This is a genomic window from Spirillospora sp. NPDC047418, assembly GCF_040643275.1.
Taxonomy (GTDB): domain Bacteria; phylum Actinomycetota; class Actinomycetes; order Streptosporangiales; family Streptosporangiaceae; genus Spirillospora.
The window spans coordinates 55,357-112,728 of the sequence record NZ_JBEYTW010000006.1; the positions used below are offsets into that span (position 1 = coordinate 55,357).

Sequence of the window (57,372 nt, forward strand, 5' to 3'; positions counted from 1 at the left end):
GCCCAAGTCGGTCGCCGACTTCTACGCCGAGACCATGGCCGCGCTGGACGAGCTGGCGATCGAGGCGCCGATCCAGGCGAGTCCGAACGAGGTGGCCACGGCGATCCCGTTCGCCGAAGACCACCAGAACGCCTCCTACGATCCGGACGCCGTCCACCTGTTCTGGCGCCAGCTCCTCCAGGCGGACCGGCTCCTGGGCGAGTTCCGCTCCCACTTCACCGGCAAGGTGAGCCCGGTGCACTTCTTCTGGGGCGCGATGGACCTGGCCTGCACGAGGTTCTCGGGCCGTCCAGCCCCGCCGCACCCCGGCGGCGCCCCGAACTGCCCGGACTGGGTGATGGTGGAGGGCTACTCCGGCGAGCTGTCGAGCGCCGGCTTCTGGCCGGGCGGAGGCGAGGAGGGAGCCTTCTACTCCTACGCCTACCCGGAACCACCAGGCTTCCGCGACCACCCGGTAACCCCGAAGGAGGCGGCCTACAACCAGGAGATGGGCGAGTTCCTGCTCCCCTACGAAGCAGTGGCAACCGCCAGGAACCCAGAGCAAACCCTGAAGGACTTCCTGCAGAGCACATACGAAGCAGCAGCGGAAAAAGCCAACTGGGACCGCAGAGCTCTAGAAGACACCCCAACAAGACTGAACAAGCCCAAGGAGTAGCCAGGCCAGGGGGGGACAGGGGCGGAGCCCCGGGGGCGGGCGGGTGGGGGGTGGCGGAGGAGCCAGGGGGCTCCGGGGGATCGTCCCCCGGGCGAAATGCGAAGGGCCCCCTTGGGGAGCAGGCGAAGCCTGCGACCAAGAGGACCCTAGGATCCGTAGCGGGGGCAGGATTTGAACCTGCGACCTCTGGGTTATGAGCCCAGCGAGCTACCGAACTGCTCCACCCCGCGGTGATGTCTTAACTGTATTGGGTGGGGGGTGGTTAGGCAAACGGGGTGTGGGGGCTTGGAGGGCGGCGGTGAGTTGGGCGGTGAGGTCGGTGGTGAAGGCGGCGTGGTCGAGGGGGCTGTCGGTGCGGGTGGCGCGGTCGGCGAGGGCGGCGGTGAGGTAGGCGATGTGGAGGGAGATGCGTTCCAGGGCGAGGGGTTCGGGGAGGGTCGTGCGGCAGGCGGTGTGGAGGAGTTCGAGTTGGCGTTGGAGTGCGGTGCCGTGGAGGAGGGGCGGGAGGTGCCGGTCGCGGATTCCGGCGCGTCCGGCGAGTTGGGCGGTGATGCGGAGGAAGTCGCGGCCTTGTGCGGTGCGGAGTTCGTCGGCGGTGGGTGTGACGATGGCGGCGACGATGGCGGGGAGGTCCCGGGGGTGGAGGCCGGGGAGGGCGGTTTCGCGGGCGGGTTCCATGCGGGTGATGCCGGCGCGGAGGACGGCGTTGAGGAGTCCGGCGCGGGAGCGGAAGTGGTAGGTGATGGCGGAGTCGTTGCCCTGGCCCGCGTCGGCGACGATGTCGCGGGTGCGGGCGGCGTCGATGCCGTGGGCGGCGAAGTGGTGGGCGCCGGCGCGGATGAGCGCTTCTCGGGTGGCTCTTGCGTCTTTCGGCACGCCGATGATACTAACAGGAGGCGTTAATAACGACGGCTGTTACAACCCGCGGAGGCCGTGCCATGGCGGACGTCTACGACCCGTTCGATCCCGGATTCCAGGCCGATCCCTATCCCGCGTACCAGCGCCTGCGGGACGAGGATCCCGTCCACCACCACGACGATCCGCCGTTCTGGGCGCTCTCCCGCTTCGACGACATCTGGGCGGCGACACGGGACGCGGAGACGTTCTCGTCCGCGCAGGGCCTGACGTTCTATCCGGACGAGATCGGCACGCTGGGCCTGGCTCCGACGATCGTGATGCTGGATCCGCCGCGCCACACCGTCCTGCGGCGGCTGATCAGCCACGGTTTCACGCCGCGCAGGACCGCCGCCCTCGAAGACCTGCTGCGCGATTTCGTCCGCTCCCGGATCACTTTGATGGAGCGCAAGGCGGCGGACGGCGAGACCCCTGACCTGCACCGCGACTTCTCCTCCCCGCTGCCGACCTTCGCGCTGGCCCACCTGCTCGGCGTCCCGGAGTCGGATCGTGCGCGGTTCGACCCGTGGGTGTCGGCGCTGACGACGCTGCAGGACGAGGGGTTCGGCCTGACGTCGCTGCGCAAGGACGCGGCCGCGGCCGTCGCGGAGATGTTCGCCTACTTCTCCGACGTGATCGCCGCGCGCCGCGCCGCCCCGTCCGACGACCTGATCAGCGCGCTGGCGGCCGCCGAGGTGGACGGGGAGCGCCTCGCCGACTGGGACATCCTCGGGTTCTGCTTCGTCATGGTGGCGGGCGGCAACGACACGACCGGCAACCTGATCTCGCACGGGGTGGCGCTGCTGGACGGCGACCACGCGCAGCGCGAGCGCCTCGCCGCCGCCCCGTCCCTGATCCCGAACGCACTGATGGAGTTCCTGCGCCTCGAGGGTTCGGTGCAGGCGCTGGCCAGAACGACCACGCGCCCCGTCACCCTGCACGGGACGGAGATCCCCGAGGGCGAGAAGGTGATGATGCTGTTCGGCTCGGCGAACCGGGACGAACGCGAATTCGGCCCGTCCGCCCGCGAACTCGACGTCACCCGGGAGATCCCGCGCCACCTCGGCTTCTCCAGCGGCGTCCATTTCTGCATCGGCTCGCATCTGGCCAAACTGCAGGCGCGCGTCGCGCTGGAGGAACTCCTCCAGGCCCACCCGCATGTCGGCGTGGACCTGGAGGCATCCGAACGGATCTCGTCCCCGTTCACCCGCGGCTGGGTCTCGCTCCCGGCGACGGGCATCGGGATCGGAAACTAGCCCATGTGCGGGTACCGGTAGTCGGTCGGCGGGACGAACGTCTCCTTGATCGACCGCGGCGAGGTCCACCGCAGCAGGTTGAAGACGGATCCTGCCTTGTCGTTGGTGCCGGACGCCCGCGCGCCGCCGAACGGCTGCTGGCCCACCACGGCCCCGGTCGGCTTGTCGTTGATGTAGAAGTTGCCGGCCGCGTAGCGCAGGACTTCGGCGGTGTGCGCGGCGGCGGCCCGGTCGCCGGCGATGACGGCGCCGGTGAGCGCGTAGTCGGCGACCGATTCCATCTGGGCGAGCATCTCCTCGTACCGGTCGTCCTCGTAGACGTGGACGCCGAGGACCGGCCCGAAGTACTCGGTCCGGAAGATCTCGTTCTCCGGGTCGGCGGAGACGAGCACGGTCGGCCGGACGAAGTACCCGACCGAGTCGTCGTAGGTCCCGCCGGCGACGATCTCGACATCGCCGTCGTCGCGGGCCCGGTCGATCGCCGCCTTGTTCTTCGCGAACGCCCGCTCGTCGATCACCGCGCCCATGAAGTGGGACAGGTCGGCGACGTCCCCCATCGTCAACCCGTCGACCTCGGCGGCCAGTTCGTCCTTGAACCCGCCGTCCCAGATCGACCGCGGGATGTACGCCCGGGAGGCCGCGGAGCACTTCTGCCCCTGGTACTCGAACGCGCCCCGCACGAGCGCGGTCTTGAGCACCGCCGGATCGGCCGACGGGTGGGCGACGACGAAGTCCTTCCCACCGGTCTCCCCCACGATCCGCGGGTAGCTCCGGAACTTCTCGATGTTGTTCCCGACCGTCTTCCACAGGTGCCGGAACGTCGCCGTGGACCCGGTGAAGTGGATCCCGGCCAGTTCGGGGTGCCCGAGCGCGACGTCCGACACCGCGGCTCCGTCCCCGGTCACCAGGTTGATGACACCGGCGGGCAGCCCCGCCTCCTCCAGCAGCCGCATCAGCAGCACGGCCGAGTACGTCTGCGTCGGGGACGGCTTCCACACGACCACGTTGCCCATGAGCGCGGGCGCGGTCGGCAGGTTCGCGGCGATCGCGGTGAAGTTGAACGGGGTGATCGCGTAGACGAACCCCTCCAGCGGCCGGTGGTCGGACCGGTTCCACACCCCGGGGCCGCTGATCGGCTGCTCGGCGAGGATCCGCCGCGCGAAGTGGACGTTGAACCGCCAGAAGTCGACCAGCTCGCAGGGGCTGTCGATCTCCGCCTGCTGGACGGTCTTGGACTGCCCGAGCATCGTCGCGGCGACCAGCGTCTCCCGCCACGGCCCGGCGAGCAGGTCGGCGGCGCGCAGGAAGATCGCGGCCCGGTCGTCGAAGGACAGCGCCCGCCACGCCGGCGCGGCCGCGAGCGCCGCGCCGATCGCGTCCCGCGCGTCGCCCTGCGTCGCGGTGCCGAACGTCCCGAGCACCGACGCGTGCCGGTGCGGCTGGACGACGGCGACCTTGGCGCCGGCGCCGAGCCGCCGCTCACCGCCGATCGTCATGGGCAGGTCGACCGGCGCCTCGGCGGTCAGCTCGGCGAGCCGCGCCTCCAGCCGGGCCCGCTCGGCACTGCCCGGCGCATACCCGTGCACCGGCTCGTTCACCGGCATCGGAACGTTGGTCACGGCGTCCATGGAAAGGGCCCCTCCTTAGCGGGAGACGAACGAACGGAGAAAGAACGCGAGGTTGGCGGGACGTTCGGCCAGGCGCCGCATGAAGTACCCGTACCAGTCGCCCCCGTAGGGGACGTAGACGCGCATCCGGTGGGCCTGGGCGAGCCGCCGCTGCTCGGCGGCCCGGATCCCGTAGAGCATCTGGAACTCATAGGACGACGGGGCGCGCTCGGCGGCCAGCGCGAGCGCGATCTCGATGATGCGCGGGTCATGGCTGGCGACCATCGGGTAGCCGTCGCCCTCCATCAGCGTCCGCAGCGCCCGGACGTAGGCGCGGTCGACCTCGTGCCGCCCCTGGAACGCGACGGAACCGGGCTCGGCGTAGGCCCCCTTGACCAGCCGGACCCGCGACCCCTCCCCCACGAGGTCCCGCAGATCCCCCTCGCTGCGCCGCAGCATCGCTTGGACGGCGACACCCACCCAAGGAAAGTCGCTCCGCAGCTTCCCAAGAGTGTCGAGCGTGGAGTCGACGGTCGTGTGGTCCTCCATGTCGAGCGTGACGGTCATCCCGACCGCCCCCGCCGCGGCACAGATCTCCCGGGCGTGATCCACCGCGAGCTCGCCCGGCAGCGCCTGCCCGAGCGCGGACAGCTTCACCGAGGCGTCGGCGCCGTCCGCGAGCCCGCACCCCTCAAGGGCCGCGAACATGCGCAGATAGGCGTCCCGGGTCGCCTCCGCCTGCGCGGCGTCCCGGGTGTGCTCCCCCAGGTGGTCGAGCGTGACGCTGAGGCCCGCGCCCGCCAGCTCCCGCACCGCCCCGACCGCCGCCTCGAGGTCGTCCCCGGCCACGAACCGGTCGACGACACTCCTGGTCAGGGGCAGGGACGTGACGAGACCGCGCATCCGTTCGCTGCGGCCGGCGGCGAGCAGAAGGGCATCGAGCATGGGAGCCTCCAACGTCGAGGAACACCTCGAACGTTAGAAGCGCCGCCCCCGTCCCCCTACAGCCAGATGCCACTTTCACTCCGGGTAGACTTCATACAAACGTATGAAGGGAGGGCGCATGGCTCCCGATCTCCAGGACATCGTGGAACAGGCGGCCGACCTCCTGCGCGCCCCCGCCACGCTGGAGGACCGCGACTTCCACCTCGTCGCCTACGCCGCTCACGGCGACACCATCGACCCCGTCCGGATGGACTCGATCCTGCACCGCCGCGCGTCCGAGGCCGTCCGCGCCCGCTTCGAACGCCACGGGATCGCCCGCGCCACCGGCCCCGTCCGCATTCCCGCCGACACGTCCCTCGGCCAGTTGGGCCGCCTCTGCCTCCCGGTCCGCTGGAACAACGTGACCTACGGCTACCTCTGGCTCCTGGACGACCAGGAGCGCATCACCGGCCCCCAGGCGACCAGGGCCATGCCCCTCTGCGAACGGGCGGCCCTCCTCATGGCCCGCCAGGCCAGGGAACGCGACGACCTGACCTGGAAGGTCGCCGACCTCCTGTCCACCCACCCGGACACCCGCACGCAGGCGGCCCACGACCTGGCGGAGGCCGCGGCCCCCGACCAGCCCCTCACCGTGGCCGTCCTGCGCACCCCGTCCCCGGAACCGCTGAACCCCTGGCAGCTGCCGCACTCCGTGCTGACGACCGTCTGGCAGCGCGACCACGTCCTGGTCATCCCGACCTCGACACCCACGACCACAACGATCGACAGGGCCCGCCGCCTCCTGGAGGAGCGCAACGCCCCCGTCCAGACCGGGGTGTACTCCCCGTGCCCGACCCTGGAGGACGTCCATGAAGGCTGGCTCCGCGCCCGCGTAGCGGCCCGCACGGCCGCCCCCGGCGATTCCCGTGACTGGACGACCCTGGGCGCCCTCCGCCTCCTCCGCACGGCAGGCGACGAGGCCCTGACCCAAACGACTCAAACCCCGGGCACGAACGCCCTACTAGAACACCCGGACCTCACCGAAACGGCCCGCACCTATCTGGACCGAGCAGGCAACGTCCAGCAAACGGCAAAAGCCCTGAACATCCACCGCCAGACCCTCTACCACCGCCTGCGCCGCATAGAGGACCTGACGGCCCTGACCCTCACCAACGGCCAAGACCGCCTGACCCTCCACCTGGCCCTAACGCTGGCCCCCCACCTGAAGCAGGAGGGCCCCTAACCGTCCGCCAGCCCGGCGTGCCGTTCGCGCAGCTCGCGCTTCAAAATCTTGCCGCTCGGATTCTTGGGCAGCGAGTCGACAACAACGACATACTTGGGCCGCTTGTAAGGAGCGAGCCGTTCACGCGCATGCGCATGAACATCGTCGACACTCAACTCCGCACCCGGCTTGGCCACGACGACCGCGGTGACGGCCTCGATCCAGTGCGGGTGGCTGATGCCGAAGACGGCGACCTCGGCGACGCCGTCCAGCTCGTAGACGGCCTCCTCGACCTCCCGGCTGGCGACGTTCTCGCCACCCGTCTTGATCATGTCCTTCTTCCGGTCGACGACGGACAGGTACCCGTCCTCGGTCATCACCCCGAGATCACCGGAGTGGAACCATCCACCGCGGAAGGCCTCGGCGGTCTTCTCCGGATCCCGGTAGTACCCCAGGGCCGCGTGCGGGCTCCGGTGGACGATCTCGCCGATCTCCCCGACCCCCACGGGCTTCCCGTCGTCGTCAACGAGCATGGTCTCGACGTTGATGGACGCGCGCCCAGCGCTGCCGGCCCGCTCCAACTGCTCGCCGGGACGCAAGATGGTCGCGAGCGGCGCCATCTCCGTCTGCCCGTAGAAGTTCCACAGCCGCACGTCGGGCAGCCGCCGCAGCAGTTCCCGAAGCACCTCGACCGGCATCGGAGAGGCTCCGTAGTACCCCTTGCGCAGACTCGAAAGATCCCGCGTGTCGAACTCGGGGTGCCGCAGCAGCGAGATCCACACGGTAGGCGGGCAGAACAGCTTGGTGACCTTCTCCCGCTCGATCGTCTCCAGCAGCACGCCCGGGTCCGGCGACGGCAGGATGATGCTGGTGGCACCGAGGTAGACGTCGACCGAGAAGAAGCAGTCGAGCTGCGCGCAGTGGTACATCGGCAGCGTGTGCACCTCGACGTCGTCGGCGCTCATCTCCCCGTCGACGATGCAGCTGACGTACTGGCTGATCAGCGACCGGCTGGACAGCATCACGCCCTTGGGCCGCGACTCGGTCCCCGACGTGTACATGAGCCGCAGCGGATCATCGTCCGCCACCAGAACGTCGGGCGCGTCGGCAGGCCCGTCACGCCACCAGGAGTCGACGTCCTCCCACCCGTCCCCCGCCGGGGCGCCCGACAGCGGGATCCACCCGCGCACACCGCCCTCGACCCCGGCGATGGCGAGCGCCTTCTCCGCGGTGGGCGCCAGCGCGTCCTCCGCGATGATCCCGGACGCCCCCGAGTGCTCGACGATGTAGGCGATCTCCTCGGCGTTGAGCATGAAGTTGACGGGCACGAGCACCACACCGAGCTTCGCCGTGGCGAACGCGACCACCGCGTACTGCCAGCAGTTGTGGCTGAGCAGCGCGACCCGGTCCCCCTTGCCGACCCCGCGCGCCGCGAGCGCGTGCGCGGCCCGGTTGACCGCGACGTCGAACTCGGCGTACGTGACCCGCAGTTCCCCACTGACGACGGCGAGCTTCTCCGGATACCGCCGCGCCGTCCGATGCAGCAGGTCCCCCAAGGAGTGCTGACGAGCACGAACCACAGAGTCGGACAAGACCGCCCCCCAACCACAAAACCGCAGGTAAGCCCCAACAGTCGTGATCCTAACCACACCCCCCGCCCAAAAGACCACCCCCGAAAAGGGGGATAAGGGCCCAACCAGGGCAGACCAAACCGAAGAGAACGAAACCGCAAACCAAAGCGTCACCGGGGGCCAGGGGCGGAGCCCCGGGGGTGGGCGGGCGGGGGATGGTGGCGGCACAGGGGGCTCCGGGGGATCGTCCCCCGGCAAAATGCGAAGGGCCCCCTCGGAAAGCCGCAAAGCGGCGACCAAAGGGGACCCAGGACCCGTAGCGGGGGCAGGATTTGAACCTGCGACCTCTGGGTTATGAGCCCAGCGAGCTACCGAACTGCTCCACCCCGCGGTGATGTCTTAAGTCTATGGCATGGCGGGGAGTGGTTGGGACGGCGGCGTTATTTGGTGCAGGCGGGGATGTCGCCTTTGCCGGTGTTGAGGGCGTCGATGGCCTGGATGCTGCCGTGGAGGGTGTCGGCGCGGACGAGGCGGAGGCCGTCGGGGCGGGCGGAGAGGGCGTCGGCGCAGTTGTCCTTGGGGGTGAGGAAGACGGTGGCGCCGGCCTGGCGGGCGGCGATCATCTTCTGCTGGATGCCGCCGATGGGGCCGACTTCGCCTTCGGGGGTGATGGTGCCGGTGCCGGCGATGAACTTGCCCTGGGTGAGGGGGCCGGGGGTGAGTTTGTCGTAGATGGCGAGGGAGAACATGAGGCCGGCGGAGGGGCCGCCGATGTCGCCGATGCTGATGTCGATCTTGAAGGGGAACTTGTACTGGTCGGAGAGGACTATGCCGACGACGGCGCGCTTCCCGGAGGGGTCGGCGACGGTCTTGAGGGCGGCCTTCTGCTCCTTGCCGTCGCGCCGGTAGGTCAGCGTGGCGGTGTCGCCGATCTTGGCCTTGGCCATGGCGCCGGTGACCTGGGAGACGCTGGTGACCTTGGCGCCGTCGAGCGCGGTGATCTCGTCGCCGGGCTTGAGGACGCCGTCGGCGGGGCGTCCCTTCTGGACGCCTTCGACGACGACGCGGGTGGTGACGGGGATGCCGAGCTGGTGGAGGGCGGCGGCTTCGGCGTTCTGCTGGGAGTCCTGCATCGCCCGGGTGTTCTCCTGGTCGACCTCTTTCGGCGTCTCGTTCTTGGGGAAGATCGTCTCTTCGGGGACGATGGCGGTGTCCCCGTCGAGCCAGCCGCGCAGGGCGGTGAAGAGGTCGATGCGTCCGCCGGGCCCGCCGCGGTAGGTCACGGTGGTGAAGTTGAGGTGCCCCTGGTCGGGGTAGGTTTTGCGGCCGTCGATGCGGATGAGCGGCTGGCCTTTGTCGTTCGTGCCGAGGGTGTTGCTCGTGGGTCCGGGCATGAGCGCGACGTAGGGGACGCGCATCATGGAGCCGATGACGGCGAGCACGAGGACGAGCACGCTCGCGACGGTGAGCGTGGTGGCACGACGAGACATGCCGGAAACTCTATGCCGTCGGGGGGTTCAGCAGGCGCCGACCCACTCGTCGTCCCCGTCGGCGAAGGTCTGGTGCTTCCAGATGGGGACGTTCGCCTTGAGGTCGTCGATGAGCCGCCGGCAGGCGGCGAACGCCTCGGCGCGGTGGGCGCTGGACGCGGCGACGACGACGGCGATGTCGCCGATCTCGAGGTCGCCGACGCGGTGCAGGGCGGCGAGGCCGAGGACGGGTAGGTCGGCGGCGACCTTCTCCATGACGGCGCGGAGTTCGCGTTCGACGGTGGGGTGGGCGCTGTAGGACAGGCCGGTGACGGCGCGGGCGTGGTCGTGGTCGCGGACGGTGCCGGTGAAGACGGCGATGCCGCCGGCGCCGCGGGCGCCGACGGCGCTGTACACCTCGTCGATGGACAGGGGCGTCTCGCGGACGCCGATCAGCCGGATGACGTCCCCGCCCGCAGCGCTTTGGCTCACGTCCGCAGGCTACCTCGCCGGACGCGCCCTACTCCGCGCGGGCGCCGGGCTCGTCGGGTTCGAAGGTGGCGGCGAGGGCCTCGGCGAGGGCGGGGACGAGGTCGGGCCCGGCGAGGACCTCGTCGTCGCTGTCGTGGCGGCGCAGCCGGAGGGCGGAGTGCCGGGCGCCGTCGCGCAGGACGCCGACGACCATGCGCACGTCCTCGCGCTTGGGGTGGGACGCGGCGAACGCGGCGGCCTCGGCCTCGTCCTCCGGGATCTCCTCCTCGGCCTCGGGCGGCAGGACGACGCGCTCCATGATCAGGGCGCAGCCTTCGACGGCTTCGGGCCAGGCGATGGAGGCGAGGGCGTCCTCGACGGCGTCCCGGTCGGGCAGCGCGGGCTGTTCGAGGGCGGCGAGGGTGTCGGTGTCGGGGGGCAGGCCGAGCTGGTCGGCGAGGTCGGGTTCGGCACGGCGGAGCTCGGTGCTGCGGACGAGGGCGTAGAGGCGCGGCGCGCTGTCCCAGCCCTCCTGGGCCGAGTGACGTTCGAGGTCCAGCACGACTTCTTCCAGAAGACTCACGGGGCCATCTTTCCCCCAATCGGGACCCGGAAATGCCGGAACCCTTGCGACAGTCGGTAAGTTGCATCTACAGCACCGGCGGGCGGCCGGTGAGCGAGACCTCTGATCGGAGGGCCCGACTTGACCTTCCGGACTCCCGCTTTCGGGCGCCGGCTCGGTACCGGACGGACGCGGCTGCTCCTGCCGGTCCTGGTGACGCTGGCCGTGCTGCTGGTCGTCTTCCTCGCCTTCACGGCGGTGTACACGGACCTGCTGTGGTACCGGTCCATCGGTTTCTCGTCGGTGTACACGACGCAGCTGCAGGCGAAGACCGTCCTGTTCTTCGGGGCGGGCCTGCTGATGACGCTGGTGGTGGGCGCGAACGTGCTGGTCGCCTACCGGCTGCGCCCGGCCTACCGGCCGCTGTCGGTGGAGCAGCAGGGCCTGGAGCGGTACCGCGCGGTGATCGACCCGCGGCGCCGGCTGATCTCGGGCGTGCTGCTGGGCCTGCTCGGCGTCCTGACCGGGTCGTCGGTGGCGGGCCAGTGGCCGGTGTGGCTGGCGTTCCTGAACCGGACGCCGTTCGGCGTCGAGGACCCCCAGTTCCACAAGGACGTGTCGTTCTACGTCTTCACGTACCCGTTCCTGCGGCTCGTCATCGGTGTGGTCTTCGCCACGGTGATCCTGTCGATCCTCGCCGCGGTGATGGTGCACTACCTGTACGGCGGGCTGCGGCTGCAGGGGCCGGGCGACAAGGCGAGCCCGCCGGCGCGGGCGCACCTGTCCGTGCTGTTCGGCGTGTTCATCCTGCTGAAGGCGGTCGCGTACTGGTTCGACCGGTACGGCCTGGTGCATTCGGAACGCGGGGTGGCGACCGGCGCGTCCTATACGGACGTCAACGCGCTGCTGCCCGCGAAGACGATCCTGTTCGTCATCGCGCTGCTGTGCGCGGCGATGTTCTTCAGCAACCTGCTGCGGCGCGGCATGATGCTGCCGGGCGTCGGGTTCACGCTGCTGGTGCTGTCGGCGATCCTGCTGGGCGGGGTGTACCCGCTGCTGATCCAGCAGTTCCAGGTGAAGCCGGACGAGCTGGCCAAGGAGCGCCAGTACATCCAGCGCAACATCAAGTTCACCCGTCAGGCGTACGGGGTGGACTCCGCGAAGGTCGTCCCGTACGGCACGCAGCCCGTGACGGACGAGAAGCAGCTCCAGGACGACGCCGACACGCTGGGCGGCGTGCGCGTCCTCGACCCGAACGTGGTGGGCGAGACGTTCCAGCAGCTGCAGCGGATCCGCCCGTTCTACCAGTTCCCCGACACCCTCGACGTCGACCGCTACCAGGTGGACGGCAGGCTCGTCGACACGGTCGTCGCGCTCCGCGAGCTGTCGGGGGCCCCGGCGGGGCAGCGCAGCTGGGTCAAGGACCACATGGTCTACACGCACGGCTACGGCTTCGTGTCGGCCTACGGCGACCGGTTCGACTCCCGGGAGCCGGACTTCATCACCCGCGACATGCCGGCGTCCCAGAACCAGAAGATCAAGGTGGCGCAGCCGGAGATCTACTTCGGGGAGCGCTCGCCGGCGTACTCGGTGGTCGGCGGGCAGGGCCAGAAGGAGCTGAACTACCCGGACAACAGCGCGTCGGGGCAGCAGAGCAGCACCTATGACGGGCAGGGCGGCGTCCGCGTCGACTCGTTCTTCCGCAAGCTGCTGTACTCGGCGAAGTTCCAGGACAAGAACCTGCTGCTGTCGGGCGCGATCAACAAGGACGCCAAGATCCTCTACGACCGGTCGCCGCGCGAGATGGTGCAGAAGGCGGCGCCGTGGCTGACGCTCGACGGCGACCCGTACCCGGCGGTGGTGAACGGCCGCATCCTGTGGATCCTGGACGGCTACACGACGTCCAGCAGCTACCCGTACTCGGAGGAGATGAGCCTCGGGGAGGCGACCCGCGACACGATCACCGACACGCGGTCGGCGGTAGCGCGGCAGGCGAACGACCACATCAACTACATGCGCAACTCGGTGAAGGCCACGGTGGACGCCTACGACGGCACCGTGCACCTCTACCAGTGGGACGAGAACGACCCGGTGACGAAGACGTGGATGAAGGTGTTCGACAACACCGTCCAGCCGCGCTCGTCGATCCCCCCGGAGCTGGAGGCCCACTTCCGCTACCCGCAGGACCTGTTCAAGATGCAGCGGAAGATCCTCACCAAGTACCACGTGACGGACCCGTCCGCGTTCTACAACGGCGAGGGCTTCTGGGAGGTCCCGCAGGACCCGACGGTGAAGGGCAAGCGGCAGCCGCCCTACTACCAGAGCCTGCGGATGCCGGGCCAGGACACCGAGTCGTTCTCGCTGACGACGGTGTTCAACCCGCGCAACAACCCGCAGCTGGCGGCGTTCATGTCGGTGGGGTCGACGCCGGGACGCGACTACGGGCAGATCCAGATCCTGCAGATGCCGCGCAACGCGCAGCCGGCCGGGCCCGGTCAGGTGCAGAACTCCTTCGAGACCGACTCGAAGGTGAAGAACGACCTGTTCGCGCTGCGGCAGGGCGGCACCAAGACCGTGGCCGGCAACCTGCTGACGATCCCGTTCGGCGGCGACCTGCTGTACGTCGAGCCGATGTACACGAAGGCGGCGGGCGGCGCCGAGCAGCAGCCGTACCCGATCCTCGGCAAGGTCCTGGTGCGGTACCGGGAGAACATCGCCGCGGCCGACACGCTGCAGGACGCGCTGAAGCAGGTCCTCGGCGAAACGTCCGCGCCGCCCGCGTCGGGGACCCCGGCCGGGCCGCCGGACGGGCAGGAGCTGAGCGCGGCGGCGCAGAAGGCGATCGGCGACCTGAACAAGGCCGTCACCGACTACGAGAGCGCGCAGAAGAAGGGTGACTACCCGGGCATGGGCGACGCCTGGAAGCGGATCAAGGACGCGCAGGCGGCGCTGGCGGCGGCGGGCGCGGCCGTCCCGAAGACCTCGCCGAGCCCGTCCCCGACTCCGTCGGGGTCGCCGTCCGGGTCACCGTCCCCGAGCGCCACGCCACCGTCGAGCTGACCCCGCCGCCCGCCGGCCCGCACCCCACAGTGCGGGCCGGCGTCGCGCCGGTCTAGTCGCGCGGGGCTACTTGCGGCGCTTGCGGGCGCGGCGGATGGCGGCGGCGGCGCCGATCGCGGCGACCGTCGCGCCGGCGGCGGTCGCCATCGTGGCCTCCTTGCCGCCGACGCGGCGGCCGACGACGGCGTGCCGTCCGGCAGTCTCGGCCATGACGGCGCGCAGCGCGGCGGCGTTGTCGTGCAGCGGCTTCCAGCCGGCGGCGCGCAGCCGGGCGCAGTCGACGACCCACGGGTAGGCGACATAGTGCAGGTCGGTGGCGGGCGCCGGGGTCATGCCGAGCCGGTGCAGCCGCTGCGCCATCCCGAAGGTGAGGGCGGCGGGCAGCTCGATGGTCCGCTTGCCGGTGATCTCGGCGACCTCGTCGGGCCCGAGCCAGCCCTCGGAGCCGACGGCGACGGGGCCGCGCACGTCCGCGGCGACGACGGCCTCCAGTGCGGACGCGAGGTCCTCGATGTGGCAGAACTGCCAGCCGGGCGTGCTGCCCTTCACCGACAGCAGCCGGGGCGCCTCGAAGTGGCGGGTGACGACGGTGTCGATCCCGGGCCCGACGACCGCGGCGGGGCGGACGACGGTCACCTCCAGGCCGGGGTGGGTGACCGGCGCGTTCGCGGCCAGCTCCTCCATCTCCAGGTAGTCGCCGGCGATGCTGGTGCTGGCCTCGGCGAGCAGCGGCGCGTCCTCGCGCAGCGGAACCTCGTTCTCCGGGCCCGCCCCGTACACCATCGCGGAGGTGACGAGCACCACCCGGCGGACGCGGGCCGCCGCGGCGGCGGTGACGACCGTCTGGGCGCCGCGGACGTTGTGGGTGCGGCGCTCGCGCGGGTCGGCGTCCGGGGACCGCTCGATGTCGAGGTTGACGATCACGTCCACGTCGGAGAGCCGTCCGGACAGCAGCGGATCGCGGATGTCGGTGACGCGCCAGGTGACGCCGGGCACATCGCCGCGCTGCCCGTCGATCGCGACGACCTTGCGGATGTCTTCCCGCCCGGCGAGCCGGGCGGCCAGCAGCCGCCCCGCCCCGGACGCGGCGCCGGTGACGGCGACGACCGGGGCCTTGCTACGCCGAGGGCGAACCTTGCCCGTTGCCACGGTGCTGCCCCCTTCCTTGAGTACGCGACCTCGCCGGGACCGGCTAACGTTGCGGATATGAGCCCATCATGCATCCCAGGGGCGATCCGATGAGCAACACTCCCTTCGGCTTCAATCGTCCCGGCGACGGAGACGACGACGACCGGCCCCAGGATCCGTTCTCGGGCATGGGCGGCGACATGGCGCAGTTCGCCGACATGCTGCACCGGTTCGCCGACATGATCGGCGCGCAGGGCGCAGGCGGCGCGGCCGGGGGGCCGCTGAACTGGGATCTGGCCAAGAACATCGCACGGCACACGGTGGTGGAGCAGGGCGACCCGTCGGTCGTCGACGCCGAGCGGCGCCAGGTCGAGGAGGCCCTGCGCCTGGCCGACCTGTGGCTGGACGAGCGCACCACGCTGCCCGCCGGCATCCGCACGCCGCAGGCGTGGAGCCGGTCGGAATGGATCGAGCAGACGCTGCCCGTGTGGGCGAAGGTGTGCGACCCGATCGCGACCCGCATGGTCGAGTCGATGGGCGGGGCGCTCGGCGGCGGCGAGATCCCCGCCGACATGCAGGCGATGGCCGGCCCGCTGATCGGGATGGTCAAGCAGATGGCCGGGGCGATGGTCGGCGGCCAGGCCGGGCAGGCGCTCGGCGCGCTGGCCCGCGAGGTCACCGGCTCGGCCGACGTCGGCCTGCCGCTCGCCCCCGACGGGGTCGGCGCGCTGCTGCCCGCCGGCGTGGAGGCGTTCGGCGAGGGGCTGGAGGTCTCCGCCGACGAGGTCCGGCTCTACCTGGCGCTGCGCGAGGCCGCGCACCAGCGGCTGTTCACCCACGTCCCGTGGCTGCGCGCGCACCTGCTGGGCGCGGTGGAGGAGTACGCGCGCGGCATCACCGTCGACCTCTCGGGCATCGAGCAGGCCGTCCAGGGGCTCGACCTGAGCAACCCGGAGGCGCTGCAGGAGGCGCTCGGCGGCGAGATCCAGCTCCAGCCCGAGGAGACGCCGCGGCAGAAGGCGGCGCTGGCCCGGCTGGAGACGGCGCTCGCGCTGGTCGAGGGCTGGGTCGACACGGTCGTGAACGAGGCCGCGGAGGGCCGGCTGCCCGGTTCGGGGAAGCTGGCCGAGGCGGTGCGGCGGCGCCGCGCCACCGGCGGCCCGGCCGAGCGGACGTTCGCGACGCTCGTCGGCCTGGAGCTGCGGCCCCGCCGCCTGCGGGAGGCCGCCGCGCTGTGGCGGTCGCTGACGCAGGCGCGCGGCACGCAGGGCCGGGACGCGATCTGGGACCACCCCGACCTGCTGCCGACGGCCGACGACCTCGACGACCCGGACGGCTTCGTACACGGCCGCGACGAGATCGAGGGCCTGTCCGACCTGGACCTGTCCAAGCTGACCAAGGCGCCCGAGGAGGGCGAGCAGAAGCCCGGCGACGAGCCCAACGGCGAGTCCGGCGGCGAGTCCGGCAACAAGCCCGGCGACGCACCTGACGACAAGGGTTCCGGCGGCAGACCCGATGAGGAGGGGCCCGGCGATGAGGGTTCCGGCGACGCGGGTTCCGGCGAGGGGTCCGGGCCGGACGACGAGGGGCCGCGCGCATGAGCCGGTCGCGTCCGTCCCGGGTGCGCGGCTGCCGTTACGAGCCCGGGTCGTCCACGAACGCGATCAGGCGGCGGGTCGCGCGGGCCAGCCTGTGCTGGCAGCGCCCGATCGACCAGGAGCGGCGGCGGCGCCGCCCCGACAACTCCCGCTACCCCCGCGTGGGCCGCGCATGACGCACCCCGCGGGCGGGCGGGGGCCGCGGCCGGGGGTCTCGCCGTGAGCGTCCGGCCGGTCATGCCGGAGTCGCTGCACGGCGACGCGGTGCGGGTCCTGTCGGAATGGCGGGCGCCCGACGACGAGCAGGAGAGCGTGCGGCGGGAGTTCCTGCGGCATCTGGAGGAGCATCCCGCGGACGGGATGTGGCGGGCGTGCGCGGCCGGGCACATCACCGCCAGCACGGCCGTGCTCGACGCGTCCCGGTCCCGCGTGCTGTTGACTCTGCACGCGAAGGTGAAGGCGTGGCTGCAGCTCGGCGGGCACTGCGAGCCCGGCGACGCTACTCTCTCCGGCGCGGCGCTGCGGGAGGCGACGGAGGAGTCGGGCATCGCCGGCCTGCGGCTGCTGCCCGAGCCCGTCCAGCTGGACCGGCACGCGGTCCGCTGCCATCCGCAGGGCAGCTGGCACCTCGACGTCCAGTACGCGGCGATCGCCCCGGCGGGCGCCCGGTACACGGTGTCGGACGAGTCCGACGACCTCGGCTGGTTCCCGGTGACCGATCTTCCCGAACCCACCGACGACCCCGTCCGGCGCCTGGTGGCACGGGCGGTCACACTGACCGCCTGACCCGCAACACGGGGGTCAGCGGATCACAGGGTCAGCGGGTCAGCGGGTGGCCTTGCAGGAGGGCGCGGGTGTTCTCCCAGCCCTCCAGGCCCGGGTCGAGGAAGCGCAGGTCGCCGGGGGTGCGGAGGCGGTGCCAGCCGGGGCCCTGCGGGACGAGTCCGGGGCGGGGCGCGGCGGCGCGCAGGCGGGCCAGCGCGTCCGGGGTGTCGAGATCGACGTCATGCAGGGCGGTGGCGAGCCAGTCCGGCAGCGGGAGGCGGGCGGCGAGCGCGACGAGGCCGCGCCCGGTGCCGTCGGCCGGGCAGGCGGCGGACGGGGCGCTGCCGAGTGCGCGGAACAGCTTGCCGAGCAGCAGCGGCGGCAGGTCGGGGGCGTCCGGCGCGACCAGCGCGGCGGTCTCGGCGCCGAGCGCGTGCAGCGCGGCGAACGCGCCGGCGGGCGTCGCCGCCCGGACGATCGGGGTGCCGGGCCAGGTGACGGCCTCGGCGTCCGGCTGGTCGGGCGGGTCGAGGACGAGCGCGGGCGTCACCAGTTCGAGCCCCGCGACGACCTCGTAGGTGTCCTCCAGGAGCGCGAGCCGGAACTCGCCGGGGTCGGTGCCGGGCGGGACGTCCCCCTGCCGTGCGGGGAGGGAGAGCACCGCGGCGAAACGCGTGCCGGCTCCGGGCACCGGGTCGGGGGCGTCGGTCACCCGGCGGCCTCGTGCGGGTACTCCCCGGGGTGCAGCCCGTCGCCGCGGTGGATGCCGTCGCCGGCGACCTCGGCGTCGGGCGCGTCGGCCTCCAGCGGCAGGTGCGCGGCGGCGGCGACGCCCTCCAGGTAGCCGCGGGCGCGGTCGGCCTTCGGGTAGTTGCCGACCAGTTCCCAGAAGTCGGCGCCGTGCCCCGGGATGAGCAGGTGCGCCAGCTCGTGGACGAGGACGTAGTCGACCACCCAGCCGGGCATGCCGCGCAGCCGGGTGGACAGCCGGATCGTGCCGTCGTCGGGGGTGCACGACCCCCAGCGGGTGCGCTGGTTCGCGACCCACCGGACACTGACCGGGTCGGCGCGGCCGTCCAGGTAGCGGCGGGACAGGTCGCGGGCCCGCGACTGGAGGTCGGCGTCGGTGGGCCGCCGGCGGCGCTCCCGCTCCTCGAGCCGCTCCAAGATGGTCGCGATCCACTGTTCCTCTTCGGCCTTGCTGAGCCTGGACGGAACCATCACCACCACCTTGTCGCCGTCACGGTAGGCGGACACGGTTCGCCGCCGTCTGGCGCTGCGGCGGACCTCAACGTTAGGGGGCACGCCTGAACCGTACTCGAAAATTTGCCTCCGCCAAAGGGGGTGTTTGACGTTACCGCAGGTCAGCGCCTATCTTTTGACCATGGCCGGAGGTTTGCGGAAAACCCCCGGGGCGGTGTACACGGCTTTACTCGCCGGTGAATTGCGCGCTGCGCTTCTCCCGCTGTGCGGCCAGTCCTTCCAGCATGTCGCGCGACGACATCGTGACCGGCTGCGCGAGTGATTCCCAGCGCAGCGCCGATTCCATGTCGGCGTGCCCGCCGCCGGACAGCGCGACCTTGGTGAGCCGGGTCGCGACCGGCGCGTTCGCGGCGACCCGCGCGGCGACGGCGAGCGCCCCGTCCAGCAGTTCCGCGCGCGGGAACGCCTGGTTGACCAGCCCGTTCGCGGCGGCCTCGGCGCCGGTGAGGACGCGTCCGGCCAGCAGCATCTCGCGGGCCAGCGGCAGCCCGGCGACCTCGGGGAACAGCCAGGTCGCGGCCATGCCGGGGTGCAGCCCCAGGGCGGTGAACGGGGCGAGGAGCTTGGCGTCGTCCGCCGCGTAGCGCAGGTCGCAGGCGAGGGCGAGGCACAGCCCGGCGCCGACGGCGTGCCCGTTGACGGCGGCGATCGTCGGTACTTCCAGGCCGCGGATCAGCAGCCATGTCCGGTAGAACTCCAGCATCCGGTCGCGCAGCGCCGGGACGGCGACCGCGTTGGTGTCGGCCAGCCAGGAGAGGTTGCCGCCGGAACTGAACGCGCCGCCCGCGCCGGTGACCACGACGCAGCGCAGGCCGGCGTCGCCGCGCAGGCCCTCGATCGCCGCCTTCCACGCGGCGGTCATCTCGTCCGACATCGCGTTGCGGCGGCCGGGGTCGTTCAGCGTGAGGACGGCGACCCCGTCGGGACGGCGTTCGACCAGCAGCGCATCTGCGGAGTCTCCGGACATGCGCGCCACGCTACCGAACCGCGCTCGGAACACACCAACCGCCCCGTCCACGACCGAAATCCCGCCGGACGCGCGCGTACCACACCTGGCGCGCCGCCGTGAGAAAGCGCACACTTACAGCGTTTCAGCAGGTCACCACGGCGTCGCGCGGACGGTACCGGCGATACTTGCTAATGGTTGTGGCGTGAACGACACCCGATCACCGACAATGTACGGCGTGAGCGATCTTCCCCGCCGCGCGGTGACGCGGTCAGCAAAGCTGGCGTCCCTCCCCATCGGCTTCGCGGGGCGCACCGCGCTCGGCGTCGGGAAGCGCACCTTCGGCAAGCCGGCCGAGGCCGTCGCCATGGAGATCCAGACCCGCACCGCCGAGCAGCTGTTCAAGGTGCTCGGCGAGCTCAAGGGCGGGGCGATGAAACTCGGCCAGATGCTGTCGATCTTCGAGGCGGCGCTGCCGCCGGAGATCGCGGGCCCGTACCGGGCCACGCTGACCAAGCTGCAGGAGGCCGCTCCCCCGCTGCCGGCGTCGACCGTCCACAAGGTGCTGGCGGAGTTCCTCGGCGCGGACTGGCGCGACTACTTCGAGTCGTTCGACGACAAGCCGGCCGCCGCCGCGTCCATCGGGCAGGTGCACCGCGCCGTCTGGCACGACGGCCGCGCGGTCGCGGTGAAGGTGCAGTACCCGGGCGCCGGCAAGGCGCTGATCAGCGACTTCAACCAGCTCGCCCGGCTCGGCCGGCTGTTCGGCGTGCTGATGCCGGGGCTGGACGTCAAGTCGATGCTCGCCGAGCTCAAGGAGCGGGTGGTCGAGGAGCTCGACTACACGATCGAGGCCGAGTCCCAGTCGCTGTTCCGCGAGGCGTACCTGGACGACCCGGACTTCTACGTTCCCGAGGTCATCGCGCAGTCCGGCAACATCCTGATCAGCGAGTGGATGGACGGCACGCTCCTCTCGAAGATCATCAGCGACGGGGACCAGGACACCCGGAACCACGCGGCGCTGCTGTACTGCCGGTTCCTGCTGTCCGGCCCGAAGCGGTCCGGGATGCTGCACGGCGACCCGCACCCCGGCAACTTCCGGCTGCTGGCCGACGGCCGGCTCGGCGTCCTGGACTTCGGCGCCGTGGACCGCATCCCCGGCGGCTTCCAGAAGCGGCTCGGGCTGCTGCTGCGCATCGGCACGATGGCCGACATCGACGAGATCGAGGACGCCCTGCGCCGGGAGGACTTCATCCGCGAGAACGTCGAGGTCGACGCGGAGTCGCTGCAGGCGTTCCTCGCCCCGATCACCGAGCCGTTCGTCACCGAGACGTTCAAGTTCAACCGGGAGTGGCTGCGCGACATGGCCGCCCGGGTCACCGACCTGCGTCCGTCCAACGTCGTCCGGCAGCTGAACCTGCCGCCCGAATACGTGATCATCCACCGGGTGCTGTCGGCCGGCACCGGCGTGCTGTGCCAGCTGGACTGCGAGATCCCGGCCCGCGCCGAGTCCCTGAAGTGGGTGCCCGGCTTCGCCGACGACGAGGACAGCGAACTCGTCACCGGCTGACCCCCGGGCAGACGTCAGCGGGGCCCCGCGCACTGATCAGGTGCGCGGGGCCCCGCTCGTTCGCGCGCCCGGTGGAGTGGGAGCGCTCAGTCCCGGTACTCCGTCCTCGCCGTCGGGGCGAGGAGGACGCGCCGGACGCGGGACGCCCTGGTCCGGGCCTCCCGGCGCGCCCGCCGCATCGCGCGCACACGCGCGGCGACCTCGTCGGGCATGTGCACGATCTCGTCGGGCACGTGCGCGGTCTCGGGTATTCGTGTCCTCGACAGGTTCTGGCTGAGCAACGTCATCTCGTTCTCCCGGGCGGCCCGGAGGCGCGGTCCCCGCGTGGGGAGCACGCCTCCGGGGTCGGTGCGGTCGATCATCGTGGTCATCACGCGCTCACGCGGCCACTTCGTCGGGCCGCGGGTGCTTGCGCGGGCGGCCGCGCGGCCGCTTGCGCGGGACGATCACGCCGCGGACGAACAGCTCGCCGCCCCAGACGCCCCAGGGCTCCTGGCGCTCGAGCGCGCCGGCGAGGCACTCCTTGCGGAGCGGGCACTCCAGGCACAGGGCCTTGGCGAGCTCGACGTCGGCGGGAGCCTCGGCGAAGAACAGCTCCGGGTCGGTCCGGCACGGAAGCGTGAGGTCCTCCTCGCTGATCGCGAGGGCCCCCTGCATCACAGTCACCCTTGTTCCTCTCGTTGGATCTCAACGGGTGTGTCGGTGGGTTCTGGACAAAGAAGAAGGCCGCGGATCCGGTGTCTGGATCCGCGGCCTGGGGGCTTGCCGGTTGTCTTGCTAGACCGGTCGCCTCCAGGGGTACGGACCCGACACGCCGCCCTTGCGGGAGGCGCCCATGTGGGCCGTGGCCGGAGCCGGGACGTTCGTGTCCTCGATGAGGTGTTCGGAGACACTCCGCCCCTGGTCGTCCTGGATCAGCTGCTCAAAGCGCAGATCCGCGCGCTGCCACTCGCGCAGTCGCCCGCCGGGCGCCTGGAGATAGGCGCCGGGCATCGACATGCGGGGCATGGACGCGCCGCGCACCGAGGCACAGGGCAGGGAGGTGCCGAGGCCGGCGACGGTCCAGGACGACGTTAGTTTCAGCAACGTGTTGCTCACCGGACTGCACACCACCTCTCTGGCTCCTCGGGCCGGGGGCCGGCGGATCAAGATCCACACGGTCGGCCGGTTGATTGCTCGCGACGAGCGTACGGCGATCCCGCCGAATCTAGCAAGATATTTTTGACCTGCGGTTTTGTGGGTGAGTTCACCCTCTTCCCGGGAAACCCGCGCCGCCCCGCCCGCGTCGGACCTCACGGGAGTCCCGTGAGAAACGATCTTCCCACGGCGCGGCGCGCACCCCCGCCGGGGCGGCGGGGGCACGGCGCCGGTCGTCAGCCCGCCGACCGGCCGCGCAGGCCGCGGAAGAACTCGCGGACGTCGTTCAGCAGCAGGTCGGGGGCGTCGTGGGCGGCCCAGTGACCGCCGCGGTCGTACTCGCGCCAGTGGACGATGTTCTTGTGGTCGCGCTCGGCGAAGCGGCGCAGGGGCCGGAAGTCGTAGGCGAACGACGCCAGCCCGAGCGGGAACGTGGTCGGCTCGGTCTCCTGCCGCTCGTGGTGGTTCTCGTAGTAGAAGCGGGCCGTGGACGCCGACGTGTTCGTCAGCCAGTAGATGGTGGCGATGGTCAGGATCGTGTCGGGGTCGGGCAGGCCGGCCAGGAGCTGGCCGACCCAGGCCAGCTGGCCGGCCGGGGAGTCCGACAGGGCGTGTGCGAGGGTCTGCGGCTGCGCCTCCTGGGCCCGGTCGTGGATGGCGTGCTGGACGAACCCCTGGAGGAACTCCAGGTACTGCCCCTCCTCCGGGGTCAGGCCGGCGAGCTCCGCCGGGTCGCCCGAGGGGAAGGAGAAGATCTGGTTGACGTGGACGCCGATCACCCGGTCCGGGTGGCGGCGCCCGATCCACGGGCTGACGATCGCGCCGGCGTCGTTGCCGTGCGCGCCGAAACGGTCGTAGCCGAGCCGCGCCATCAGCTCGGCCCAGGCGTCGGCGGTGCGGGCCGACCCCCAGCCCTTGGTGCGGGTGCGCGCGGAGAAGCCGAACCCGGGCAGGGACGGGACGACGACGTGGAACGCGTCCGCCGGGTCGCCGCCGTGCGCCGCCGGGTCGGTGAGCGGGCCGATCAGGTCCAGGTACTCCACGAACGTGTTCGGCCAGCCGTGGGTGAGGATCAGCGGGGTGGCGTCCGGCTCCGGCGACCGGACGTGCAGGAAGTGGATCAGCTCGCCGTCGATCTCGGTGGTGAACTGCGGGAACTCGTTGAGCCGCGCCTCCTGGGCGCGCCAGTCGAAGTCGATCCAGCGGGCCACCAGGTCGCGGACGAAGGAGACGGGCACGCCGTACTCCCAGCCCGGCTGGACCGGGCCCTTCTGGACGCCGTCGGTCACCTCGCTCTCGGGCAGCTCGTCGGCGAAGCGCGTGCGGGCCAACCGGTCGCGCAGGTCGTCCAGGTCGGCCTGCGGCACCTCGACGCGGAACGGTGTGATCTCGAAGCTCATCGGAGCCCCCCTCGTTCGGATACCCCGAGTCTGCTGATCGGCGGGCCGCGCCAGTAGTGCCCGGTGCACCGGTCGCGCTGCGGTCCGCAGGCCGCTGACATGCAGATTGCACGGCCGCGCGAACTGCATAATTGCCGCCATGCACGACAGCCGTCTGCCGCTCTTCGCCGGACTCGTCCTGTTCTGGACGTACCGGATCCTGGTGCTGTGGCTGGGCCCGGTCCCCGGCGGCCGGGCCGGGGCGGCGGCGCTGCTCGCCGGGACGTGCGCGGCGCTCGCCCTCGCCGTCCTGCAGGCGCGGGCGCTGGCCTGGAGCGGCTCGCTCGGCAACCTCGCCGGCCAGGCGGTGCTGGCGTACGCGCCGCTGCTCGTCCTCGGCAACGCCTGGCGGCCGGCGACGCCCCTGCTCGTGGCGTCGGTGCTGATGCTGGGCGCGCCCGCCCGCGCGCGGTGGCCGGCCGCCGCGGCCATCGTCGCCGCCGAGTTCGCGATCAGGACGGTCTGGCTGCCCGACGCCGGCTCCGGGTACGCCGTGTGGGCCGCGGTGGTGACGCTCACCGGCGGCCTGCAGTTCCTCGCCCTGGCGCGGCTGGGGCTGCTGGTCCGGGCGCTGGAGGCCACCCGCACCGAGCTGGCCGCCCGGCGCGCCGCCGGGGAGCGGCTGCGGATCGCCCGCGGCCTGCGCGCCGAGCTCGGACGGCGGCTGTCGGCCGCTGCCGCGTCCGACGACCCGGGCGAGATCGTCGCGGCCGCGCGGGCGGCGGCGGCCCGCGCCCGGTCGGTCGCCGACGACTACCGGGACCGCTCGCTCGCGGCCGAGATCGACGCGGCGCGGACGGTGCTCGCGGCGTCCGGCGTGCCGGTGCGCGTCGCGGCGGACGCGGCCGCCCCGCGGGCGCCGAAGGCCGATGCGGCGCTGGCGGGGGTGCTGCGCCGCACCGTGGTGGCGGCGCTGCGGGACGGGCGCCCCGACGGCTGCGTGATCGAGTGCCGCACTGGTCCCGGCGGGCCGGAGAGGCTGCGGGTGGCCTTCTCCGGCGCGGTGCCGCCGTTCGCCGAGCCGCTCTCGGCCTCGTCCGCCGAGATCGCCGGGCTCGGCGGGCGGCTCGCCACCGGCCCCGCCGTGGAGGCGGAGATACCGCGGACGCCCGCCTGGACGGGCGGCCCGGTCGGCGCGGCGCCGTGGCTGGCCTTCGCCGTCCTCCTCGTCATCGAGCTGGACCAGCTCAGCACGGTGGCGACCAGCGTGGTCATGGCGCGGGGCGCGGGCGTCGCGGTGGACCCGGTGCGCCTCGCGGTGGCGGCGGTCGCGCTGCCGCTGGTCGCGGCCCTGCAGCTGCACCATGTGCTGCCGCGCGGCGAGGCCCGGCCGCGGCGCTGGGCGCTCCCGGCCCAGATCGTCCTGCTCCTGGCGGCGTTCGCCGTCGCGGGGCCGCTCGTCCCGGCGGGCTACGGCGGCCTGCCCGCGACGTACGGCGGGCTGGTCGCGGGCCTGGTGCTGCTGAACGTGCGCCCGCCGTGGTCGTGGGCGGCGGCCGCCGTGCTGCTGCTGATGCCGTTCCCGCTGCTGTACGGCGCACGGCCGCCGGTGGTGGCGCTGCTCAGCCTGTTCGGCTCGGCCGCGTTCATGATCACCGTCTACGCGCTGGGCCGGCTGCCCGTCACGGCGGCCCGGCTGGACGTGGCGCGCCGCGAACTCGTCCGCACGTCGGTGCTCCGCGAGCGGCTGCGGATCGCGCGGGACGTGCACGACCTGCTCGGCTCCCAGCTGTCGGCGATCATCATCCGGGGCGGGATGGCGGCGGGCCCCGCGGACGGCGCGCGGCTGGCCGGGCTGGCGGGCGCGGCGCTGGCGACGGTCCGCTCGATCGGCGCGGAGCCCGCCCCGCTGCGGCTCGCCGCCGAGGTCGAGAGCGCGCGGGACCTGCTGGTGACCGCCGGGACGCGGGTCCGGGTCACAGTAGTGGAGCCGCCGGCGGAGGTCGCGGCCCTGTTCGCCGTCGTGCTGCGGGAGTCGGTGACCAACGTGGTCCGGCACGCGCGGGCGCGGCGCTGCGAGATCACCGTCACGCCCACCCGGATCCGCGTCTCCAACGACGGCGCCCCTCGTCCCGGGGCGGGCGCGGCACGCCCCGGCGCGGGCGGGACGGGGCTGGCCAACCTGCGCTCGCGTGCGGCCGAGGCGGGCGGCGCGCTGACCGTCGAGCACGCGGCCGGCCGGTTCACCCTCACCGTCGAGGTGGCGGGCGCCGGCCCGTCAGATCCAGCCGGCCTCGGTGGCGATGCGGATGGCGTCGACCCGGTTGCGGGCGCCCAGCTTGGTCACCGCTGACGCGAGGTAGTTGCGGACGGTCCCGTAGGACAGCCCGATCCGGGCGGCGATCTGCGGCGGCTCCGCACCGGACGCGGTCAGCCGCAGCACCTCCCGCTCGCGGTCGGTGAGCGGGCAGTCCGGGGCGTCGAGCGCGGCGAAGGCGAGCTGCGGATCGACCACCCGGCCGCCCCCGGCGACGGTGCGGACGGCGTCGACCAGTTCACCGGGCGCGCTGTCCTTGACCATGAACCCGGCGACCCCGGCCGCCATCGCGCGGCGCAGCGTCCCGGGCCGGCCGACACCGGTCAGGATCAGCGTGCGGCAGCCGGGCAGGTGCCGGGCCAGCTCCGCCGCCGCGCCGACGCCGTCCAGGCCGGGCATCTCGATGTCGAGCACCGCGACGTCGGGCCGCTCGCGCAGCGCCGCGGCGACGACCGCGTCCCCGGCCCCGACCTGCGCGACGACGCGGATGCCGTCCTCCCGGTCGAGGAGGTCGGCCAGCGCCTCCCGGAGGATCCGCACGTCCTCCGCCAGCAGAACCCTGATCACCCTGCCCCCGATCCCCGGTACGGGCCCGGTCAGCGCTTGCGTTCGCCGTCGGAGACCCGGACCAGGCCCTCCTGCATGACGGAGACGACCAACTCCCCCGACCGGGTGAACACCTGGCCGCGAGCGAGGCCGCGGGCACCGCCGGCGAACGGCGTGTCCTGGTAGTACAGCAGCCAGTCGTCGGCGCGGAACGGCCGGTGGAACCACATCGCGTGGTCGAGGCTGGCGCCCATCGTCCGCTTGTCGCCCCAGGCCAGGCCGTGGTTGAGCAGGACGGTGTCGAGCAGCGTCATGTCCGAGGCGTAGGTCATCAGGCAGACGTGCAGCAGCGGGTCGTCGGGCAGCTCGCCGTCCACCTTCAGCCACACCTTCGACTCGGGGGTGGCGAGCGCCGGGTCCTTGGCGGCCTCCCAGGTCAGCGGTGTCGCGTGCCGGATGTCGAAGGGGCGCCGGGTGACGAACTCGCGGGCGCCGACCTCGCCGAAGATCGGCGTCAGCCGCTCCAGGCCGTCCGGCAGCGTCTCGGGGGCGGGCGCGTCCGGCATGGCGGCCTGGTGGAACGGGCCGTCCTCGGCGATCTGGAACGACGCCGACAGCGTGAAGATCGCCTTGCCGTGCTGGACGGCCATGACCCGCCGCGTCGTGAACGACCGCCCGTCCCGCACCCGGTCGACGGTGTAGACGATCGGGACCAGCGGGTCGCCGGGCCGGATGAAGTAGGCGTGCAGCGAGTGCACGGGCCGGTTCGCGGGGACGGTGCGCCCGGCGGCGACGAGCGCCTGCCCGGCCACCTGGCCGCCGAAGACGCGCTGCCGCCGCTCCTCGGGGCTGCGGCCGCGGAAGATGTCGTTCTCGATCTGTTCGAGGTCGAGCAGGTCCAGCAGGCCCTTCAGCGATTCCTTCACGCCGGCCAGTCTTCCGTATCCACCCCTGTGACCGGGATCTCACCCATGGGTTCCCTACCCGCACAGGTTCAGGACGGCATCGCCGTAGCGGTCGAGTTTGACCTTGCCGACGCCCGGGATGCGGGCGAGGTCCTCCCGCGACTCGGGGCCGTGCTCGGCGATCGCCTGGAGGGTGGCGTCCGTGAACACGACGTACGCGGGGATCTTCTGCTCGGCGGAGACCTGGGCGCGCCAGTCCTTCAGCGCGATGAGGAGTTCCTCGTTCAGCTCGGAGGGGCAGTCCTCGCAGCGGCCGAGCTTGCGTTCGACGGCGGCGGTCAGCGGGCGGCCGCAGACCCGGCACGGCTGCGGGCCCTTGGCGGGACGGCGCTTGGCGCGGTCGACGCGGGGCGGCGTGTGCGTCGTGGTCTTGCCGGTCAGGCCGTCCAGGAAGCGGGACGGGCGGCGGTTGTGCGCCCCGCCCGGCGAGCGCGACAGCGCCCAGGACAGCGCCAGGTGGACGCGCGCCCGCGTCACCCCCACGTACAGCAGGCGGCGCTCCTCCTCGACCTGCGCGGGCGTCTTGGCGTAGATGATCGGGAGCGTGCCGTCGGCCAGCCCGACGAGGAACACCGCGTCCCACTCCAGGCCCTTGGCGGCGTGCAGGGACGCCAGCGTGACGCCCTCCAGCGGCGGCGCGTGCTGCGCGGCGGCGCGCTCCTCCAGTTCGGCGACGAAGTCGGGGAGGCCCGCCTTCGGGTTGTCGGCGGCCATGTCCTCGGCGAGCTGGGCGAGCGCGGCGAGCGACTCCCAGCGCGCGCGGGCCGCGCCCGCGCCCTCCGGCGGCCGGTCGGCGAACCCCGCCCCGGACAGGACGTGCCGGACGGTGTGGATCAGCCCCGTGCCGTCGTTCTCGGCGTCGGCGCCCGCCCGCGCCGCGCCGCGCAGCCGGACCACCGCCTCGCGCACCTCGGGCCGCTCGAAGAACCGCTCCGCGCCCCGCAGCACGTACGGGACGCCCGCCGCCGCCAGCGCCGACTCGTAGGTCTGCGACTGCGCGTTGATGCGGAACAGGATCGCGATCTCCCGCGCGGGGACGCCCTCGTCGATCAGCTTGCGGGCCTGCCGGGCGGCGTCGTCGGCCTCGGCGACCTCGTCGTCGTACTCGTTGAACACCGGTTCGGGGCCGTCCGCCCGCTGGGCGAGCAGCTCCAGCCTGTGCCGGACCCCGCGCGCCTGCCCGATGACCCCGTTGGCCAGCCGGACGACCTGCGGCGTCGACCGGTAGTCGCGGACGAGCTTCACGACCTTCGCGTCGGGATGCGCACGCGTGAAGTCGAGCAGATGGGACGGGGACGCGCCGGTGAACGAGTAGATCGTCTGGTTCGGGTCGCCGACGACGCACAGGTCGTCGCGGTCGCCGAGCCAGGTGTCGAGCAGCATCTTCTGCAGCGGGTTGACGTCCTGGAACTCGTCCACCACGAAGTACCGGTACTGCTCGCGGACCTGGTTCGCGACCTCCCGGTGCTCGGTGAGGACGGCGGCGGTCAGCTCCAGCATCCCCTCGAAGTCGAGCAGGTTGCGCTCCCGCCGGAGCTGCTCGTACATCGCGTAGACGCGCGCCACGTCCACGATCTCGGCGGGCGGTCTCCGGTCGGCCTTGACGACGGCGGCCGGGTAGTCCTCGGGGCGGTGCTGGGTGACCTTCGCCCATTCGATCTCGCCCGCGAGGTCGCGCAGCTCGGTCCGCGCGAACGACAGCCCGCACGCGCGCGCCGCGTCCGCGACGAGACCGATCTTCGAGTCGACGATCTTGGGCGGTTCACCGCCGACGACGCGCGGCCAGAAGTAGCTGAGCTGCCGCAGCGCCGCCGCGTGGAACGTCCTGGCCTGCACGCCCGGCGCGCCGAGCTGCCGCAGCCGGCTGCGCAGCTCCCCCGCCGCGCGGGTGGTGAACGTCACGGCGAGCACCCGCTGCGGCGTGACGACACCGGTCAGCGTCGCGTAGGCGATCCGGTGCGTGATGGCCCTGGTCTTGCCCGTCCCGGCGCCCGCGAGCACGCACACCGGCCCCTTAACCGCCTCGGCGACCGCCCGCTGTTCGGGGTCGAGTCCCTCCAGCACCGACTCAGCCAACATGCCCCCATACTCGCAGCCCGTCCCACCTGCCTCAGCCGATCCGCCACCTGTGGACAACCGGCGATCGCCCCGTAGGAATGCGCGGGGCGCGTCCACTGTTCTGCGGTAGGCACGAACCGTCCGAACGAACGAGGGAGACGACGAAGCGATGGCGACGCCTTCGGCCGCCCAGGGCCCCGGCCCGAGCGGTCAGCTCACCATGTACACGACGACCTGGTGCGGGTTCTGCCGCCGGCTGAAGAGCCAGCTCGCCCGGGACGGCATCGAGATGGTCGAGGTGGACATCGAGCGGAACCCGGAGGCCGCCGACTTCGTCATGAGCGTCAACGGCGGAAATCAAACGGTCCCGACCATCGTCTACCCGGACGGCACGGCCGTGACGAACCCGAGCGCGAAGGAAGTCAAGCGCCGCCTCGCGGAGATCGCGAATACCGCTTGAGCCACGTACGGAGGAGGCCCGCCGACCACGGTCTGCGGGCCTTTCCCAACCCCGCGTGCGCGGGGAGCACCCGTCCGGCAACAGAACGGTCGGAACGGTCTGCGGACCATCCCCACAGCGGTGGGGAACAGATCGCTCACTCTATGTGAGCAACACCTCAGAAGTCCGGCATGTTGGGGAGTTCGCCGCCGTACCAGCGCATGATGAGCTGCGCGGCGATGGACAGCGGGCCCGGGGCGACGATCTCGCCCGTGTCGATCGCGGCGCGGAGTTCGTCGCGGGTGTACCAGGCGGCGTCCAGGATCTCCTCCGGGTCGGGGTTCAGCGGGACGTCGCCGTCCGCCCGCGCGGTGAAGCCCAGCATGAGGCTCTGCGGCAGCGGCCACGGCTGGCTGCCGAGGTAGTGGACGTCCCGGACGGCCAGCCCGACCTCCTCCTTCACCTCCCGCGCGACGGCCTGTTCGAGCGACTCGCCCGGTTCGACGAACCCGGCGAGGATCGAGCGGCGGTCGGCGGGCCACTGCGGGCCGCGGGCGAGCAGGACGCGGTCGGCCTCGTCGGTGACCAGCATGATCACGGCCGGGTCGACGCGCGGGAAGTGCTGCGAGCCGTCCCGGGGGCAGACGCGCACGTGCCCGGCGGACGACACCCGGGTCTCGGCGCCGCAGCGCGGGCAGTACCGGTTGGTGCTGTGCCAGTGCTCCAGCGCGACGGCGTGGGTGAGCAGCCCCGAGTCCCGGTCGGCCAGGAGGGCGCCGACGCGGCGCAGCCCGGCCGGCTCGGTCCCCTCGATGGCGGGCAGATCACCGGACACGCCGAAGTAGACGGTGCCGTCGTCGTCGGCGCCGAGGAGCCAGCGTTCGCCGTCCGGCGCCTGGTCCGGCGGGACCAGCACCAGCGCGGGGCCGGACTCGTAGGCCACGAGCACCCGCCCGTCCCGGATGACGAGGACCCGCGTCCTCGGATCGTTCCAAGCGCCGTCCAGCCAGGCGTCGTCGCCGCGGTGCAGCGCGACCCGGTCGAGCGTTCCGCGCGAAAGCGCAAGCCATTCGAGGCTTTCCGTCACGAGTGTGCTCCTCTCCCGGGTGTTCAGCGCAGCGCGGTGGCGAGTTCTTCCCACAGGTGGGCGGCGGCCTCGGCGCCCTTGAGCAGCAGCGGGATCTCGACCTTCTCGTTCGGGGCGTGGATGCGATCGTCGTCCAGGCCGACCGCGACGAAGACCAGCGGGGCGTCCAGGATGTCGGCGAGGTCGGCCTCGGGGCCGCTGCCGCCCTCGCGGGTGAACAGCACCTCGGTGCCGAAGGCCCGCTCCATGGCGCGCCGCGCGGCGGCGACGCCGGGCGAGTCGATCGGCGAGAAGCAGGGGCGGACGCCGCCGGCCGGGACGCGGACCTCGGCCGCCACGCCGGGCGGCACGTGCCCGGCGACCCACGCCTTGAACGACTCCTGGACCTTGGCCGGGTCCTGGCCCGCGACGAGCCGGAACGAGATCTTCGCGTGCGCGTCGCGCGGGACGATCGTCTTGCCGCCCGGCCCGGTGTGCCCGCCCCACATGCCGTTGATCTCGGCGGTCGGGCGCGCCCAGACGCGTTCGAGCGTGGTGTAGCCCTTCTCGCCGTGCGCGGCGCGGCTGTCGCCGGCGGTGCGCAGCCACGCGTCCTCGTCGAAGGGGAGCCGCGCGAACAGCTCGCGCTCCTCGGCGGTCAGCGGGACGACGTCGTCGTAGAAGCCGGGCAGGGTCACGCGCCCGTCGGCGTCGTGGAGGGCGGCGAGCAGCGTCGCCATCGCCTGCAGCGGGTTCGGGACGGCGCCGCCGAACGAGCCGGAGTGCAGGTCGGTGGACGGTCCGCGCAGCGTGACCTCGGCCTCGGTGAGGCCCCGCATCCCGGTGCACATGGACGGGACGTCCGCCGCCCACATGGTGGTGTCGCTGATGACGACGGCGTCGCAGGCGAGGCGGTCGCGGTGGGTGCGGAGCAGGTCGGCGAAGTGCACCGAGCCCGACTCCTCCTCGCCCTCCACCAGCAGCTTGACGGTCACGGGCGGGGCCTGCCGCCCGGACGCGGCGAGCAGCGCGCGGATCCCGAGCGTGTGGAAGAAGACCTGCCCCTTGTCGTCGGACGCGCCGCGCCCGATGAGCCGGTCGCCCTTCTCCACGGGCGCGAACGGGTCGGTCTCCCACTCCTCCAGCGGCTCGACCGGCTGGACGTCGTGGTGGCCGTAGACGACGACGGCGGGCGCGTCCGGGTCATCGGCGGGCCACTCGGCGAAGACGGCGGGCAGCCCGGCCGTCTCCCAGATCTCGACCGTCGGGAAGCCCTGCTTGCGCAGGTGGGCGGCGAGCCATTCGGCGGACTCGCGGACATCGGCGGCGTGGGCCGGATCCCCGGAGATGGACGGGATCGCCAGCCACTCCTTGAGGTCGGCGACGAACCGGTCCCGTTCAGCCTGGATATACCCGACTACGTCGTTCACCCGCATGCCCCTTCGCATGTGTGTCTGTCGTACCGTTGCACCGGCTCCGCAGGCCGTCACCGCCGCGAGCTTACATTGGTGTCAACGCAGGGTAAGGGGAAGTGACTTGATCCTCATAGATCCCCCGCTGTGGCCCGCCCGCGGCCGTGTCTGGTCGCACATGGTGAGCGACGCGTCGTACGAGGAGCTGCACGTTTTCGCCGCGGAACTGGGGATGCCGCCGAGGGCGTTCGAACGCGACCACTACGACGTGCCGTCCGAGCTGTACGACGCGGCCGTGCTGCAGGGTGCCGAGGCGGTGGGGTGCCAGGAGCTGCTCTTGCGGCTCACCCAGGCGGGCCTGCGCCGTCGCAAGGAGTACCGGCCCCGTATCACGAGCTGAGCCGAGGAGCTGAGCGTCACGCGCCGAGCAGCATCAGCTCTGTCCGGATGTTGTTGCGCGCGGGCTCCTCGAAGCGTTCGCGTGCGGCGGGCGTATGGAAGAGCTCGGGAAGGGCCAGCAGGCCGTTGAGCACCTCGGCCCGTCCGGCGCGGAAGAACTCGTCGGGGACGAACGCGTACTCCTCCCGGACGGCGGCGGCGTACGCGGCGTACGTCTCGGGGTCGGCGGCGAGGATGGCGAGGTCCGCGTCGCACAGGACCCGGCCGTTGCGGTCGTCCTCGTCCGGTGCGTGCGCGGCGGTCAGCTCGACCAGCCGGACGACCTCCTGGACGACGGCGGGCGCGAGGTCGGTGTCGGCGAGCATGCGGGCGGCGAGGCGGGCGCTGCGCACCTCGTTGTCGGCGCGCTCGGGATCGTAGACGGCGTCGTGGAACCAGGCGGCGAGCCGGACGGCGTCGGGGTCGGCGGCGTGCGCGGCGAACTCGTCCACGAGGTCGAGGACGGCGGTCAGGTGCGTCCGGGTGTGGTAGCGGCGGTGCGGCTCGCCGTAGCGCTCGTCCAGCTCCGTCCCGATATGCCGGGTGTGAGGCCCCGCCAGCGCGACCCACCGTTCGACAAGATCCATGGGCCCATCCTGGCGGATGGGCGGCCGGGCCGGGACACGCGGTGCCGCCGTTCTTGCGCGCGCCGTGCCGCCCCGCCACTATGGTGATCACTAAGGGTTAGGCAAGGCTTACCTCACTCTTGCTCAGCCGATTCCCGCTTGCCCACCGCTGCCTGCTCGCCGCTGCCCGAGCTGGAAAGGCCGACCGTGGCCGCATCTGTCCACCTGGTCGCCGGGAAGGCGACCGACTCGGTGACGTACGGGTTCCTGCCCGCCGCCGCACGCCTGGGCCTCGACGTGACGCTGCTCACCGACCGTCCCGCCCGCTACCGGTCGGGTCCGCACGCGTTCGGCGGGCCGGTCGTCGAGTGCGACGTCTCCGACTTCCGGGACATCATCGCCCACGTCGCCGACAGTGGCAGCGGCGGTGGCGGCGAGCCGGCCGCCGTCTTCTCCAACAGCGACTTCCTGCAGGCCCCCGCCGCGCTGGCGGCCGCGTACTCCGGTCTCCCGGCGAAGGATTGGCGTGCGGCGACCCGCGCGAAGAACAAGGCCCTCATGCGCCGCCACCTCGCGGCCATCGACCCGGTCTTCTCGGCGGACGCACGCGGGGTACCGGCGGACGCGCCGTATCCGCTCGTCGTCAAGCCGCGTGAGGGCGTGGCCAGTGAGGACGTGTTCCTCGTCCACGACGCCGTGGAACTGGCCGCCCGGGTGGGCGAGATCGCCGCTCGACGGGACGACCCGCTGGTGGCCGAGGAGTACCTGCCCGGGGATCTCCACACCCTGGAGACACTCGGCGATGGACGGGAGTTGCGCGTGCTGGGTTCGTTCCGTACGACGCTCTCGCCGCCACCGTTCTTCGTGGAGGAGCGCCTTGAGTGGACGGAACCGCCCCCAGAGACACCGCAGGTTCTGCGCCAACTGGAGGAGTTGGGGATCGGGTTCGGTGCGTGCCACACCGAGTTCGTCGTCCATCAGGGTCGCGCCCGCATCATCGAGGTCAACTACCGGTTGATCGGCGACCACTGTGACTTCCTCTTGGCCGATCTGCTGGGCATCCCGCTCTTCGAGCAGATTCTGAAGGTGCACCTGGGCGAACCGTTGCCGGGCCTACGAGTCCCCCGGCCGCGGCACGCGATCGCCGAGCCCGTCATCGCCGACCGCTCCGGCACGCTCACCTCAGCCCCCGAGCCACTGCGAGTGGACGACGGCCCAGTGCAGCTCTCCTACCGTCCACAACGCACGGTCGGTGACACGGTCGCCATCACCCGCACCAACCGCGACTACCTCGGCACAGTGCGCGCGATAGGTCCCGGCCCGGACGAGGTGAACGCCGCCCTCGCACGCTTCCGCGCGTCGCACGACTGGACCATCACGTGACGGGCGACGCCGAAGGCCCGCTGGCGGCCCGCGTCCTGGACGCGCTGCTACGCGAGGACTACGGGGGCATACGGCGCTTCGTCCGGGACGGCGGCACGTTAGAACTGCCGGGCCGTTCAGTGCGCCTGCTGCCCGCGCGCCCGGTGTTCCTCTCCGAACTGGTCGTCGACCCTGGGCAGGGGCTCAAGTTGAGCGATGTCTTCCGGGCCGTCCGCACCGTGGCCGATCCCCGCGACGACACGGCGGCCTTCGAACGCGAGTGCCTGGACGCGCTGGCGACCGCCAAACTCCACGACGACGCGCGCCCGGCCGTGCAGCGCCGTCTGGCGCGCATCCCGGATGAGCTGCGAACCGGCCCCGGGACGTTCTACGAGACGCTGGCGGCCTACAACGACCATCCGGTGCATCCGGCGGGGCGGGGCCGCGCCGGGCTGTCCCTGGCCGACCTGAGCCGTTACGCGCCCGAGTTCGCGCCGTCGTTCCCGCTGCGTTGGGCGTCGGTCCAGAACCCGGTAGTCACCGGCGCGCTGCCGGAGTGGTGGCCCACTCCGTCCGATGTGGGGTTGAGCGGGGTGGGCGCCCTGTTCCCCGTCCACCCGCTGGCCGTGTCGCACGTACACGAGCAACCGGGTGCGGTGATGGCCCCGGAACCGTTCCTCCTGGCCGGTCCGACGCTGTCGATGCGCACCGTGGCCGTCCTGAACGGCGACGTGCCGCTCGTCCACGTGAAGATGCCGCTGCCGACCAGCACGCTCGGCCTCCGCAACCGGCGCACCATCTTGCCCGGCACCCTCCCGGACGGCGCGCTGGTCGAACGCATCCTGCGCCAAGTGCTGCAACGGGAATCGGTGCTTCCCGTCCTTCTCGCCGATGAGCAGACCTACGGCCACGCCAACGACCCGCTCCTCGCCTACCTGATCCGGCGTTTCCCAGCGGAAACGGCGCGCGCGCACATCGTCCCGGTGGCGGCCTTGCTCGCGGAGGCTCCCGATGGAGGCCACGTCATCGAACGCTGGGACGTCGAAGACCTCTTCGGCACCTACCTGTCGGCACTGTTCGCGTGGAACGTCACGCTGTTCCGCTACGGCATCGCGCTGGAGGCGCACCAGCAGAACGTCGCCCTCGTCCTGGGCGACGCTTCCGCGCCCCGCCTCCTCATCAAGGACAACGACGGCGCCTTGATACGCGCGTCCCGGCTCAGGGAGCACATCACCCCGTCCCCTGGCACGGACCCACGCGACCTCGTCGACCGCCGCATGACGACCGACGACCCCGACGCGCTGGCCCGCGTGTTCGTCACCATCACGCTGCACCTGTGCGCCGCCGCGATCGCCGCCGGCCTGGCGGAACGCGGCCTGCTCCCCTGGCGGACCGGGCGCGCGATGATCCGGGAGCGGCTCGACGGCGCGCTCGGCCCGGACGACGTGTTCCTGCGCTCCCGCACCCTCGACGCCGAAACGCTGCCGGGCAAGGCCATGGTCACCGCCGGAACCCTCGTCGACAAGGCCAGGACGGGCGCGGCCGACATCAACAAGCACTACGGCCCGCCAGGGCCCAACTACCTACGGGACGCGACGTGCTGCTAACAGAACTGTCCGGATCGGCGCTCACGGCCGGCGACGCCACCGCGACCGCGCTGCTCAACTGCCTCATCCGCGAGGTGTGCGCCCCCGAGCAGCAGATATGGCCGGACGGCGCGCGCCCGCTCGGGGACGGCCACGGATCCCAGCGGCCGGTGTGGCCGGACGGCGCGCGGCTGCTCGCCCGCCTGCCCCGCGCGGGCGTCGTGCTGCGCACCGGCCTGGCCCGTCCCCCAGTCGGCCCCACCTACCGGCTGGCGCCGCCTTACGAGGAGCGACGCGGGGACGCGTGGATTCCGGCCTCCTGGGACAGGCTGGCGAACCTGCTGGCAGGCGAACTGGAACTGGCGACCGGCCGCCCCAATCCCGAGTTCCTCACCCAGGTGGAGGACAGCCACGCGGCCCTGGCCGCCATCCTCGCCACCAGAGGCGAACCCTCAAACGATCGGTACATAGCCTCGGAACAGGCTCTTGTGGCGGGGCACCGGTTTCACCCGTCCCCGAAGGCGCGCCAAGGCGCGCCCAGTGACTGGCTCCAGTACGCGCCCGAGACCAGGGCTCGTTTCCGCCCGCACTGGCTGGCCGTCCCCGAGGACCTCATCGCCGAAGAGGGAGACCCGGACGCGTTCACGGCCCTGTCGTCTTACGGCCCCACCGTCCCGCCCGGACGACAATTGCTCCCTGTCCACCCGTGGCAGTTCTCCCTCCTCGCGGACAACCCCGTCCTACGGAAGGCCCTGGCCGACGGACTCCTGCTCGATCTCGGCCCGTCCGACATGGAGGCGATACCGACGTCCTCCGTCCGGACCGCCTACCTGCCGGACGCCGACGTGTTCTGCAAGTTCAGCCTGGACGTCCGCATCACCAACTGCGTGCGCAAGAACGCCTGGTACGAACTGACCGGGGCGATCGCCCTGAACGAACTACTGCCGTCCATCTTCGGCAAACTGAACTCGACCCTCCTCGCAGAGCCCGCCTACCGAAGCGTCGCGCTCCCAGACCGTCGCCTCTATGAAGGCTTTGGAGTGATCCTGCGCGAAGGTGTCAAATCCCTGCCTGGCACACCGCTCCTGGCAGGCGCCCTAACCGACCCCTACAACACGTTCCTCGCGGACCTGCCCGCCCTGGCGACTCCGGACAGCGCCCGAGCATGGTGGGACGCCTACGTGGCACAAGTGGCACCACCCGTCCTCCGCGCCTACCTGGACCATGGCATCGTCCTCGAACCGCACCTGCAGAACGTCCTCGTCTGCGTCGACTCAACCGGCATGCCCGTCCACGCCGTGTTCCGTGACCTGGAGGGCACCAAACTGACCGCCGGCCGCTGGGACCTGACCCACCTCCCGCCCCGCGTGGCCGAAAGCCTCACCTACGCGCCCGACCGCGGCTGGAACCGCGTCGTCTACTGCCTCCTGGTCAACCACCTCACCGAAATCGCCGCCGCCGTGGCCGACCTGCACCCGCACCTGGAACAAACGCTCTGGCTGGACGCGAGAAAGCACTTCGCCGCCCACGACCACCACCCCCAAATCAGGGCCCTCCTGGCCGGAGTCCCCTTGCCGGCCAAGGCGAACCTTCGCACCCGCTGGTCCCGCACAGCGGACCGAGGCGCCACCTACGTCCCCACTCCGAACCCCCTGACAACACCCCGACCGCTTTGACGTCCTCCCTCGCCTGAGGGCGGGGGATTCCAACCGTCCCCTATATGGAGAGGAGAGCGGGTTGAGGTTCGCGGTTCGCCGGCCCGCCCAGCGGCGTGCCTCCCCGCGCGGCCACCGTGCGTCCCACGGCGGTGTCTTGGATGTTGCGTGCGGCGTTGACGTCGGCGTTGGCCCGATGCCCACAGGCGACGCACCGGAACACCGCTTGACTCTCGCGGTTCTCCGGTGCGCGGTGCCCGCAAATGTTGCAGGTCTGCGACGTGTACGCCGGGTCGACCTTGACGACCCGCCCTGGCGCCTTGTGCTCCAGCCGGGTCACCAGTTGTCCCCACCCGGCGGCCAGGATGCCCCGGTTGAGCCCGGCCTTCTGCCGGACGCCCGCGCCGGGGGCCTCGACGGTGCCTTTGGCGGACCGGGTCATGGCGGCCACATCAAGGTCCTCGACGGCGATCACGTCGAACCGGCGCGCCAGATCCGTCGAGGTCTTCTCCACCCAGTCCCTGCGCCGGTCGGCCTCACGCGCCTTCAGCCGCGCTATGGCGGCCTTGACGCGGGCACGCCGGTTCGACCCCCGCTTCGCACGGGCCAGGCGCCGCAGCAACCGGTTCAACCGCTCGGCCTCACCCGCCGTCAAGCCCGGCACGGTGGAGGTCTCGCCGGTCGACAGCGCGGCCGACACCGCCACGCCCCGATCGACGCCGACCGCCGTGCCGTTGCCGGGCGCGGGAACCGGAGCCGGAATCTGGGCGAACGCGACATGCCAGCGTCCGGCGCGGTCGCGGGTCACCCGGAACGACTTCACCTCCGGCGGGACGGGACGGGACCAGCGGAACCGCACCCACCCCACCTTCGGCACCCGCACCTCACCCGTGCGGCGCGACAACCGCCGCACCTCCCACGCCCGGCCCCGGACCCCGACGACCCGGAACCCTTCATGCACACCGGCCTTGCGCCAGGTGGGGCGCCGGTGCGTGCCCGCGAAGAAGTTCGCCATGGCCTGCGCGAAGTCCTTGAGCGCCTGCTGCTGCACCGTCTGCGAACCGGCACGCAGCCATCCGAACTCGGCGCGGGCCTCGGTGAGCTGGCGAGCCTGCGCGACATACCCCGGAACTGGGCCGCGCCGCGGCGTCCACCAGGCATGCTGCTCCACAGCCAGATTCCACACGAACCGGGCATGCGAGCAATGCTCCAGCAACCCCGCTTCCTGGGCAGGGGTCGGACACAACCGGTACCGGGACACCCTCCGCAACCTACCGACCACCACCGACAAAACCCGAACCGACAAAACCCGGAGGCCAAAATGCCGCCTCGCTCGGCGCTTCCTCCCCGCCCTGAAAGACGGGGTCTCCACGCTGCAGGTATCCGATGAACGAAGTCGCGTTGAGCCTCGGCACCTACCCGGCCTACATCTACGACCTGCCGGGGCTGGAGAACCACATAAGAACAATCCGCAGAACCCTCGGCTCCACGGAACTGTTCTATGCCGCCAAGGCGAACCCGGACGCCGAGATCCTCCGCACCCTCGCACCCCACGTGGACGGCATAGAGGTGTCATCAGGCGGTGAACTGACCCACGTCCAAGAGACCCTCCCCGGCACACCCTTGGCCTTCGGCGGGCCAGGCAAGACACCGGAAGAACTCCGCCTTGCCCTGACGGCCGACCGAATCCATGTGGAAAGCCCCAACGAGTTGAGGAACCTGGCCTCCCTGGGCCCCGCCGAGATCCTCCTGCGGGCGAACCTCCCCCTGAACACCCCGAACGCCGCCCTGACCATGAGCGGCCCCTTCGGCATGGACGAGGACGCCCTCAACGAATGCGCCCGCCTCCTGGCCGACCACCCCGCTCTGACCCTGCGCGGTATCCACGCCCACCTGGCCTCCGGCCTGGACGCACCCACCATGCTCGACCTGGCCCGCCAGATAGCCGACTGGGCACTCCCCTGGCTGAAAACCCAGGGAGTGGACGATCCGGAGCTGAACGTGGGCGGCGGTATGGCCGTCGACTACACGTCCCCCGAAACCCTCTTCGACTGGCGCACCTACGCCACCGGCCTGGCCTCCATCCCCGCGAGGATCTGTATAGAACCCGGCCGAGCCATAACCGCCTACCACGGCTGGTACGTGACCGACGTCCTCGACACGAAAACGACCCGTGGCGAGACCTACGTCATTCTCCGAGGCGGCACCCACCACCTGAGAACCCCAGTAACAAAAGGCCACAACCAGCCTTTCAAGGTGCTCACGGCAACCGGCCCGACGAGCCCCGCCACCCTGGTAGGCCAGCTATGCACCCCGAAGGACGTCTTCGCCCGCGACGTCCCCGTCCCGCCCCTCGTCCCCGGCGACGTGGTCGCCTTCACCATGGCCGGCGCCTACGCCTGGAACATCTCCCACCACGACTTCCTCATGCACCCCAAACCAACCTTCCACTACCTACGGTCAACGACTCGGCCCTGAAGGAACCGGGCCCCTGCTCGGTTCCTGCGGGCCTCATTCACGCTCCCGAATGGATGATGGACACGATCTGAAGCGCCGCCTCAGCAAGCCGCCGGTCTCCCCTGACCAGAGCCCGCTCGCCAGCTGCGGCGGGCGTAATACCGCGTGTGCACAAGCGCCAAGCAGTGTCGGCATCAAGCTCGATCGAAGCGTCAGGCTGGGATTCCGTCCCGCGCCACAAAGACCACCGCTGCTCCCCACGCCCGCAGGCCCAGCCACCGAAGCCGGGGACGACCACCTGCAGGACGGTGCCCTCGTCCGCCAGCACGTCGCGCATCGTGTGAGGCAGTGCCCGCATGAACGTGTCGAGGACGGGCCCGAGATAGCGCGGATCGGTGAGCCCGCGGCGTCGGGTGGCGTCACAGATCTGCTGATGATGCGTCCAGTACTCGCTGAAGTCGCGCGCGGCGTCCAGCCAGACGGGATGCGCCTCGGGACCGGCCCAGGAGACGGAACCGCCCAACTCTTCAAGGTCGACGCCCTGCCAGAAGTCGGCGACCTGATCCCCGACCTCCGTCAGTAGCCCGACGAGCAGCGCGGGGCTGATACGCCGTGCCGCGGTGACCCACTCGTCGTTGATGCGGTCGAGAAAGCGGGGGAAGGGCTCTCCGGCAAGGGGGCGCAGCGCGGTGAACCCGTCCCGGTGCATGGAAAGCCGGCCGAGGTGGTCGCCGAGCACATGCGCGGCGATGTCCTTGACGCTCCAGCCAGGGCAGACGGTGGCCCGGCCCCACTCGTCGGTGTCCAAGCCGCCCAGCAACTCGATGAAGGCCGCCTGCTGTTCGGGGAACAATGGCCGGACGTCGATCGGCGGGCCAAGACCCGGCGCCTGCTCATCCCTGCGAGTCATCGGCCCCACGATACGGCCGTCCGCAGCCGAACGATGAGTTCACGCGGGCAGGGCGGTCACAACCTCCGGGGGGCGGCTGCCACTCCACGAGAACTCTGGCAGGAGGGCCATGCGTGAGCTGAGAGTCGATGTGTTCAGCACCGTCGACGGTTACGGTGGCGGCGGGCCGCGTCCGGCCGCGTACTGGGGTTACGACGGACCAGGGCTGTACGACTGGATCAACGCCCAGCTCGCCGAGGAGCACGTCATGCTCATGGGCGCGACGACGTACCGGGAGATGTCGGAGATCGTCGCGAACGGCGACGACCCGTCCTTCGCGCGAATGGCCGAGCTTCCCAAGATCGTGTTCTCCACGACCCTCCGGCCTCCGCTGACCTGGCCGAACACGACGATCATCGACGAGCCGATCGAGACGTCCGTGCCCGCGCTGAAGGCCGTGGCGGACGGAGTGCCCATGCGCACCATCGGCAGCGCGTCCCTGGTCCGCAGCCTGTTCCAGCACGACCTCGTTGACCGAGTCCGCGTGATGGTCTTCCCGATGATCCACGGCGTCGCGGGCGAAGGCCCGGTCTTCACCGAACTCCCGCCCTGCGAACTGCACCTCACCGGCACCACGGTCTTCGACGACCGGTTGGTGCTCCTCGACTATCGCGTCGGCGACTCGACCCAACTCCGGGCGTAGCGCAGGGCCGCGTCACTGGGGTTGTGGGGAGCCGTGCCAGCGCCAGGAGGTGAGGCGGGGGCGTCCGGGGAGTTCTGCACGACCCGTGGCCCACAGCAGTGTCCGCCAGGGCTCGGTGTCGTGGGGTGCCTCGGGGAACAGGCGTCGGAGTACGCGACGGCACAAGTCGGCCGGCGGTTCCCAGGGGAGGCCGAGACCTTCCGCCAAGTCATGGGTGTGGACGAGGGTCTCCACGATTCCCATCGCGGCGAAACCCTCGGGGTCGGCCGCACCGAAGGTGTGATGGGCGCGGACGTGCGAAGGGACGGTGCGCACCATGGCGATGAGGAATCCGCCGCACGCTTCGAGGACTTGCAGGAGCCCTTCCGGCCCGGCCTCCCGGTCCGCGTGGACGGCGTTCGCCGGGCCACCCGGCCGCCGGGCCTGCCACATGAACGGCACTTCGCCGTCCATGGGCGGCGTCTTCGGCCCGAGTTGGGCGGCGTAGGCGAACAGGTCGTCGGCGAGATGCTCGACGGTCTCCCAGCAGTCCCATTCGAGTGACCCGGCCTTGGCGTCCCAGGCGTCGGGCGGTGCCTTCCGAAGGGTGGAGACGGCGAGCCGAACAGCCGACTCCAGGTCGTCGGCGGTCACGGTCGCTGGAGAGGTCGGCATGCCTAGGACGCTACCCAAGCGGTTGACTCACTCCCGGTCGGGGTGGACGACGTACCAACCGCCGGACGGGGATGTCCAGATCATGAGGCCGGGCCAGATCTGGTGGAGTGTCCAGCCGGGGGTCTGTTTGAGGCGGTGGTGCCGTCGGCAGAGTGGTGCGAGGTTGCAGCGGCAGGTGGTTCCGGGCCGCCAGGGGACGGTGTGGTCGAGGTCGCATCTCCCGGCATCGCGGTTGCAGGTGGGGAACACGCACGTGCCGTGCCGGGCGAGGATGTCGCGGCGTAGTGCCTCCGGCGGCCGGTAGCCGGGGCGGCCGTGGGTCTCGTCCCCGCCTTGGCAGACCGCGTCCCGCGCGGGTGCGAGCTCGTCGTGGACGCCCTGGACCGCCCGCGCGATCGCTGCGGGGAGTACGCGCGGGGCAACACGGTCGCGGACGTGGGTGAGCCGCTGCTCGACCATGCCCGCCAGCGCCCGAACGACGGCGTCCTGCCCTGCCCCAGCGGCGCGGGCCGTCCCCGGTTCCGGCAGGTCCTCGCTACCAGCGGCCTGCAACGGACCAACGGCGCCTGCGCTGGCCATCACGTCCTGAACGCCCGCAGTGACCATCGCACCGTGAACGCCCAAGGCGGCCATGGCGTCTTGAACGCCCGCGGTGGCCATCGCGCTCTGGACGCTCACAGCGGCCATCGCGTCTTGGACGCCCGCGGTGGCCAGGGCGTCTTGGGCGTCAACGGTCTGCGCGGTGTCAGGGCTGTTGCCGCTATGCGGGGCCTGGATGCCTTGGGGTCCGGGGCCTCGCGGGGGTGGTGGCAGCGCGTCCAGTAGGTCGGGGCCCGTGTCGTCAAGGGTGTCGTGGGCGGGGTTCTCGCCAGGGTGGAGTGGTCGGACGAGGTCGGATCGGATGGCGGCGGGGAGTCGGGCGCTGTGAAGGTCCTGGACGGCGTGCGCTCCATGGACGTCCGGCAGGCCGTGGAGATCAGGGAGGCCGTTGACGTTGCGGCGGCCCGAGGTGCCGTGGGCGTCCGGGTAAACGTTCACGCCCGCGACGTCTTGGACGCTGCGGAGGTGGCGGAGGGCGTTGACGCCGTGGACCATTTCGCGGCCGCCGATGCCATGGGGGTTGTGCTCTCGCGGGGTTGGCGGCGAGGCGAGAGGGCGGGCGGCATCGAGGGCGTCGGTGACGTCGGAGCGCGGGGGCTCGGTGAGGAGCGCCCGGATGGCGGCGGGGAGTGGGGTGCCTCGAAGGAGGAGTGTGGCCAGGTCGGCGCGGAGTTGCGGGAGCGGGCGGGGGTCGCCGTCCTGCTTCAGGCCCTGGGCGGCGGCAGTGATCTTGTTGTAGATCGCGTGTGCGTCTTCGGGGGGCAGGTCGCACAGGGCCAGGTCGGCGGTACCGGCAGGGGTGTCCCACAGCTCCAGTCGCCGGGCGCGCACGGCTTCGCGTTTGCGCTCCTCGGCGGCGGCCGGGGCGAGGCGGTGCGCGATCCGCTTGATGCGACGTCGGAGTTGGCCGGTGGTCTGGCCGGGTGCCTTCTCCAGCGCGGCGGTCTGGAGTTGGCGGGTTACCTGGTCGGGCATGCCGTCGGTCGCGTCACAGATGACCCGGGCCCTGGCCATGTCGATGCGCCCGGTTTCGAGCGCGGCCGCGGTGTCGGCCAAGGGGCCGCTGAGGCATTCGGACAGGTGGACGAGAGTGGCGGCGGCGTTCCCGGTGATGGTGAGGGCAGCGGCGATCTCTTCGGTGACCGACTCGTGCGCGGACAGGATGCGGTAGTCGGGGTCGCCGGCGGTCTCGGCATCGGTGCGGCGTCGCGACAGTTCGGCAATGGCGGCCAGTTCCCGCGCCTGCGCCCATGAGGTCTGACGGCGCGCGGCGGCGGCGAATTGAAGGAGTTCGTCGTCAGCCAGATCAGCCAAGCGCTCTTTTCGGCCGGATAGGCAGATGGCCAGTTGCGCGCCGGGCGGGAACCACTCCCGGTCTTCCCACTCACGTTGGCCGCCGACGATCTCAGTGCTCCCGCCGGACTCATCGGACACTGCGGACATCGACACAACAATTCACCCCCCCACCAAAACTCAACTCAACTCAACTCTCCATTAGATTATAGTGCACCGTCCCGACAATAGCGCGGGACATTTCAGACACGATACATTTATGTCACCGGAAACCTTCTGGTATTTTCCCGTGGAAAGGACGTCCGTCCAGCATGGCGATCATCCAACGGGCCAGCCCATCCCACCCGCTCCATTCGTTCTGGCCGCCCTCGTCCGCGCGGAGCGCGGACTGACATGAGGGCCACGCACCAATCCGACACGTTGAATCACCTCCCCCAACCGACTACAGCAACCAACGTGACAGCGACCGGCGGCAAGGCGAGCGAACGCGTCCGCCTTCGGGAGGCCACCTCAGCCGACCACCCGCCCCAGCCGCACTAAAACCAGTAGAAAGAGACCTCAGCCACGCACACATCCCGCAGAGACCCGCAAGGCGCGACAAACACCCACAAGCGCCATCTATATCTAGGGAAGCGGCGGGTATAGCCGTGGTCAGACGTCGAAACCACACCAGAGGAGAGAAGTTCTGTGCCGTTGGTCGATCGGCTACGTCATGCGGTACACGTGGGCACCCGGGCGGGCCACGCCGTCCGGAATGTGGGGGTCTTGCAGCCGATACGCCCGGATCGGGCCGCGCGCCTACTGCTGCCCTATGTCCGCTTCGGGCCCGTCCCGGCGACGCTCGGCGCGATGTCGGCGCTGCGGTTTCCCGAGCGTACGGCGCTGATCGACGAGCGCGGGGCACTGTCGTATGCGGAACTGGAGCAGCGCGCCGCGTCGCTGGCCACTGCGCTCAGAGGCAGGCTCGGGGACGGGCGAGTCGGAATCCTGTGCCGCAATCATCGGGGATTCGTAGAGGCCGTTCTCGCGGCGTCCCGCCTCGGCAATGACGTCGTCCTGCTCAACACCGACTTCTCCGCCGCGCAACTCGGCAAGGTCGCCGAACGCGAGGGGATCGAACTGCTCATCCACGACGAGGAGTTCACCGCGACCGTCGACGACGCGCATTTCGCCGGACAGCGGTTGGTCGCATGGTCCGACAGGTTGGTCGCATGGTCCGACAGCGAAGCGGGAACACTCGAGTCGCTGATCAGCGACACTGCGCCCGAACCGCTCAACTCACAGCGGACCAGCAAAATCATCGTGATGACGTCCGGAACGACCGGCACGCCGAAGGGCGCCCGGCATGACATGTCGCTCTCGGCTCTGCTGCCGGTCGCGCTCACCCACGCGATGCGGGTCCCCGTCCGTTCCGGGGCACCGATCGTGATCGCGCCGCCGCTGTTCCACATTCTCGGCTTCGCCTACACAACGGTGGGCCTCGGAATGGGCATGCCCCTCATCCTGTCTCGAAGGTTCGACGCGCGGGAAACTCTCCGGGCCATCGCGGACCGCGAGGCGGAGGCGCTGGTCGCGGTCCCGGTGATGCTCCAGCGCATCCTGGACGTGGACGACAGGCCGGGGACACCCAGCCTGCGCGTGGCCGTGTCCGGCGGCTCCGCACTCCCCCCGCACCTGTCGGACACGTTCATGGACGCGTTCGGCGACGTCCTCATCAACGTGTACGGCGCGACCGAAACGGGCTGGGCCACCATCGCCACGCCGGACGACCTGCGGAGCGCGCCCGGCACCGTCGGGAAGCCGTCCCTGCGGATCACCCTCAAGATCCTCGATGAGGACGGACGGGAGGTTCCGCGCGGCACGACCGGCGAGATCTACACCGGCGGCGGCCTGCGGTTCGCCGGCTACACCGGCGGCGGGAGCAAGCGGATGCTGGACGGCCTGACGGGCACCGGCGACCTCGGCCACCTCGACGACGAGGGACGGCTGTTCATCGACGGCCGCGCCGACGACATGATCGTCTCCGGCGGGGAGAACGTGTTCCCGGGCGAGGTGGAGAACCTGCTCGGCCAGCATCCGGACATCGCCGAGGTGTCGGTAGCGGGCGTGGACGACGAGAAGTTCGGCCAGCGGCTCGCCGCCTACGTGGTGCGGACACCGGGCTCGGCCGTCACCGAGGACGATCTCAGGGCGTACGTGAAGAAGCACCTGGCCAGATACAAGGTGCCGCGCGACATCCGGTTCGTCCCAGAACTCCCGCGAACGAGCACGGGCAAGGTCAAGGCGAAGGCGCTGCCCGGGTGAGGGCGGCATCCGGGGCCAAGTCGCTGCCGGGGTGAGGGCGGCGTCCGGGGCCAAGGCCGCGTGGTCCCGGACGCGCCCGGTCACCGATCAGGCGGCCCCGCGGTTCTTGGCGGCCATGCAGATGCGGGCGAGGTCGTTGAGGGCGTCGGCGCGGCGTTCGTCCAGGGTGCGCCGGTCGCCCGGGCCGGCCTCGGCGAGGGTGTCGATGACCAGGGAGAACACGGGCCATTCGGCGGGGCCGATGGTGCCTTGGAAGTCGACGCCGTCCTCCAGGTCGTCCAGGTCGAGGTTGCGGGCGAACGTGGCGAGGGCGGCCTCGGCGGCGACGATTCCGATGCGCATCGCCAGCGCGGCGGGCTCGCGGTCGAGAGACCGCACGGTGGTGGAACCCATGGTCGACAACATAGAACATATGAGCGATCCGCGTCGAACATTTGGTCGAAACCGTTATCCGGCGATCGCCTGCTGGAAAAGGTACGTGTGCGTGAAGTGCAGGACGCCGTCGACCATGCTCGGACGCATGCCGGTCGCGGGTCCGCCCGCCAGCTCGTCCTCCAGTTCCCGCCTGATCTGCGCGGCGTCCCCGTCCGGGGTCTGGGAGAACTCCAGCCACGGGTCGAGCGGGCGGACGTAGTCGAACCGCTCGGCCCGTTTCACCTCGGCACCGGCCGCCGTGACGAGGTCCGCGACCTGCGCTTCAGTGAGCATGGTGCCGTGGGACGGGTCGCGGAGGCGTTCGATGCGGTCGGCGTCGCCCGCCAGGCCGTCCGGGCGGATCAGGTCGGCGATGATCAGCGCGGCGCCGGGGCGGCTGACCCGCACCATCTCCCGCACCACGGCCTCCGGCGCGGCGACCTGGTGCAGCGAGAAACGCGTGACGACCAGCGTGTAGGACCGGTCGAGGTAGGGCAGTGCGGTGGCGTCGCCGCGCGTGAAGGTGAGGTTCATGAGGCCCGCGTGGTCGGCGTCGCGCTTGCCTTCGGCGAGCATCGCGGGGGTGAGGTCGAGGGCGGTCACGTGCCGGACGCGGTGGGCGATCGCGCGGGACACGAGGCCGGTGCCGGCCGCGACCTCCAGGACGACGTCCTCGAGGTCGAGTTCCGGGTCCATGAAGCGGACGAGCTGATCGAGGTGACGGGTGAACGCGACGTTCCGCCTCGGGTCGGCGAAACCCGCCGCCTGCTTCGAGAACTCCTGTACGACCTTCTCGTCGTGGGTCACCGTCACCGTCGCCTCCCTGAATGGTTGCCCGGATCATCCCCGAAAGCACGAACGGTGAACAGGGGTAGGTGAGACTCATCACGCCGTTACCGGTACAAATCACACCACGGAAGTGCTGTCAAGGAGCGCGGCGGGCCCGGCCCCCGCCCGGTGGGTCGGTCACACCGCGGGGACGCCGTCGAGCAGGGCGGCCAGCCCGGTGGCGTCGAGCAGGTCCGCGGGGCGGACGGTCACGTTGGCGCTCACGTAGTGAAAGGCCGCGCTGACCTGCGATACGTCCACCCCGGTCAGCTCGGCCCACGCCAGCCGGTACGCGGCCAGCTGCACGGACACGAACCGCGCCTCGTCCCCGGACGGCGGCGAACCCGTCTTCCAGTCGACGACCTCGTATCCGCCGCCCGGCGACCGGAAGACGGCGTCCATCCGGCCGCGGACCAGCCGGTCGCCGATGATCGTCTCGAACGGCACCTCGATGTCGAGCGGTTCCCGGGACGCCCATTCCGATGCCTCGAACCGCGACCGCAGCCGTTCGAGATGGGAGTCGTCGACGGCGCCCTCGTCGGCGGCGCCGGGCAGCTCGTCCGGGTCCAGCAGGCGCTGCTGGCCCCAGCGGCTCTCCAGCCAGGCGTGGAACGCGGTGCCGCGCCGCGCGTAGGGGGCGGGCGGGCGCGGCATGGGTCGCCGGATCTGCCGGGCCAGCGCCGCCGGGTCGCGCGCGAGCGACACCAGCGACGACACCGACAGGTGCGCGGGCAGTTCGACGAGCAGGCCGTCCCCGCCGCGGCCCCGGTCGCGTTCGGCGAGCAGCAGTTCGACGTCGCGCGCCCACGCGGTCATCCGGCCCCGGTCGGAGTCGGACAGCCCGGTGTCGCCGGCCCAGTGCCGCGTCCGGCCGGCCATCTCGTCCTCGACCATGCGGGCGCCCTCGACGACCGCCTCGTACCGTTGGCGGGCGGTGAGGTCGGACTGGCCGCGCTCGCCGGGCGCGGCGGGCCACTGCGCCTCCTCGGGGTCGGCGAGCAGCGGGTTCGCGGCGCCCTCCTCCGGCGGGTCGGTCCACACGGCGACCGACCCGGCGCCCGCGACGCAGATCGCGCGCACCTCCTCCAGGAACGGCGACGGCCCGAGCGGGCGCCCCGACGACCCCCACCAGTACCCGGTCGTGATGAGCAGGCTGGACGCCCGGGTGACCGCGACGTAGGCGAGCCGCCGCTCCTCCCGCAGGTCGCGCTCGGCGCACGCCTGGTCGAACGCGGCGAGGTCGTCCTTCTCCAGCCCGGTCAGCGGGGGCAGGTCGGCGCGGTCGCCGCGCAGCATGAACGGCAGGACGCGCGGGTTCGCCGTCCAGCGGGTGGCGTTCTGCGGCGGCGACGGGAAGATCGACCCCTTGGCGGGGCCGCCGTTCTTCTGCGGCGCATGCGACAGGCCCGGCACGACGACGACGGACCATTCCAGGCCCTTGGACGCGTGGACGGTGAGGAGCTTGACGCTGTTGGTCTCCCCGACCCGTCCGGCCTCCAGCCCGAACTCCTCGGTCTCGGCGGCCTTCAGGTAGGCGAGGAACGCGCCGAGCGTAGCGTCCTCGGCGTCGCCCGCGAACGTGGCGGCGGCGTCGATGAACGCGTCGAGGTCGGCGCGGGCGGTGACGGGGTCGAGCCCGGACCGCGCCGCGACCTCGATGTCGAGGCCGAGCGCCCGCTCGACCTCGTTGACCAGGTCGGGCAGCGGCAGCCCGACCTGGCTCCGCAGGCCGCGCAGCTCGTCGCGGAGGCGCCGCAGCCGCCCGTACCCCTCCGGCGAGTACGCCTCGGCCGCCCCGAGGTCGTCGAGCGCGTCGACCAGGCTCCCGGTCTCCTGGTTCAACTCCCCGACGAGTTGCCGGAGCGGATCATCAACGGCCGCCCCGTCCGCAGACACGCCCCCGTCCGCAGACACGCCCCCGCCCGTCAGCTCCGCCCCGTCCGCAGACACGCCCCCGCCCGTCAGCACAGCTCCGTCCGGCGGCGCGGCGCCCGGTGGTGGCGGGGTGGCGGTCGGTTCCTCGGGGAGTGGGCCGTCGGCCGGGGGTTCGTCCGAAGGCGGCCCTGGGCGTTCCGGTGGGGTGATGTCGCGGGCGGAGTCCTGGGCCAGGGTGCGGGCGCGGCGGCCGAGGGCGACGAGGTCGCGGGGGCCGAGGCGCCAGCGCGGGCCGGTGAGCAGCCGGGCGAGGGACGCGCCGGCGGTCGGATCGTGCATGACGCGTAGGGTCGCGACGACGTCCTGCACCTCGGGGACGGTGAGGAGCCCGCCGAGCCCGACCACCTCGACCGGGATGCCGCGCGCCTCCAGGGCGCGCCTGATCAGCGGGAACTGCGACCGCTTCCGGGCGAGGACGGCGATGTCGGAGTACTGGAGCGGTTCGGCCTGCGGGCCGCCGTCGGGCGCGGTCTCGGGGTCGGCGGCCATGAGCCCGGCGAGGCGCGCGGCGATGCGGTCGGCTTCGTCCTCGACGGTGGGGAAGAGGGCGCATTCGACACGTCCGCGCCCTTCGCGTCCGGCGCCCGGGATGAGGCGCGGCACGGCCTTCGTCTCGGCGCGCAGCTCCTCCTGCACCTTGGCCGCCGCCTCGAGGATCTGCTCGCCGTTCCGGAACGACCGGCTCAGCTGGACGACGGGCGCCGGCACAGGCCGGCCTCCGTTCACGCCGGGCTGGAGCGGGAAGTCGTAGGCGAACCGCAGCAGGTTCCCGGCGCTCGCGCCGCGCCAGCCGTAGATCGACTGGCACGGGTCGCCGACCGCCGTCACGGGGTGCCCGCCGGTGAACAGCGACCGCAGCAGGACGAGCTGCGCCTGCGAGGTGTCCTGGTACTCGTCCAGCAGGACGACGGAGAACCGGGACCGCTCGATCAGCCCGACCTCGGGATGCCTGGAGGCGATCCGCGCGGAGAGCGCCATCTGGTCGCCGTGGTCGATGACCTCCCGGTCGGCCTTGGCGCGCGCGTACGCGTCGATCAGCGGCATGAGCTGCTCGCGGACGGCGTGCTTGGCGAGGATGTCGCGCTGCGCCTTGAGCGGCTTCCTCACCACGGCGAACCGCTCGTCCAGCCAGCCGCCGACCTTGCGGACGTCCTCGGCGGTCCGCAGATGCTCGGCCAGGTCACCGGAGAGCTCCATGACGGCCTTGGTGACGGTGTCGGGCTGCCAGTCGATGCGGTCCATGGGCCCGTTGTAGGCGTCGACCACGCGCGAGCAGATCTGCCAGGCGACGGCCGGTGAGATGAGCCGCATGGTGGGTTCGAGGGCCTCGCGCAAGGCGTGGTCGCCGAAAAGCCGCGCCGCGTACGAGTGGTACGTCGACACCATCGGCTCGCCGTCGAACAGGGCCTCGCCGCCGAGCCGTTCGAGCTCGTCCCCCGGCAGGACCTCGCGGAGCTTGTCGAGCCGTTTGCGCACGCGCACGCCGAGCTCGGCGGCGGCCTTGCGGGTGAACGTCAGCCCGAGGACGCGTTCCGGCCGGACGAAGCCGTTCGCGACCAGCCACACCACCCGTGCGGCCATCGTCTCGCTCTTCCCGGACCCGGCGCCCGCGATCACCGCCATCGGCGCCATCGGCGCCTCGATCACCCGCGCCTGCTCCTCCGTAGGCGCCGGGATCTCCAGCAGCCGGGCCAGCTCTCCCGGCGTGATCACCTCGCTCCCCCCGAGCTATGAGTCAGTCTCCGACCTGCCCGCCCTCGTCATGGACGGGGCAGCAGGAGCGTACGGGACAGGTGCGACACTTGTCGTTCGCGCGCGCCTGGAAGACGTCGCTCGCCATCCCCGTGGCGACGATCTCGATGAGCTTCTTCGGCCATTCGGGGTCGGCGTCCTCGGCGGGCGGCGGCTGCTCCTGCTCGCGCGCCTTCGCGGTGAACGCGGCCTTGCCGACCTGGATGAGCTTGGCCCCGCCGGGTTCGATGAGCCCGTGCCGCTCGAACGCGCCGAGCATCACCGCGTACTGGTAGACGCCGAGCTGCGGGTGCCGGGCGAGGTCGTCCTTGGGGACGGCCGTGGTGGAGGTCTTGATGTCGATGATGACGGCGCGGCCCTGCTCGTCGCGCTCGGCGCGGTCGATGCGGCCCTTGATGACGACGCGCCCGAGGTCGACCTTGAAGGACTCCTCCAGCGCGACGACCTCGTTGGGGTTGTCGCGATGCCAGGCGAGGAACTTGTCGACCATCGTGCCCGCCTGCTCGCGCTGCTTCTCGGAATACCAGGAGCTGCGGAACTCCAGGTCGTTCCAGATCTCGTCGAGCCGCTCGGCGACGTGCACCTCGTCGATGCCGTCGTCGGCGCCGACCATCTCGGCGACCGCGTGGATGACCTTGCCCATCGTGCTGTACTCGTTGGGCCCGCCCTCCTGCGCGCCGACGGCGGAGGCGAGCAGCCAGCGCAGCCCGCAGGTGGTGAACGCCTCGACCTGGGACGGGGAGATGGTGATCTGCTCGTCGTCGGTGAACGCGGGCCCGGAGTCGGACAGCGCGGTGATGGCGTACCAGTTCTCCGGTCGCGCGCCTCGCACGCCCGCGCGCGCGAGCCGGGCCAGGTGCCCGGCGGCGGCGCGCCTCAGCGGTTCGGGACGGGACGGGTCGGCGACCACCGAACGCAGGTCGGCGACGAGCGCGGACAGCGAAAGCCACCGGGTCTTCTCGTCCAGTTGCGACTGTTCGATGGCGCCTGGGAGCAGCTCGTTCAGGAACCGCGACGGCCGTTCTTCGGTGTCGTCGCCGCCGACGGCCGTCACGACGAGGCGCTTGCGCGCGCGCGTCACCGCGACGTAGAAGAGGCGCCGTTCCTCGTCCAGCATCTTGGCGGCCATGGAGGCGCCGGCCGCGGCTTCGCCGTCCGGCTCCGCCCCGGCGGCATGCTCGATCAGTTCCTCGACGCCCAGCAGCGACCCCCGCAGGCGGACGTCGGGCCAGACGCCCTCCTGGACGCCGGCGACGACGACCACGTCCCACTCCAGTCCCTTGGAGCGGTGCGCGGTGAGGATCCGGACGGCCTCGCCCTCCGGCGCCTGCTCGGCCAGGGTGTCGCCGGCGATCTCCTGGGACGCGATGTTGTCGACGAACAGCTCCGGTCCCGCCTGGGGAAGCCGGTCGACGAACCGTGCCGCATGGTCGAACAGCGCCACGACGGCGTCGAGGTCGCGGTCGGCGGCCGCACCGCGCGTGCCGCCCTTGACGCTCTGCTCCAGCAGGACGTCGGCCTGCCCGCTCTCCTGCCATACGGCCCACAGCACGTCCTCGGCGGTACCGCCGTCGTGCACGGACCGCCGTGCCACGTCGATCAGATGCGCGACCCGTTCAGCGGGCGCCCGCACCTTCTCGTGGACGAGAATCAGCTCGCGGGGGTCGTTGACCGCCGCGATCAGGAGCTCCCCCAGCGGACGGTCCCCGCCGGACAGTTCCTCCAGGTCGCGCAGGGCCCGCTTGAGCCGCCGCATGGCCAGCGCGTCGGCACCGCCCAGCGACCCCGTCAGCAGGTCTTCCGCGACCTCCTCGTCCAGGAAGCCCTTCTTCAGCGCTGCCCGCAGCAGGACCAGGAACGGCCGGACGGCGGGCTCGCCCATCAGCGGAACCTCGTCACCCGCGACGACCACCGGCACACCGGCCTGGGCGAGCGCACGCCGGAGCACCGGGACCTGCCGCACGGCGCTCCGCACCAGGACGGCCATACGCGACCACGGCACGCCGTCCAGCAGATGGGCGCGACGCAGTTCGTCGGCCACCAGAGCCGATTCCTGGCTCTCGGAGTCGGCGATGACGGCGCGCACTTCACCGTCGTCGAGTTCCTCCACGGGATGCAGCGCCCGGTGCTCGGCGGCCCCCGCCGACCCGGCGGGCAACCTCCGCGCGATACGGCGCGACGCCGCCAGGATCTCCGGCCCCATCCGGCGGCACGTCCGCAGCGCCACCACGGGCGCGGGCTCGCCGTCCAGCGTGAGGAAGCGGTTGGGGAACTCCTGGATCCCCCTGACGTCGGCGCCACGGAACCCATAGATCGACTGGTCGGGGTCACCGACCACCACGAGGTCACGTCCCTCCCCCGCCAGGTAGTGCAGGAGGGCCTCTTGCGCGGGGTCGGTGTCCTGGTACTCGTCGACGAACACCACGTCGTAGGCGTCCCGCTCCCGGATCCGCACCTCTTCCTCCGCGAGCATGGTCGCGGCCATGCGGATCAGCTCGCCGTAGTCGTAGGTGGGCACGGGGTCGAGAAGGAAGCGGTCGACGTACCGGTCCATGAACCCGCCGATGGCGGGCCAGTCGTCGCGCCCCCGCATGCGTCCCAGCACGACGAGGTCTTCGGGGACGTACTGGCGCTCGACGGCGCGCAAGGTGAAGTCGCGCAGCTCTTCGGCGAACCCGCGCGTCGCCAGCGCGGCGCGCAGGCGCTCCGGCCAGTCGCGCGCGCCGTCGGCCAGCTCGCCCTCCAGCAGCCGCCGCACTTCCAGGAGCTGCTCCGGCCCGGACAGCAAGCGCGGGGCGGGCTCTTCGTTCAGCACGGCGTCCCGCCGGATCAGCGCGTACGCGTAGCTGTGGAAGGTGAGCGCCAGGGGCGTGCGCGTCGTCCGGTGGAGGCGCCCGGTGATCCGCTCCCGCAGTTCCCCGGCCGCCTTCCGGCTGAACGTCAGGACGAGCACGCGCTCCGGGTCGACGCCCCGGTTCTCGATGCGGTCGACGACCGCCTCGACGATCGTCGTGGTCTTCCCGGTGCCCGGCCCCGCCAGCACGAGCAGCGGCCCGCCGGCGTGCTCGACGACCCGCCGCTGCTGCTCGTCGAGCACGGGCGGGACGCTCCGCGCGGGACCGGCGCGGCGCACGAGACGGTAGGAACCAGAGGGCACAACAGTTCATTGGAACAGATCACCGGGACGGTTCTGACCACAACGCACGCATGTCGCCCAGGAGAAAACCCACACCGGTCGCTCAGGCTGTGGCGACCTTCTCCTTGAAGGCGCGCAGGGCCGCCGCGCCCACGGACTTGTCCTGCTCGCCGTTGCCGCCGCTGACGCCGACGGCGCCGACGACCTCGCCCTCGTGGACGATCGGGAAGCCGCCCACGAAGATCGCGAACTTGCCGGGGTGGGTCTGGTTGATGCCGAACGCCTCGTTGCCGGGCAGGGCGGGGCCGTTCGGCGGCTCGTTGAACTTGTGGGTGTCGCGCTGGTGGCCGGCGGCGGTGAACGCCTTGGCGATGGCGATCTCGACTCCGGTGAGGCGGGCGCCCGTCATGCGGTGCAGCGCGATCGGGTGGGCGCCGTCGTCGGCGATGCAGATCGTCTGCCTGACGCCGATCCGGCGCGCCTCCTCCTCGGCCGCGGTGAGCATGACGAGGGCGTCTTCCAGGGTGAGCCGGTGGACGGTGTGCACGGGGCCTCCAGTCGGGCGCCGCCCCCCAGTCGAAATGTGGGGGGTATTGCCGTATTCGGAATGGTCAAGCAGGATGTGACAGACGGTTTTTCCGATTCCGCGCCGTCCGCCACGAACTCCTCCACTCCCGTCAGTCTCGGAGGACCACGTCCGTCGAGGCTATGTACACTCTGCCGAACGAACCCGACGGGATGTGGGCACATGGCACATCACCCTGCGATCGTGACGACCACCGACGGCCAGGTGCCGGTCGGTACCCTGCTGGCCGAGCCGCTGCTGCGCGGCACCCTGCTCGCCGGGCGCGACGGGCTCCGGCGCGGCGTCGGCTGGTGCCTCCCGCTGTCGGAGACCCGCCGCTACGGCGACGAGCGGGACGCCGACCTCGCCGGGGTCGCCGTCCACCTCCCGGTGACCGCGCTGGCCGTCGCGGACGAGGCCGCCGCGCTGATCGCCGACCTCGCCCGCCGGGACGCCGCCGCGCTGCTGGCGTGGCGCCCGCCCGGCGTCGAGTCCGACCTGGTGGCGGCCGCGCACGCCGCCGACGCCGCCGGCCTCCCGCTGCTGGCGCTGCCGGCGGAGGCCGACTACCGGGCGGTGAGCCGGCTCATCGGGCAGAAGGCCCTGGCGCAGTCCGCGCACATCCTGGAGTACGGGACGCGGGTGCACCGGATGCTCGCCGAGGTCCTCGCGCGCGGGCCGGGCGTGCCGGCGATGGCGCGGGCGGTGGTCGGGCTGTCCCGGTGCAGCGTGCTGATCTGCGACGCCGACGGCGAGCGCCTGGCCTGGGAGGAGGCGCCGGACGCCGCGCCGCCCGACCCGGACGCGCTGCTGTTCGCGCTCCCCGGCGACCTCGCCCGCCCCGCGGACGATCCCGAGTTCACCGACGGCAGCACGCACGCGGCGGAGGTGCGGGTGCGCCTCGTCCCGGACGCGCCGCCGGTGTACGCGCTGGTCACGCCGGTGCTGGTGGGCGGGCAGATGTTCGGGCGGATGGTGCTGGTGGAGCGATCCAGCCCGCCCGATCCGCACGACCTGGCGCAGCACCGGATCGTCGCCGAGCACGGCGCGACGCTGGTCGGCTCGGAGATGCTGCGGCAGCGGTCGGTGCGCGCGGCGGAGGAGCGGGCCCGCGGCGACTTCGTGGAGGCGCTCGTGCACGGCCGGTTCGCCGACTCCTACGAGCTCGGGGCGCGGGCCCGGCACCACGGCTTCGACGTGGACGGGCACTTCGCCGTGCACGTGGTGGCGGCGGCGTCGCTGCTGCCGGTCGGCCGCGACTACCTGCGCCGGACGGTGACCGCGACCCGCACCGCGCAGGACCTGGAGCCGGGCGGCTGCGCGCTGACCGCCGCGATCAGCTCGACGATCGTGGTGATCCAGCAGGTCACGGCGCGCTACGACCCGATCAGGCAGCGCGGGGAGGCGGCCCGGTTCGCCGAGCGGCTGCACCGGGCGCTGCTGCCCCAGCTGGGCGACGACCTGCGGGTCGCGCACGGCCGCCCGGGGCAGGGCGCCGCCGGTGTCGCGGCCGGGTACCACGAGGCGCGGCTGACGATGGGCCTCGCCCGGCACGCCGCCGCCGACCCCGTCTGCGGGTACGACGACCTGCGCGTGTTCGCGGCGCTGAAGGACGTCGCCGACAGCGCGGAGGCCCGCTCGTTCGCCCGCGAGACCCTCGCCCCGCTGCGCCGCGCGAACGGCGGCGACCTGGAGCGGATCGTGCTCGCCTACATCAGGACGTCGGGGAACCTGAACGCGGCGGCCCGCGACCTCGGCCTGCACCGCAACACGATGCTGTACAAGCTGGACCGGGCGTCCCGCGCCCTGCGCATGGACATCCGGTCGGCGGACGCCCAGTTCACGTTCTGGCTCGCGCACCACATCGACAAGCTGACGGCGGTGACCGGCGCGCTCGCCGACGAGATGGCTCCCCCGGCCCCCGCCGGCTAGGCGGGGTCGGGGCCGGCGAAGGA

At 71.9% G+C, this 57,372-nt stretch carries 49 protein-coding genes and 2 tRNA genes (2 of these 51 cut by a window edge); 18 read left to right on the forward strand and 33 right to left on the reverse strand.

Annotated features, from left to right (window positions below):
• A protein-coding gene (locus ABZ806_RS05480) for a DUF5996 family protein (protein ID WP_500215612.1) crosses the window boundary here: on the forward strand, positions 1 to 655 show its 3' portion. 284 nt of this gene lie to the left of the window's left edge; 655 of the gene's 939 nt are visible here — the last part of the coding sequence; its start codon lies beyond the left edge, outside the window; it ends in the stop codon at positions 653 to 655.
• A 156-nt stretch (positions 656 to 811) separates the two neighbouring features.
• Here the strand turns inward: ABZ806_RS05480 and ABZ806_RS05485 are convergent.
• Together ABZ806_RS05485 and ABZ806_RS05490 are read right to left on the reverse strand one after the other, a co-directional pair.
• A tRNA-Met gene (locus ABZ806_RS05485) sits at positions 812 to 885 on the reverse strand.
• On the reverse strand, positions 863 to 1,531 hold the full coding sequence (locus ABZ806_RS05490) for a TetR family transcriptional regulator (protein WP_500215614.1): 669 nt from the start codon (positions 1,529 to 1,531) through the stop codon (positions 863 to 865). Before ABZ806_RS05490 ends, ABZ806_RS05485 begins: the two co-directional genes overlap by 23 nt.
• A 62-nt stretch (positions 1,532 to 1,593) precedes the next feature.
• Here ABZ806_RS05490 and ABZ806_RS05495 point away from each other — a divergent pair, with 62 nt between their 5' ends.
• The gene (locus ABZ806_RS05495; protein ID WP_500215616.1) at positions 1,594 to 2,805 is read left to right on the forward strand and encodes a cytochrome P450; all 1,212 of its coding nucleotides are present in this window, start codon (positions 1,594 to 1,596) and stop codon (positions 2,803 to 2,805) included.
• On the opposite strand, the gene pruA is transcribed toward ABZ806_RS05495, so the two are convergent.
• Positions 2,802 to 4,433, reverse strand: a complete 1,632-nt coding sequence (gene pruA, locus ABZ806_RS05500) for an L-glutamate gamma-semialdehyde dehydrogenase (RefSeq protein ID WP_500215618.1) — start codon at positions 4,431 to 4,433, stop codon at positions 2,802 to 2,804. The genes ABZ806_RS05495 and pruA overlap by 4 nt on opposite strands.
• A gap of 15 nt (positions 4,434 to 4,448) precedes the next feature.
• A complete protein-coding gene (locus tag ABZ806_RS05505; protein ID WP_500215620.1) occupies positions 4,449 to 5,357 on the reverse strand; it encodes a proline dehydrogenase family protein in 909 nt (302 codons plus the stop codon).
• A 118-nt stretch (positions 5,358 to 5,475) separates the two neighbouring features.
• Between ABZ806_RS05505 and ABZ806_RS05510 the strand changes: the two genes are divergently transcribed.
• Positions 5,476 to 6,579, forward strand: coding sequence for a PucR family transcriptional regulator (locus ABZ806_RS05510; RefSeq protein WP_500215622.1), 1,104 nt, complete (start codon positions 5,476 to 5,478; stop codon positions 6,577 to 6,579).
• On the opposite strand, the gene ABZ806_RS05515 is transcribed toward ABZ806_RS05510, so the two are convergent.
• The 5 genes from ABZ806_RS05515 to ABZ806_RS05535 all read right to left on the reverse strand — a co-directional run bounded on the left by ABZ806_RS05515 (position 6,576) and on the right by ABZ806_RS05535 (position 10,652).
• Positions 6,576 to 8,357 (reverse strand): acyl-CoA synthetase, encoded by a 1,782-nt coding sequence (locus ABZ806_RS05515; protein ID WP_500215732.1) that lies wholly within the window; start codon positions 8,355 to 8,357, stop codon positions 6,576 to 6,578. The genes ABZ806_RS05510 and ABZ806_RS05515 overlap by 4 nt on opposite strands.
• A gap of 89 nt (positions 8,358 to 8,446) precedes the next feature.
• Positions 8,447 to 8,520: transfer RNA gene (locus tag ABZ806_RS05520), tRNA-Met, on the reverse strand.
• Between the two features lie 49 nt (positions 8,521 to 8,569).
• Positions 8,570 to 9,619 carry a YlbL family protein gene (locus ABZ806_RS05525; RefSeq protein ID WP_500215624.1) on the reverse strand — a complete coding sequence of 350 codons (1,050 nt, stop codon included), beginning with the start codon at positions 9,617 to 9,619 and terminating at the stop codon, positions 8,570 to 8,572.
• Between the two features lie 27 nt (positions 9,620 to 9,646).
• A complete protein-coding gene (locus tag ABZ806_RS05530) occupies positions 9,647 to 10,090 on the reverse strand; it encodes a molybdenum cofactor biosynthesis protein MoaE (protein WP_500215626.1) in 444 nt (147 codons plus the stop codon).
• Positions 10,091 to 10,118: 28 nt separating this feature from the next.
• Positions 10,119 to 10,652, reverse strand: coding sequence for a PPA1309 family protein (locus ABZ806_RS05535; RefSeq protein ID WP_500215627.1), 534 nt, complete (start codon positions 10,650 to 10,652; stop codon positions 10,119 to 10,121).
• Positions 10,653 to 10,772: 120 nt separating this feature from the next.
• Here ABZ806_RS05535 and ABZ806_RS05540 point away from each other — a divergent pair, with 120 nt between their 5' ends.
• Positions 10,773 to 13,691, forward strand: coding sequence for a UPF0182 family membrane protein (locus tag ABZ806_RS05540; protein WP_500215629.1), 2,919 nt, complete (start codon positions 10,773 to 10,775; stop codon positions 13,689 to 13,691).
• Between the two features lie 66 nt (positions 13,692 to 13,757).
• Here ABZ806_RS05540 and ABZ806_RS05545 read toward each other — a convergent pair whose 3' ends face one another.
• Entirely contained in the window at positions 13,758 to 14,840 is a 1,083-nt protein-coding gene (locus tag ABZ806_RS05545) for an NAD-dependent epimerase/dehydratase family protein (protein WP_500215631.1), read from the reverse strand.
• Positions 14,841 to 14,929: 89 nt separating this feature from the next.
• Between ABZ806_RS05545 and ABZ806_RS05550 the strand changes: the two genes are divergently transcribed.
• The 3 genes from ABZ806_RS05550 (at position 14,930) to ABZ806_RS05560 (ending at position 17,203) form a co-directional block, all read left to right on the forward strand.
• A complete protein-coding gene (locus ABZ806_RS05550; protein WP_500215632.1) occupies positions 14,930 to 16,420 on the forward strand; it encodes a zinc-dependent metalloprotease in 1,491 nt (496 codons plus the stop codon).
• A complete protein-coding gene (locus ABZ806_RS05555) occupies positions 16,417 to 16,593 on the forward strand; it encodes a hypothetical protein (RefSeq protein WP_163061162.1) in 177 nt (58 codons plus the stop codon). The genes ABZ806_RS05550 and ABZ806_RS05555 overlap by 4 nt, the downstream gene beginning before the upstream one ends.
• Before the next feature lie 61 nt (positions 16,594 to 16,654).
• A complete protein-coding gene (locus ABZ806_RS05560; protein WP_500215733.1) occupies positions 16,655 to 17,203 on the forward strand; it encodes an NUDIX hydrolase in 549 nt (182 codons plus the stop codon).
• A 31-nt stretch (positions 17,204 to 17,234) separates the two neighbouring features.
• Here ABZ806_RS05560 and ABZ806_RS05565 read toward each other — a convergent pair whose 3' ends face one another.
• From ABZ806_RS05565 to ABZ806_RS05575, 3 genes are all read right to left on the reverse strand, one after another.
• The gene (locus ABZ806_RS05565; RefSeq protein WP_500215633.1) at positions 17,235 to 17,894 is read right to left on the reverse strand and encodes a DUF2064 domain-containing protein; all 660 of its coding nucleotides are present in this window, start codon (positions 17,892 to 17,894) and stop codon (positions 17,235 to 17,237) included.
• Positions 17,891 to 18,439, reverse strand: a complete 549-nt coding sequence (locus tag ABZ806_RS05570; protein WP_500215634.1) for a M48 metallopeptidase family protein — start codon at positions 18,437 to 18,439, stop codon at positions 17,891 to 17,893. Before ABZ806_RS05570 ends, ABZ806_RS05565 begins: the two co-directional genes overlap by 4 nt.
• Before the next feature lie 172 nt (positions 18,440 to 18,611).
• Positions 18,612 to 19,412: an enoyl-CoA hydratase/isomerase family protein gene (locus ABZ806_RS05575; RefSeq protein ID WP_500215635.1), complete on the reverse strand. Its 801-nt coding sequence runs from the start codon at positions 19,410 to 19,412 to the stop codon at positions 18,612 to 18,614.
• A 217-nt stretch (positions 19,413 to 19,629) separates the two neighbouring features.
• Between ABZ806_RS05575 and ABZ806_RS05580 the strand changes: the two genes are divergently transcribed.
• Positions 19,630 to 20,961, forward strand: coding sequence for an ABC1 kinase family protein (locus ABZ806_RS05580; protein WP_500215636.1), 1,332 nt, complete (start codon positions 19,630 to 19,632; stop codon positions 20,959 to 20,961).
• Between the two features lie 86 nt (positions 20,962 to 21,047).
• On the opposite strand, the gene ABZ806_RS05585 is transcribed toward ABZ806_RS05580, so the two are convergent.
• From ABZ806_RS05585 to ABZ806_RS05600, 4 genes are all read right to left on the reverse strand, one after another.
• Entirely contained in the window at positions 21,048 to 21,332 is a 285-nt protein-coding gene (locus ABZ806_RS05585) for a hypothetical protein (RefSeq protein ID WP_500215637.1), read from the reverse strand.
• Positions 21,333 to 21,339: 7 nt separating this feature from the next.
• A complete protein-coding gene (locus ABZ806_RS05590; protein ID WP_500215734.1) occupies positions 21,340 to 21,618 on the reverse strand; it encodes a WhiB family transcriptional regulator in 279 nt (92 codons plus the stop codon).
• Between the two features lie 120 nt (positions 21,619 to 21,738).
• The gene (locus ABZ806_RS05595) at positions 21,739 to 22,059 is read right to left on the reverse strand and encodes a hypothetical protein (RefSeq protein WP_500215638.1); all 321 of its coding nucleotides are present in this window, start codon (positions 22,057 to 22,059) and stop codon (positions 21,739 to 21,741) included.
• A 275-nt stretch (positions 22,060 to 22,334) separates the two neighbouring features.
• Positions 22,335 to 23,498 (reverse strand): epoxide hydrolase family protein, encoded by a 1,164-nt coding sequence (locus ABZ806_RS05600; protein ID WP_500215639.1) that lies wholly within the window; start codon positions 23,496 to 23,498, stop codon positions 22,335 to 22,337.
• A 139-nt stretch (positions 23,499 to 23,637) separates the two neighbouring features.
• Here ABZ806_RS05600 and ABZ806_RS05605 point away from each other — a divergent pair, with 139 nt between their 5' ends.
• Positions 23,638 to 25,830 (forward strand): sensor histidine kinase, encoded by a 2,193-nt coding sequence (locus ABZ806_RS05605; protein ID WP_500215640.1) that lies wholly within the window; start codon positions 23,638 to 23,640, stop codon positions 25,828 to 25,830.
• Here the strand turns inward: ABZ806_RS05605 and ABZ806_RS05610 are convergent.
• The 3 genes from ABZ806_RS05610 to ABZ806_RS05620 are packed head-to-tail and all read right to left on the reverse strand — an operon-like array spanning position 25,756 to position 29,384.
• Positions 25,756 to 26,361: a response regulator gene (locus ABZ806_RS05610; protein WP_500215641.1), complete on the reverse strand. Its 606-nt coding sequence runs from the start codon at positions 26,359 to 26,361 to the stop codon at positions 25,756 to 25,758. The two genes, ABZ806_RS05605 and ABZ806_RS05610, sit on opposite strands and share 75 nt — an antisense overlap.
• Before the next feature lie 29 nt (positions 26,362 to 26,390).
• Positions 26,391 to 27,266, reverse strand: a complete 876-nt coding sequence (tesB, locus tag ABZ806_RS05615; RefSeq protein WP_500215642.1) for an acyl-CoA thioesterase II — start codon at positions 27,264 to 27,266, stop codon at positions 26,391 to 26,393.
• A gap of 54 nt (positions 27,267 to 27,320) precedes the next feature.
• The gene (locus tag ABZ806_RS05620) at positions 27,321 to 29,384 is read right to left on the reverse strand and encodes an ATP-dependent DNA helicase UvrD2 (protein ID WP_500215643.1); all 2,064 of its coding nucleotides are present in this window, start codon (positions 29,382 to 29,384) and stop codon (positions 27,321 to 27,323) included.
• A 148-nt stretch (positions 29,385 to 29,532) separates the two neighbouring features.
• On the opposite strand from ABZ806_RS05620, the gene ABZ806_RS05625 reads away from it, so the two are divergent.
• Complete coding sequence (locus tag ABZ806_RS05625) at positions 29,533 to 29,823, forward strand: mycoredoxin (protein ID WP_500215644.1); 291 nt, start codon at positions 29,533 to 29,535, stop codon at positions 29,821 to 29,823.
• A 157-nt stretch (positions 29,824 to 29,980) separates the two neighbouring features.
• On the opposite strand, the gene nudC is transcribed toward ABZ806_RS05625, so the two are convergent.
• Together nudC and ABZ806_RS05635 are read right to left on the reverse strand one after the other, a co-directional pair.
• Positions 29,981 to 30,889, reverse strand: a complete 909-nt coding sequence (gene nudC / locus ABZ806_RS05630) for an NAD(+) diphosphatase (protein ID WP_500215645.1) — start codon at positions 30,887 to 30,889, stop codon at positions 29,981 to 29,983.
• Positions 30,890 to 30,912: 23 nt separating this feature from the next.
• On the reverse strand, positions 30,913 to 32,298 hold the full coding sequence (locus ABZ806_RS05635) for a dipeptidase (RefSeq protein WP_500215646.1): 1,386 nt from the start codon (positions 32,296 to 32,298) through the stop codon (positions 30,913 to 30,915).
• 106 nt (positions 32,299 to 32,404) lie between these two features.
• Here ABZ806_RS05635 and ABZ806_RS05640 point away from each other — a divergent pair, with 106 nt between their 5' ends.
• Positions 32,405 to 32,680, forward strand: coding sequence for a DUF4031 domain-containing protein (locus ABZ806_RS05640; RefSeq protein WP_500215647.1), 276 nt, complete (start codon positions 32,405 to 32,407; stop codon positions 32,678 to 32,680).
• A 16-nt stretch (positions 32,681 to 32,696) separates the two neighbouring features.
• Here the strand turns inward: ABZ806_RS05640 and ABZ806_RS05645 are convergent, their stop codons facing one another.
• A complete protein-coding gene (locus ABZ806_RS05645; protein ID WP_500215648.1) occupies positions 32,697 to 33,305 on the reverse strand; it encodes an HD domain-containing protein in 609 nt (202 codons plus the stop codon).
• A gap of 186 nt (positions 33,306 to 33,491) precedes the next feature.
• Here ABZ806_RS05645 and ABZ806_RS05650 point away from each other — a divergent pair, with 186 nt between their 5' ends.
• The 3 genes from ABZ806_RS05650 to ABZ806_RS05660 are packed head-to-tail and all read left to right on the forward strand — an operon-like array spanning position 33,492 to position 37,908.
• On the forward strand, positions 33,492 to 34,667 hold the full coding sequence (locus ABZ806_RS05650; RefSeq protein ID WP_500215649.1) for an ATP-grasp domain-containing protein: 1,176 nt from the start codon (positions 33,492 to 33,494) through the stop codon (positions 34,665 to 34,667).
• Complete coding sequence (locus ABZ806_RS05655; RefSeq protein WP_500215650.1) at positions 34,664 to 36,253, forward strand: IucA/IucC family protein; 1,590 nt, start codon at positions 34,664 to 34,666, stop codon at positions 36,251 to 36,253. The genes ABZ806_RS05650 and ABZ806_RS05655 overlap by 4 nt, the downstream gene beginning before the upstream one ends.
• Positions 36,244 to 37,908, forward strand: coding sequence for an IucA/IucC family protein (locus ABZ806_RS05660; protein WP_500215651.1), 1,665 nt, complete (start codon positions 36,244 to 36,246; stop codon positions 37,906 to 37,908). The genes ABZ806_RS05655 and ABZ806_RS05660 overlap by 10 nt, the downstream gene beginning before the upstream one ends.
• A 40-nt stretch (positions 37,909 to 37,948) precedes the next feature.
• On the opposite strand, the gene ABZ806_RS05665 is transcribed toward ABZ806_RS05660, so the two are convergent.
• Positions 37,949 to 39,172 carry an RNA-guided endonuclease InsQ/TnpB family protein gene (locus ABZ806_RS05665; RefSeq protein WP_500215652.1) on the reverse strand — a complete coding sequence of 408 codons (1,224 nt, stop codon included), beginning with the start codon at positions 39,170 to 39,172 and terminating at the stop codon, positions 37,949 to 37,951.
• Between the two features lie 101 nt (positions 39,173 to 39,273).
• Between ABZ806_RS05665 and ABZ806_RS05670 the strand changes: the two genes are divergently transcribed.
• Positions 39,274 to 40,365 carry an alanine racemase gene (locus tag ABZ806_RS05670; protein ID WP_500215653.1) on the forward strand — a complete coding sequence of 364 codons (1,092 nt, stop codon included), beginning with the start codon at positions 39,274 to 39,276 and terminating at the stop codon, positions 40,363 to 40,365.
• A 37-nt stretch (positions 40,366 to 40,402) separates the two neighbouring features.
• Here ABZ806_RS05670 and ABZ806_RS05675 read toward each other — a convergent pair whose 3' ends face one another.
• A complete protein-coding gene (locus ABZ806_RS05675) occupies positions 40,403 to 41,254 on the reverse strand; it encodes a maleylpyruvate isomerase family mycothiol-dependent enzyme (protein ID WP_500215654.1) in 852 nt (283 codons plus the stop codon).
• 109 nt (positions 41,255 to 41,363) lie between these two features.
• Between ABZ806_RS05675 and ABZ806_RS05680 the strand changes: the two genes are divergently transcribed.
• On the forward strand, positions 41,364 to 41,936 hold the full coding sequence (locus ABZ806_RS05680) for a dihydrofolate reductase family protein (RefSeq protein WP_500215655.1): 573 nt from the start codon (positions 41,364 to 41,366) through the stop codon (positions 41,934 to 41,936).
• Between the two features lie 12 nt (positions 41,937 to 41,948).
• On the opposite strand, the gene ABZ806_RS05685 is transcribed toward ABZ806_RS05680, so the two are convergent.
• Together ABZ806_RS05685 and ABZ806_RS05690 are read right to left on the reverse strand one after the other, a co-directional pair.
• On the reverse strand, positions 41,949 to 42,590 hold the full coding sequence (locus ABZ806_RS05685; RefSeq protein WP_500215656.1) for a maleylpyruvate isomerase mycothiol-dependent enzyme family protein: 642 nt from the start codon (positions 42,588 to 42,590) through the stop codon (positions 41,949 to 41,951).
• A 27-nt stretch (positions 42,591 to 42,617) separates the two neighbouring features.
• Positions 42,618 to 44,504, reverse strand: coding sequence for an HNH endonuclease signature motif containing protein (locus tag ABZ806_RS05690; protein WP_500215657.1), 1,887 nt, complete (start codon positions 44,502 to 44,504; stop codon positions 42,618 to 42,620).
• 735 nt (positions 44,505 to 45,239) lie between these two features.
• Between ABZ806_RS05690 and ABZ806_RS05695 the strand changes: the two genes are divergently transcribed.
• A complete protein-coding gene (locus tag ABZ806_RS05695; RefSeq protein WP_500215658.1) occupies positions 45,240 to 46,787 on the forward strand; it encodes an AMP-binding protein in 1,548 nt (515 codons plus the stop codon).
• 87 nt (positions 46,788 to 46,874) lie between these two features.
• On the opposite strand, the gene ABZ806_RS05700 is transcribed toward ABZ806_RS05695, so the two are convergent.
• From ABZ806_RS05700 to ABZ806_RS05720, 5 genes are all read right to left on the reverse strand, one after another.
• Complete coding sequence (locus tag ABZ806_RS05700) at positions 46,875 to 47,180, reverse strand: hypothetical protein (protein WP_500215659.1); 306 nt, start codon at positions 47,178 to 47,180, stop codon at positions 46,875 to 46,877.
• A 54-nt stretch (positions 47,181 to 47,234) separates the two neighbouring features.
• The gene (locus ABZ806_RS05705; RefSeq protein WP_500215660.1) at positions 47,235 to 48,014 is read right to left on the reverse strand and encodes a class I SAM-dependent methyltransferase; all 780 of its coding nucleotides are present in this window, start codon (positions 48,012 to 48,014) and stop codon (positions 47,235 to 47,237) included.
• A 153-nt stretch (positions 48,015 to 48,167) separates the two neighbouring features.
• Complete coding sequence (locus ABZ806_RS05710; protein WP_500215661.1) at positions 48,168 to 51,677, reverse strand: ATP-dependent helicase; 3,510 nt, start codon at positions 51,675 to 51,677, stop codon at positions 48,168 to 48,170.
• Positions 51,678 to 51,699: 22 nt separating this feature from the next.
• Positions 51,700 to 54,813 (reverse strand): ATP-dependent helicase, encoded by a 3,114-nt coding sequence (locus ABZ806_RS05715; RefSeq protein WP_500215662.1) that lies wholly within the window; start codon positions 54,811 to 54,813, stop codon positions 51,700 to 51,702.
• A 142-nt stretch (positions 54,814 to 54,955) separates the two neighbouring features.
• On the reverse strand, positions 54,956 to 55,399 hold the full coding sequence (locus ABZ806_RS05720) for a GlcG/HbpS family heme-binding protein (protein ID WP_500215663.1): 444 nt from the start codon (positions 55,397 to 55,399) through the stop codon (positions 54,956 to 54,958).
• Between the two features lie 222 nt (positions 55,400 to 55,621).
• Here ABZ806_RS05720 and ABZ806_RS05725 point away from each other — a divergent pair, with 222 nt between their 5' ends.
• Positions 55,622 to 57,349, forward strand: a complete 1,728-nt coding sequence (locus ABZ806_RS05725) for a PucR family transcriptional regulator (RefSeq protein ID WP_500215664.1) — start codon at positions 55,622 to 55,624, stop codon at positions 57,347 to 57,349.
• Here ABZ806_RS05725 and ABZ806_RS05730 read toward each other — a convergent pair.
• Positions 57,346 to 57,372 carry the 3' end of an MFS transporter gene (locus ABZ806_RS05730; protein WP_500215665.1) on the reverse strand. Its footprint extends 1,329 nt past the window's final position, so 27 of the gene's 1,356 nt are visible here — the last part of the coding sequence; its start codon lies beyond the right edge, outside the window — the gene reads right to left on this strand; it ends in the stop codon at positions 57,346 to 57,348. The two genes, ABZ806_RS05725 and ABZ806_RS05730, sit on opposite strands and share 4 nt — an antisense overlap.

Excerpts from the sequence above, each read along its gene's own strand:
- ABZ806_RS05495 (WP_500215616.1), top strand. The coding sequence starts at position 1,594 with ATGGCGGACGTCTACGACCCGTTCGATCCCGGATTCCAGGCCGATCCC.
- pruA (WP_500215618.1), bottom strand. The coding sequence starts at position 4,433 with ATGGACGCCGTGACCAACGTTCCGATGCCGGTGAACGAGCCGGTGCAC.
- ABZ806_RS05505 (WP_500215620.1), bottom strand. The coding sequence starts at position 5,357 with ATGCTCGATGCCCTTCTGCTCGCCGCCGGCCGCAGCGAACGGATGCGC.
- ABZ806_RS05510 (WP_500215622.1), top strand. The coding sequence starts at position 5,476 with ATGGCTCCCGATCTCCAGGACATCGTGGAACAGGCGGCCGACCTCCTG.
- ABZ806_RS05525 (WP_500215624.1), bottom strand. The coding sequence starts at position 9,619 with ATGTCTCGTCGTGCCACCACGCTCACCGTCGCGAGCGTGCTCGTCCTC.
- ABZ806_RS05550 (WP_500215632.1), top strand. The coding sequence starts at position 14,930 with ATGAGCAACACTCCCTTCGGCTTCAATCGTCCCGGCGACGGAGACGAC.
- ABZ806_RS05555 (WP_163061162.1), top strand. The coding sequence starts at position 16,417 with ATGAGCCGGTCGCGTCCGTCCCGGGTGCGCGGCTGCCGTTACGAGCCC.
- ABZ806_RS05560 (WP_500215733.1), top strand. The coding sequence starts at position 16,655 with ATGCCGGAGTCGCTGCACGGCGACGCGGTGCGGGTCCTGTCGGAATGG.
- ABZ806_RS05575 (WP_500215635.1), bottom strand. The coding sequence starts at position 19,412 with ATGTCCGGAGACTCCGCAGATGCGCTGCTGGTCGAACGCCGTCCCGAC.
- ABZ806_RS05585 (WP_500215637.1), bottom strand. The coding sequence starts at position 21,332 with ATGACCACGATGATCGACCGCACCGACCCCGGAGGCGTGCTCCCCACG.
- ABZ806_RS05590 (WP_500215734.1), bottom strand. The coding sequence starts at position 21,618 with ATGCAGGGGGCCCTCGCGATCAGCGAGGAGGACCTCACGCTTCCGTGC.
- ABZ806_RS05600 (WP_500215639.1), bottom strand. The coding sequence starts at position 23,498 with ATGAGCTTCGAGATCACACCGTTCCGCGTCGAGGTGCCGCAGGCCGAC.
- ABZ806_RS05605 (WP_500215640.1), top strand. The coding sequence starts at position 23,638 with ATGCACGACAGCCGTCTGCCGCTCTTCGCCGGACTCGTCCTGTTCTGG.
- ABZ806_RS05620 (WP_500215643.1), bottom strand. The coding sequence starts at position 29,384 with ATGTTGGCTGAGTCGGTGCTGGAGGGACTCGACCCCGAACAGCGGGCG.
- ABZ806_RS05625 (WP_500215644.1), top strand. The coding sequence starts at position 29,533 with ATGGCGACGCCTTCGGCCGCCCAGGGCCCCGGCCCGAGCGGTCAGCTC.
- ABZ806_RS05645 (WP_500215648.1), bottom strand. The coding sequence starts at position 33,305 with ATGGATCTTGTCGAACGGTGGGTCGCGCTGGCGGGGCCTCACACCCGG.
- ABZ806_RS05670 (WP_500215653.1), top strand. The coding sequence starts at position 39,274 with ATGAACGAAGTCGCGTTGAGCCTCGGCACCTACCCGGCCTACATCTAC.
- ABZ806_RS05675 (WP_500215654.1), bottom strand. The coding sequence starts at position 41,254 with ATGACTCGCAGGGATGAGCAGGCGCCGGGTCTTGGCCCGCCGATCGAC.
- ABZ806_RS05680 (WP_500215655.1), top strand. The coding sequence starts at position 41,364 with ATGCGTGAGCTGAGAGTCGATGTGTTCAGCACCGTCGACGGTTACGGT.
- ABZ806_RS05685 (WP_500215656.1), bottom strand. The coding sequence starts at position 42,590 with ATGCCGACCTCTCCAGCGACCGTGACCGCCGACGACCTGGAGTCGGCT.
- ABZ806_RS05700 (WP_500215659.1), bottom strand. The coding sequence starts at position 47,180 with ATGGGTTCCACCACCGTGCGGTCTCTCGACCGCGAGCCCGCCGCGCTG.